The organism is Kitasatospora sp. NPDC002227 (genome assembly GCF_040296285.1).
In the GTDB taxonomy this organism is placed as follows: domain Bacteria; phylum Actinomycetota; class Actinomycetes; order Streptomycetales; family Streptomycetaceae; genus Kitasatospora.
In genome coordinates this window covers 111,595-166,943 of sequence record NZ_JBEOWY010000006.1, presented here as the reverse complement: position 1 = coordinate 166,943, position 55,349 = coordinate 111,595, and the positions used below count along the sequence as shown (strand labels likewise).

55 protein-coding genes (2 of these 55 only partly in view) are annotated in these 55,349 nt (G+C 73.8%); 34 read left to right on the top strand and 21 right to left on the bottom strand.

All coding sequences use genetic code 11. The features are described from left to right. Window positions 1-224, bottom strand: partial view of a (2Fe-2S)-binding protein gene (locus tag ABT095_RS07960; protein WP_350528438.1) — the beginning only. Its footprint begins 538 nt before the window's first position; the window shows 224 of its 762 coding nt (coding positions 1-224); the start codon lies at window positions 222-224; its stop codon lies off the left edge, out of view. A 140-nt stretch (window positions 225-364) separates the two neighbouring features. Here ABT095_RS07960 and ABT095_RS07955 point away from each other — a divergent pair, with 140 nt between their 5' ends. The 12 genes from ABT095_RS07955 (at window position 365) to ABT095_RS07900 (ending at window position 12,806) form a co-directional block, all read left to right on the top strand. Next, window positions 365-1,375: a FecCD family ABC transporter permease gene (locus ABT095_RS07955; protein ID WP_350528513.1), complete on the top strand. Its 1,011-nt coding sequence runs from the start codon at window positions 365-367 to the stop codon at window positions 1,373-1,375. Further along, window positions 1,372-1,566 carry a hypothetical protein gene (locus ABT095_RS07950; protein ID WP_350528437.1) on the top strand — a complete coding sequence of 65 codons (195 nt, stop codon included), beginning with the start codon at window positions 1,372-1,374 and terminating at the stop codon, window positions 1,564-1,566. The genes ABT095_RS07955 and ABT095_RS07950 overlap by 4 nt, the downstream gene beginning before the upstream one ends. Next, on the top strand, window positions 1,563-2,576 hold the full coding sequence (locus ABT095_RS07945; protein WP_350528436.1) for a FecCD family ABC transporter permease: 1,014 nt from the start codon (window positions 1,563-1,565) through the stop codon (window positions 2,574-2,576). Before ABT095_RS07950 ends, ABT095_RS07945 begins: the two co-directional genes overlap by 4 nt. Continuing rightward, a complete protein-coding gene (locus ABT095_RS07940) occupies window positions 2,576-3,388 on the top strand; it encodes an ABC transporter ATP-binding protein (RefSeq protein WP_350528435.1) in 813 nt (270 codons plus the stop codon). Before ABT095_RS07945 ends, ABT095_RS07940 begins: the two co-directional genes overlap by 1 nt. 79 nt (window positions 3,389-3,467) lie before the next feature. Next, window positions 3,468-4,463, top strand: coding sequence for an ABC transporter substrate-binding protein (locus tag ABT095_RS07935; RefSeq protein ID WP_350528434.1), 996 nt, complete (start codon window positions 3,468-3,470; stop codon window positions 4,461-4,463). A gap of 71 nt (window positions 4,464-4,534) precedes the next feature. Further along, window positions 4,535-5,731 (top strand): ATP-grasp domain-containing protein, encoded by a 1,197-nt coding sequence (locus ABT095_RS07930; protein ID WP_350528433.1) that lies wholly within the window; start codon window positions 4,535-4,537, stop codon window positions 5,729-5,731. Continuing rightward, window positions 5,728-7,404, top strand: coding sequence for an IucA/IucC family protein (locus ABT095_RS07925; protein ID WP_350528432.1), 1,677 nt, complete (start codon window positions 5,728-5,730; stop codon window positions 7,402-7,404). The genes ABT095_RS07930 and ABT095_RS07925 overlap by 4 nt, the downstream gene beginning before the upstream one ends. Continuing rightward, entirely contained in the window at window positions 7,401-8,615 is a 1,215-nt protein-coding gene (locus ABT095_RS07920; RefSeq protein ID WP_350528512.1) for an MFS transporter, read from the top strand. Before ABT095_RS07925 ends, ABT095_RS07920 begins: the two co-directional genes overlap by 4 nt. Further along, window positions 8,615-10,318, top strand: coding sequence for an IucA/IucC family protein (locus ABT095_RS07915; RefSeq protein WP_350528431.1), 1,704 nt, complete (start codon window positions 8,615-8,617; stop codon window positions 10,316-10,318). Before ABT095_RS07920 ends, ABT095_RS07915 begins: the two co-directional genes overlap by 1 nt. Further along, a complete protein-coding gene (locus ABT095_RS07910; protein WP_350528430.1) occupies window positions 10,315-11,493 on the top strand; it encodes a type III PLP-dependent enzyme in 1,179 nt (392 codons plus the stop codon). The genes ABT095_RS07915 and ABT095_RS07910 overlap by 4 nt, the downstream gene beginning before the upstream one ends. A 77-nt stretch (window positions 11,494-11,570) precedes the next feature. Then, a complete protein-coding gene (locus ABT095_RS07905) occupies window positions 11,571-12,371 on the top strand; it encodes an inositol monophosphatase family protein (protein WP_350528429.1) in 801 nt (266 codons plus the stop codon). Between the two features lie 156 nt (window positions 12,372-12,527). Continuing rightward, window positions 12,528-12,806, top strand: a complete 279-nt coding sequence (locus tag ABT095_RS07900; RefSeq protein WP_350528428.1) for a hypothetical protein — start codon at window positions 12,528-12,530, stop codon at window positions 12,804-12,806. 15 nt (window positions 12,807-12,821) lie between these two features. Here ABT095_RS07900 and ABT095_RS07895 read toward each other — a convergent pair whose 3' ends face one another. The 4 genes from ABT095_RS07895 to ABT095_RS07880 all read right to left on the bottom strand — a co-directional run bounded on the left by ABT095_RS07895 (window position 12,822) and on the right by ABT095_RS07880 (window position 18,168). After that, on the bottom strand, window positions 12,822-14,018 hold the full coding sequence (locus tag ABT095_RS07895) for a cytochrome P450 (RefSeq protein ID WP_350528427.1): 1,197 nt from the start codon (window positions 14,016-14,018) through the stop codon (window positions 12,822-12,824). Between the two features lie 50 nt (window positions 14,019-14,068). Further along, on the bottom strand, window positions 14,069-14,791 hold the full coding sequence (locus ABT095_RS07890) for a tRNA-dependent cyclodipeptide synthase (protein ID WP_350528426.1): 723 nt from the start codon (window positions 14,789-14,791) through the stop codon (window positions 14,069-14,071). A gap of 522 nt (window positions 14,792-15,313) precedes the next feature. Then, complete coding sequence (locus ABT095_RS07885) at window positions 15,314-16,768, bottom strand: pyridoxal phosphate-dependent decarboxylase family protein (protein WP_350528425.1); 1,455 nt, start codon at window positions 16,766-16,768, stop codon at window positions 15,314-15,316. Continuing rightward, entirely contained in the window at window positions 16,765-18,168 is a 1,404-nt protein-coding gene (locus ABT095_RS07880) for a diaminobutyrate--2-oxoglutarate transaminase (protein ID WP_350528424.1), read from the bottom strand. The genes ABT095_RS07885 and ABT095_RS07880 overlap by 4 nt, the downstream gene beginning before the upstream one ends. A gap of 141 nt (window positions 18,169-18,309) precedes the next feature. Between ABT095_RS07880 and ABT095_RS07875 the strand changes: the two genes are divergently transcribed. Both ABT095_RS07875 and ABT095_RS07870 read left to right on the top strand, forming a co-directional pair. Next, entirely contained in the window at window positions 18,310-18,909 is a 600-nt protein-coding gene (locus ABT095_RS07875; RefSeq protein ID WP_350528423.1) for a class I SAM-dependent methyltransferase, read from the top strand. 85 nt (window positions 18,910-18,994) lie between these two features. Continuing rightward, window positions 18,995-19,144 (top strand): hypothetical protein, encoded by a 150-nt coding sequence (locus tag ABT095_RS07870; protein ID WP_350528422.1) that lies wholly within the window; start codon window positions 18,995-18,997, stop codon window positions 19,142-19,144. A gap of 445 nt (window positions 19,145-19,589) precedes the next feature. On the opposite strand, the gene ABT095_RS07865 is transcribed toward ABT095_RS07870, so the two are convergent. Then, window positions 19,590-20,138 (bottom strand): Uma2 family endonuclease, encoded by a 549-nt coding sequence (locus ABT095_RS07865; protein ID WP_350528511.1) that lies wholly within the window; start codon window positions 20,136-20,138, stop codon window positions 19,590-19,592. A 129-nt stretch (window positions 20,139-20,267) separates the two neighbouring features. Here ABT095_RS07865 and ABT095_RS07860 point away from each other — a divergent pair, with 129 nt between their 5' ends. Beyond that, window positions 20,268-20,468 carry a hypothetical protein gene (locus ABT095_RS07860; protein WP_350528421.1) on the top strand — a complete coding sequence of 67 codons (201 nt, stop codon included), beginning with the start codon at window positions 20,268-20,270 and terminating at the stop codon, window positions 20,466-20,468. A 551-nt stretch (window positions 20,469-21,019) separates the two neighbouring features. Here the strand turns inward: ABT095_RS07860 and ABT095_RS07855 are convergent. Both ABT095_RS07855 and ABT095_RS07850 read right to left on the bottom strand, forming a co-directional pair. Further along, a complete protein-coding gene (locus tag ABT095_RS07855) occupies window positions 21,020-21,709 on the bottom strand; it encodes a response regulator (RefSeq protein ID WP_350528420.1) in 690 nt (229 codons plus the stop codon). Continuing rightward, window positions 21,706-23,316, bottom strand: a complete 1,611-nt coding sequence (locus ABT095_RS07850) for a sensor histidine kinase (RefSeq protein WP_350528419.1) — start codon at window positions 23,314-23,316, stop codon at window positions 21,706-21,708. The genes ABT095_RS07855 and ABT095_RS07850 overlap by 4 nt, the downstream gene beginning before the upstream one ends. A gap of 50 nt (window positions 23,317-23,366) precedes the next feature. Here ABT095_RS07850 and ABT095_RS07845 point away from each other — a divergent pair, with 50 nt between their 5' ends. Beyond that, a complete protein-coding gene (locus tag ABT095_RS07845; RefSeq protein ID WP_502884834.1) occupies window positions 23,367-24,794 on the top strand; it encodes a cation:dicarboxylate symporter family transporter in 1,428 nt (475 codons plus the stop codon). Here ABT095_RS07845 and ABT095_RS07840 read toward each other — a convergent pair. The 8 genes from ABT095_RS07840 to ABT095_RS07805 all read right to left on the bottom strand — a co-directional run bounded on the left by ABT095_RS07840 (window position 24,791) and on the right by ABT095_RS07805 (window position 33,613). Next, complete coding sequence (locus tag ABT095_RS07840) at window positions 24,791-25,735, bottom strand: hypothetical protein (protein WP_350528417.1); 945 nt, start codon at window positions 25,733-25,735, stop codon at window positions 24,791-24,793. The genes ABT095_RS07845 and ABT095_RS07840 overlap by 4 nt on opposite strands. Window positions 25,736-25,804: 69 nt before the next feature. Further along, the gene (locus ABT095_RS07835; RefSeq protein ID WP_350528416.1) at window positions 25,805-27,082 is read right to left on the bottom strand and encodes an ABC transporter substrate-binding protein; all 1,278 of its coding nucleotides are present in this window, start codon (window positions 27,080-27,082) and stop codon (window positions 25,805-25,807) included. A gap of 222 nt (window positions 27,083-27,304) precedes the next feature. Beyond that, complete coding sequence (locus ABT095_RS07830; protein WP_350528415.1) at window positions 27,305-27,907, bottom strand: GTP-binding protein; 603 nt, start codon at window positions 27,905-27,907, stop codon at window positions 27,305-27,307. Beyond that, window positions 27,888-28,289 carry a DUF742 domain-containing protein gene (locus ABT095_RS07825; protein ID WP_350528510.1) on the bottom strand — a complete coding sequence of 134 codons (402 nt, stop codon included), beginning with the start codon at window positions 28,287-28,289 and terminating at the stop codon, window positions 27,888-27,890. Before ABT095_RS07825 ends, ABT095_RS07830 begins: the two co-directional genes overlap by 20 nt. A 30-nt stretch (window positions 28,290-28,319) precedes the next feature. After that, the gene (locus ABT095_RS07820) at window positions 28,320-28,730 is read right to left on the bottom strand and encodes a roadblock/LC7 domain-containing protein (RefSeq protein WP_350528414.1); all 411 of its coding nucleotides are present in this window, start codon (window positions 28,728-28,730) and stop codon (window positions 28,320-28,322) included. Continuing rightward, window positions 28,727-31,210, bottom strand: coding sequence for a sensor histidine kinase (locus tag ABT095_RS07815; RefSeq protein ID WP_350528413.1), 2,484 nt, complete (start codon window positions 31,208-31,210; stop codon window positions 28,727-28,729). Before ABT095_RS07815 ends, ABT095_RS07820 begins: the two co-directional genes overlap by 4 nt. A 46-nt stretch (window positions 31,211-31,256) precedes the next feature. Then, window positions 31,257-32,039 carry an MHYT domain-containing protein gene (locus ABT095_RS07810; RefSeq protein WP_350528412.1) on the bottom strand — a complete coding sequence of 261 codons (783 nt, stop codon included), beginning with the start codon at window positions 32,037-32,039 and terminating at the stop codon, window positions 31,257-31,259. 206 nt (window positions 32,040-32,245) lie between these two features. After that, window positions 32,246-33,613: a cytochrome P450 gene (locus ABT095_RS07805; RefSeq protein ID WP_350528411.1), complete on the bottom strand. Its 1,368-nt coding sequence runs from the start codon at window positions 33,611-33,613 to the stop codon at window positions 32,246-32,248. 381 nt (window positions 33,614-33,994) lie between these two features. Between ABT095_RS07805 and ABT095_RS07800 the strand changes: the two genes are divergently transcribed. From ABT095_RS07800 to ABT095_RS07765, 8 genes are all read left to right on the top strand, one after another. Further along, the gene (locus ABT095_RS07800; protein WP_350528410.1) at window positions 33,995-34,378 is read left to right on the top strand and encodes a hypothetical protein; all 384 of its coding nucleotides are present in this window, start codon (window positions 33,995-33,997) and stop codon (window positions 34,376-34,378) included. Then, window positions 34,375-35,466, top strand: a complete 1,092-nt coding sequence (locus ABT095_RS07795; protein WP_350528409.1) for a hypothetical protein — start codon at window positions 34,375-34,377, stop codon at window positions 35,464-35,466. The genes ABT095_RS07800 and ABT095_RS07795 overlap by 4 nt, the downstream gene beginning before the upstream one ends. 34 nt (window positions 35,467-35,500) lie before the next feature. Then, complete coding sequence (locus ABT095_RS07790) at window positions 35,501-35,935, top strand: roadblock/LC7 domain-containing protein (RefSeq protein ID WP_350528408.1); 435 nt, start codon at window positions 35,501-35,503, stop codon at window positions 35,933-35,935. Window positions 35,936-36,003: 68 nt separating this feature from the next. Then, window positions 36,004-36,378 carry a hypothetical protein gene (locus tag ABT095_RS07785; RefSeq protein WP_350528407.1) on the top strand — a complete coding sequence of 125 codons (375 nt, stop codon included), beginning with the start codon at window positions 36,004-36,006 and terminating at the stop codon, window positions 36,376-36,378. Between the two features lie 169 nt (window positions 36,379-36,547). Continuing rightward, window positions 36,548-37,375 carry a molybdate ABC transporter substrate-binding protein gene (modA, locus tag ABT095_RS07780; RefSeq protein WP_350528406.1) on the top strand — a complete coding sequence of 276 codons (828 nt, stop codon included), beginning with the start codon at window positions 36,548-36,550 and terminating at the stop codon, window positions 37,373-37,375. 71 nt (window positions 37,376-37,446) lie between these two features. Beyond that, window positions 37,447-38,217 (top strand): molybdate ABC transporter permease subunit, encoded by a 771-nt coding sequence (gene modB, locus ABT095_RS07775; RefSeq protein WP_350528509.1) that lies wholly within the window; start codon window positions 37,447-37,449, stop codon window positions 38,215-38,217. Between the two features lie 10 nt (window positions 38,218-38,227). Beyond that, window positions 38,228-39,280, top strand: a complete 1,053-nt coding sequence (locus ABT095_RS07770; protein ID WP_350528405.1) for an ABC transporter ATP-binding protein — start codon at window positions 38,228-38,230, stop codon at window positions 39,278-39,280. A gap of 27 nt (window positions 39,281-39,307) precedes the next feature. Beyond that, a complete protein-coding gene (locus ABT095_RS07765) occupies window positions 39,308-39,835 on the top strand; it encodes a barstar family protein (protein ID WP_350528404.1) in 528 nt (175 codons plus the stop codon). A gap of 284 nt (window positions 39,836-40,119) precedes the next feature. Here ABT095_RS07765 and ABT095_RS07760 read toward each other — a convergent pair whose 3' ends face one another. Then, complete coding sequence (locus ABT095_RS07760) at window positions 40,120-42,591, bottom strand: ATP-binding protein (protein ID WP_350528403.1); 2,472 nt, start codon at window positions 42,589-42,591, stop codon at window positions 40,120-40,122. Window positions 42,592-42,727: 136 nt separating this feature from the next. Between ABT095_RS07760 and ABT095_RS07755 the strand changes: the two genes are divergently transcribed. Next, window positions 42,728-43,090 (top strand): hypothetical protein, encoded by a 363-nt coding sequence (locus ABT095_RS07755; RefSeq protein WP_350528402.1) that lies wholly within the window; start codon window positions 42,728-42,730, stop codon window positions 43,088-43,090. A gap of 220 nt (window positions 43,091-43,310) precedes the next feature. On the opposite strand, the gene ABT095_RS07750 is transcribed toward ABT095_RS07755, so the two are convergent. After that, window positions 43,311-44,450, bottom strand: a complete 1,140-nt coding sequence (locus ABT095_RS07750; RefSeq protein ID WP_350528401.1) for a PucR-like N-terminal domain-containing protein — start codon at window positions 44,448-44,450, stop codon at window positions 43,311-43,313. 132 nt (window positions 44,451-44,582) lie between these two features. Here ABT095_RS07750 and ABT095_RS07745 point away from each other — a divergent pair, with 132 nt between their 5' ends. Both ABT095_RS07745 and ABT095_RS07740 read left to right on the top strand, forming a co-directional pair. Next, window positions 44,583-45,593, top strand: coding sequence for a ferredoxin reductase (locus ABT095_RS07745; RefSeq protein ID WP_350528508.1), 1,011 nt, complete (start codon window positions 44,583-44,585; stop codon window positions 45,591-45,593). Between the two features lie 7 nt (window positions 45,594-45,600). Next, window positions 45,601-46,719, top strand: coding sequence for a fatty acid desaturase family protein (locus ABT095_RS07740; protein ID WP_350528400.1), 1,119 nt, complete (start codon window positions 45,601-45,603; stop codon window positions 46,717-46,719). Between the two features lie 13 nt (window positions 46,720-46,732). On the opposite strand, the gene ABT095_RS07735 is transcribed toward ABT095_RS07740, so the two are convergent. Then, window positions 46,733-47,638 (bottom strand): LysR family transcriptional regulator, encoded by a 906-nt coding sequence (locus tag ABT095_RS07735; protein WP_350528399.1) that lies wholly within the window; start codon window positions 47,636-47,638, stop codon window positions 46,733-46,735. 171 nt (window positions 47,639-47,809) lie between these two features. Between ABT095_RS07735 and ABT095_RS07730 the strand changes: the two genes are divergently transcribed. From ABT095_RS07730 to ABT095_RS07715, 4 genes are all read left to right on the top strand, one after another. Continuing rightward, a complete protein-coding gene (locus tag ABT095_RS07730; protein ID WP_350528398.1) occupies window positions 47,810-48,508 on the top strand; it encodes a type 1 glutamine amidotransferase domain-containing protein in 699 nt (232 codons plus the stop codon). Between the two features lie 104 nt (window positions 48,509-48,612). Then, entirely contained in the window at window positions 48,613-49,626 is a 1,014-nt protein-coding gene (locus tag ABT095_RS07725; RefSeq protein ID WP_350528397.1) for an NADP-dependent oxidoreductase, read from the top strand. Window positions 49,627-49,680: 54 nt separating this feature from the next. Beyond that, window positions 49,681-51,033: an aldehyde dehydrogenase family protein gene (locus ABT095_RS07720; protein WP_350528396.1), complete on the top strand. Its 1,353-nt coding sequence runs from the start codon at window positions 49,681-49,683 to the stop codon at window positions 51,031-51,033. A gap of 68 nt (window positions 51,034-51,101) precedes the next feature. After that, window positions 51,102-51,656 carry a hypothetical protein gene (locus tag ABT095_RS07715; RefSeq protein ID WP_350528395.1) on the top strand — a complete coding sequence of 185 codons (555 nt, stop codon included), beginning with the start codon at window positions 51,102-51,104 and terminating at the stop codon, window positions 51,654-51,656. A gap of 114 nt (window positions 51,657-51,770) precedes the next feature. Here ABT095_RS07715 and ABT095_RS07710 read toward each other — a convergent pair whose 3' ends face one another. Together ABT095_RS07710 and ABT095_RS07705 are read right to left on the bottom strand one after the other, a co-directional pair. Next, window positions 51,771-52,517: an aminoacyl-tRNA hydrolase gene (locus ABT095_RS07710; RefSeq protein WP_502884833.1), complete on the bottom strand. Its 747-nt coding sequence runs from the start codon at window positions 52,515-52,517 to the stop codon at window positions 51,771-51,773. A gap of 45 nt (window positions 52,518-52,562) precedes the next feature. Further along, a complete protein-coding gene (locus ABT095_RS07705; RefSeq protein WP_350528394.1) occupies window positions 52,563-53,504 on the bottom strand; it encodes a hypothetical protein in 942 nt (313 codons plus the stop codon). A 116-nt stretch (window positions 53,505-53,620) separates the two neighbouring features. Here ABT095_RS07705 and ABT095_RS07700 point away from each other — a divergent pair, with 116 nt between their 5' ends. The 3 genes from ABT095_RS07700 to ABT095_RS07690 all read left to right on the top strand — a co-directional run. Beyond that, window positions 53,621-54,217 carry a S1 RNA-binding domain-containing protein gene (locus tag ABT095_RS07700; protein WP_350528393.1) on the top strand — a complete coding sequence of 199 codons (597 nt, stop codon included), beginning with the start codon at window positions 53,621-53,623 and terminating at the stop codon, window positions 54,215-54,217. Between the two features lie 13 nt (window positions 54,218-54,230). Beyond that, the gene (locus ABT095_RS07695; protein ID WP_350528392.1) at window positions 54,231-54,602 is read left to right on the top strand and encodes a YbjQ family protein; all 372 of its coding nucleotides are present in this window, start codon (window positions 54,231-54,233) and stop codon (window positions 54,600-54,602) included. A gap of 69 nt (window positions 54,603-54,671) precedes the next feature. Then, window positions 54,672-55,349, top strand: the 5' portion of a protein-coding gene (locus ABT095_RS07690) for an FAD-dependent oxidoreductase (protein ID WP_350528391.1). 399 nt of this gene lie beyond the right edge of the window; only the first 678 of its 1,077 coding nucleotides appear in the window; its start codon is at window positions 54,672-54,674; the stop codon falls past the right edge of the window.

The window sequence follows — 55,349 nt, the reverse complement described above, 5'->3', positions numbered from 1 at the left end:
TGCGTGCGGGGCCGTTTCCCGTACCCGGCCTCGATCCGGGCCGCCTCGGCCTCGACGAGTTCCTCGGCGGCGAACGGCAGTTGGCCGACGGTGCACCAGCCGGGCCGCAGCGGCGCACCGGCGGGGAGCAGCTCGACGTCCAAGGCTTCGCAGGCGGCGAGCAGCCGACGGTACGTACCGGCCAGTGACCGGGGCGGTGTCGGCAGTTCGAGCAGCTTCGACAAGGCAACCCCCGAAGATCAGGTTTAGGTTAGGCTCACCTTATAGGTACCTGACGATCTCTTGACCATTCAAGAGGGCCGACTTGACTAGGTTAGGTAAGCCTCACCTAATATTTCGTCCCGTGCCTACCACCGCCACGCCGATGCCCCCAGCTGCGGCGCGGCCGGCCCGGACGGTGCGCCAGCCCCTGGTGCTCCTCTGCGGGCTGGCCGTGCTGGCGCTCTGCTGCGCGCTGAGCCTCGCTCTCGGCTCCCGCCCCGTCCCGCTCGCCACCGTCCTCGACGCCCTCACCGGCTCCGCCCACGGCGGCGACGCCGACGTGGTGACGGGCCTTCGGGTGCCGCGCACGGTGATCGGCCTGGTGGTCGGCGCCGCGCTCGGCGCGGCCGGGGCCGTCGCCCAGGGCGTCACCCGCAATCCGCTGGCCTCGCCGACCACGCTCGGCATCAACGCCGGGGCGAGCTTCGCCGTCGTCACCGCGATCTTCGCCTTCCACTGCAGCCACCCGCTGCAGTACGTCTGGTTCGCCGTCACCGGCGCCGCCGGCGCGGCCGTCCTCGCCTACGCGATGGCCCGGCGCTCGGGCGCCCTCGACCCCGTCCGGCTCGCCCTCGGCGGCACCGTGCTCACCGCCGTGCTCGCCTCCTGGACCTCCGCGCTGATGCTCGCCAGCCACCGCACGCTGGACGAGGCCCGCTTCTGGCTGGCCGGATCGCTGAGCGGGCGGGGGCTCGACGTGCTCCGGCCCGTCCTGCCGCTGATCCTGCTCGGCGCGGTGCTCGCGCTCGCCGTCACCCCCTCGCTCAACGCGCTCGCCCTCGGCGACGAGAGCGCGCAGGCGCTCGGCGTGCCGGTCGCCCGGATCCGGGTGCTCGGCGGACTGGCCGTGGTGCTGCTCGCCGCGGGCGCCGTCGCCGTGGCCGGCCCGGTCGCCTTCATCGGCCTGGCCGCCCCGCACCTGGTCCGCCCGCTGCTGGGCGGCGACCACCGCTGGCTGGTGCCCGGCTGCTTCCTGACCGGCGGCATCCTGCTGCTCGCCGCCGACGTGCTCGGCCGGGTGGTGGCCCGCCCCAGCGAGATCGAGGTCGGCATCGTGACCGCCTTCCTCGGCGCCCCGCTGCTGGCCCTGCTGGCCCGGAAGGCGGCCCGGTGAACGCTCACAACGCTTCGCTTCCCAGCGGGACGGACCCGTACGGCCATGACCTCCCGCCGGCTGCCGACCCGGCCGACCGCCCCGGCGCCACGGGCCCGGCCGATCCGACCGGCCTGGCACTGGGCCTCGGCCTGGCACTGAGCCTCGGCCTGACGCCGCTCGACGGCTGCTCCGAGGAGGCGCAGCGATGAGCTCGCTCTCCCTCCCCGGGCGGCGGCGCCGCTCCCTGACGCTCTGTGCCGTGGCCGCCGTCCTGCTCGTGCTGCTCACCGCGGTGGCGCTGAGCACCGGTCAGGTGAAGCTCCCGCTAATCGACTCGCTGCGGGCGCTGTTCGGCTTCGGCGACGACGGGAACGTGCTGGTCGTCCAGGAGTTCCGCGCGCCCCGGGTGGTCGCCGCCCTGGTCGCCGGGGCCGGTCTGGCCGTCTCCGGCTCGCTGCTGCAGCGGCTGTTCCGCAACCCGCTCGCCTCGCCGGACGTGGTCGGCGTGACCGGCGGCGCCTCCTTCGGCGCCGTGCTGCTGCTGGCCACCGGGGCGAGCCAGGCGCTCATCCCCCTCGGTGCGCTCGGCGGCGGGCTGCTGGCCGCCGTGCTGCTCGGCGGCTTCGCCTGGAAGGCCAAGGTGCCCGTCACCCGGCTGGTGCTGGTCGGGCTCGCGGTGCAGGCCTCTCTGGCGGCGGCGGTCAACCTGATGATCGTCCGCTTCCCCGCCGAGCTCGCCGCCTCCGCCCTGCAGTGGACCACCGGCTCGCTCTACGGGCGGACCTGGACCGAGGTCGACGTCGGCGGCACCGCCATCGCCCTCACCTGCGCCCTCGCCTTCCTCGCCCAGCGCCGCCTGGCCGTCCTCGACCTCGGGGACGACTCGGCCGGCGGCCTCGGCCTCGACCCGGGCCGGGCGCGCCTCGGCCTGCTGCTGCTCGCCGTGGTGCTGGCCTCGCTGGCCGCCGGGCTCAGCGGCCCGGTCGCCTTCGTCGCACTCGCCGTGCCGCACCTGGTCCGTCTCCTGGCCGGACCGCCCACCCCCGCGACGCTGGCGCTCACCGCCCTGACCGGCGCGCTGCTGCTGCTCGCCGCCGACCACCTCGCCCTGTACCTGCTGCCCGTCCACGGCCTGCCCGTCGGCGCCGTGACCGCGACCCTCGGCGCGCCCTGGCTGCTCGCCCTGATGATCCGCCGCCCGGCCCACCGGAGTGCCTGATGAACCAGCCACGGAACCAACTCGCCGCCCAGCAGCTCGACCTGCGCTACGGGGACCGCCGGATCGTCGAAGGCCTGGACCTGACCCTGCCCGGCAACGCCGTCACCGCGATCGTCGGCCCGAACGCCTGCGGCAAGTCCACCCTGCTGCGCGGCCTGGTGCGCCTGCTGGCCCCCGCTGCCGGGCAGGTCACCCTGGACGGCGCCGACATCCACCGACTGCCCGCCCGTACGCTCGCCAAGCGGCTCGGCCTGCTCCCGCAGCAGCCCGTCACACCCGAGGCGATCACCGTGGAGGCGCTGGTCCGGCTCGGCCGCTACCCGCACCAGCGGATGCTCAGCCCCTGGTCGGCCGCCGACCAGGCGGCCGTCGAGCAGGCGCTGCTGCGCACCGGCACCGCCGAACTGCGCGATCGCCAGGTGGACCAGCTCTCCGGCGGGCAGCGCCAACGGGCCTGGCTGGCCCTGGCGTTGGCTCAGGAGACCGACCTGCTGCTGCTGGACGAGCCGACCACCTTCCTCGACCTGCGCCACCAGCTGGAGGTGCTCGACCTGGTCTCCGAGCTGCACGCCAAGGCGGGCCGCACGGTGGTCATGGTGCTGCACGACCTCGGCCAGGCCGCCAGGTACGCCGACCACCTGGTGGTGCTCGACGGCGGCCGGCTCGCCGCCGCCGGGCCTCCCGCCGAGGTGCTTGACCCCGAACTGGTCGAGCAGGTCTTCGGCGTCCCGTGCCGGGTCATCCCCGACCCGGAGACCGGCACCCCGCTGGTCGTCCCGCATGCCCGCCGGGCCCGCCAACTGACGTCCTGAACCACCCCGTGACGCCCCCGCAGACGCCGGGGCTTCCTTCGCCACACCCGAAATCACCTCTGCACCAAGGAAATCCGACATGATCCAGCGCCGTCTGCCGCTCGCCGTCCTCTCCCTCGCGGTCTCCGCCGGTCTGCTCACCGCCTGCGGCAGCGACGGCGGCGCCAAGGAGCCCGCGGCCGCCACCGACAAGCCCGCCGGCGATGCCGCCGCGTCCTTCCCGCGCAGCGTCAAGCACGCCATGGGCACCGCCGAGATCAAGGCCCAGCCCAGGCGCGTGGTCGTGCTCGACAGCGGCGAGCTGGACGACGTCACCCTGCTCGGCATCACGCCGCTCGGCGCGGTCTCCCCGCACATGAAGACCGAGGGCGGCTTCCCGAACTACCTCAAGTCCAAGATCTCCGGTACCAAGGACGTCGGCCCGATGGCCGAGCCGAACCTGGAGCTGATCGCCTCGCTCAAGCCCGACCTGATCCTCTCCTCCAAGGTCCGCCACGAGAAGGTCTACGCCAAGCTCAACGCGATCGCGCCCACCGTGCTCGCCGAGACCACCGGCTTCCCGTGGAAGGACAACCTGGCCCTCTACGCCAAGGCGCTCGGCAAGAAGGCCGAGGCCAGGAAGGCGCTGGAGGACTACCAGGCCCGGGCCGCCAAGCTCGGCGCCGAGATCAAGGCCAAGAACGGCGGCACCATGCCGACCGCCTCCGTGGTGCGCTTCGTGGCCGGCCCGACCCGGCTCTACCAGAAGGCCTCCTTCAGCGGCACCGTGCTCACCGACGTGGGCCTGAACCGCCCGGCCAACCCGGACCTCGAGAAGGCCATGAGCGAGGTCTCCGCCGAGCAGATCAACAAGGCCGACGCCGACCTGGTCTTCGTCACCACCGCCGACGACCCGACCAAGACCAAGGAGAGCGAGGTCCAGAACACCCCGGTCTGGAAGGGCCTGAAGGCCGTGCAGAACAACAAGGTCTTCAACGTGCCGGACGAGACCTGGATGTCGGGCATCGGCGTGCAGGCCGCCGACGCGATGCTCGTGGACATCGCCAAGGCCGCGGGCGTCGACGCTCCCAAGTAGGCCGCCCCTTACCGGGGGTGGGCCCACTGCCCGCCCCCGCTCCCCCTGAACCACCGAGAGGACTCGTCGTCGTGCGGCTGTACCTGCTGGCTCTGAACCCCACCGACTCCGTCACCCAGGGCTTCCTGCCCGCCGCCGCGAGACTCGGCCTCTCCGTCACCGTGCTCACCGACTCCGTCGCCGACCACCAACGTGCCTACCAAGAACTCGAGTTCGCCCCCGAGGTGGTCGAGTGCCCGGTGCGCGACCACTGGGAGGTGATCAGCCTGATCTCCCGGCTGGACGCCCCCGCCGCCGTGTTCAGCAACAGCGACCACCTGCAGACCCAGACCGCCCTGGCCGCCGAGTACTTCGGCCTGCCGGGCAAGAGCTGGCGGGCCACCCTGCGGGCCAAGAACAAGGCCGAGCTGCGCCGCCACCTGGCGCTCACCGGCCTGGACCTGGTCTGGTCCGCCGAGCTGGCCCCCGGACAGGGCCCCGCCCGGCTGGACCCGCCCTTCCCCTGCGTGGTCAAGCCCCGCGAGGGCGTGGCCAGCGAGGACGTCGCGCTGGCCGCCGACGCCGAGGAGCTGGCCCTGCACTGCAAGGAGATCCGCCGGCGCAGGCCTGAAGCCGTCCTCGTGGTCGAGGAGTTCCTGCACGGCGAGCTGCACACCCTGGAGACCCTGGGCGACGGCGAGCGCCGCCACGTGCTCGGCGGCTTCCACACCCGGCTCTCCCCGCCGCCGCACTTCGTCGAGGAGGTGCTCACCTTCGTGCCCGCCCACCCGCAGGCCGTCACCGACCAGGTGCTGGCCCAACTCGACGCCCTGGAGGTGGGCTTCGGCGCCTGCCACACCGAGTTCGTGGTCCAGCCGGACGGCCGGGTGCGCCTTATCGAGGTCAACTACCGTGCCATCGGCGACCAGTGCGACATGATGCTGGCCCAGATCCTGGCCATCCCCTACTTCGAGCTGGTGCTCTCCGCCCACCTCGGCCACCCGCTGCCCGCCGAGCTCGGCGCGCGCACCGACCGGCGCGCCCGCAACGAGGTGGTCTGCGCCGACCGCGCCGGCACCCTGACCGGCGCCCCCGGCCCTTCGGACCAGGAGCACGACGGCGTCCGCCTCGCCTACCGCCCGCTGCGCCCGCTCGGCGAGCACCACGAGCACTACCGCACCAACCGCGACTACCTCGGCGTGATCTGGGCCATCGGCCCGGACCAGGCCGGCGTGGACCGCGCCGTCGCCGAGTTCATCGCGGCCAACCGCTGGGAGATCACCGGATGAGCGCCGAGACGCAGTTGACCCTTCGGGTACTAGGCGCCCTGCTCCGCGAGGACGTCGCCGGGCTGCGCAGCGCCACCACACTGGTCGAGCGGCCCGACGGGCCGTGGCTGTGCGGCGAGCGGCTGGCCCTGCCGGTGGGCCCGGACGGCTTCCAGGGCGAGTACACCGCCCGGCTGGCGCTGCTGGTGGTGGACGGCACGGAGCACCGCGAACTCGGCCGGCTGACCAGCGCCTTGGCTGCACTGGCCGAGCCCGGTGATCAGGCGGGGTACCAGGCCTTCGCCGCCGAGTGCGCCCAGACCCTGGCCACCATGCGACTGCACGAGAGCGCCCAGCCGGAGGTGCTCGAGGGCCTGGCCAAGCAGTACGGCGCCGACCCGGCCGACTGGTACGGCCTCGGCCCGAGCCTGGCCTTCGACACGCTGGCCGCCTACCTCGACCACCCGGTCTACCCGACCGCGCGCGGCCGCTCCGGCCTGGACGATGACCAACTCATGTCGTACGCACCGGAGTTCCACCCCTCCTTCCTGCTGCGCTGGCTGGCCGTGCCGGCCTCGGCGCTCACCGTCGAGGGTGCCGGCCCGCTGCCCGACTGGTGGCCCACCCCCGAGCAGCTCGGCCTGCGCGGCGCCGACGGCCCGTACCTGACCGTGCCGGTGCACCCGCTGACGGCGGAGGCCGCCCGCGACGCGCTGCCCGGCGCACTGCTCGCCGAGCGCCCGTACCTGGAGGTGGTGCCCACCCTCTCGATGCGCACCGTCGCCGTCGCACAGGACCCGGCCCACCACCTCAAGCTGCCGCTCGCCACGGCCACCCTCGGCCTGCGCAACCGCCGCACCGTCAAGCCCGGCACCCTGGTGGACGGCGCCGCCGGCCAGCGCCTGCTCGAGGCCGTGCTGGCCCGCGAACCCCGGTTCGCCGAGCGGATCCTGCTGGCCGACGAGCAGTGCTACGCGCACGCCGGCCACGAGCTGCTCGCCGTGCTGGCCCGCCGCTACCCGGCCGGACTCGACCGGGCCGTGACCGTCTCGCTGGCAGCCCTGCTCGCCCCCGCCCCGGGCGGGCTCCTGGTGGTGGACCACCTGGCGAGCCGGTTCTACGACGGCGATGTCCTCGCCCTGTACGCCGACTTCCTGGAGCTGTTGCTCGACTGGCAGACCGCCCTCTTCGGGTACGGCGTCGCGCTCGAGTCCCACCAGCAGAACACCTCCCTGGTGCTCGACACCGTCGACGGCCGGGCCCGGCTGCGGCTGCTCTACAAGGACAACGACGGCCCCCGGATCAACCCGGCGCGGATGGGTGAACTCGCGCACTTCGCGGCCGAGTTCGACGACCACCGGGTGGCGGCCTCGGACGACCGGGCGCTGACCGACCTGTTCACCACCATCACCGGCCACCTGTGCGCCGCCTCCCTCGCCTTCGGCCTGGCCGCCCACGGCCGCGCGCCGCTGGCCACCACGCTCGGCCTGCTGCGCGCGAAGCTGACCGCCGCCCTCGACCGGGTCGGCCCTGGCGCCGAGCCGCTGCGCGCCGCACTGCTCGAGGCCGGGGAGCTGCCGGTGAAGGCGATGGTCACCGCCGGGACGCTGCTCAGCAAGGAGCGCACCGGCGCCGCCGACATCAACAAGCACTACACCACCGGCCCCAACTACCTGAAGCAGGCGGAGTGCTGACGGCCCAGGCGGCCCGGGTGCCGGCTCCCATCGCGGAAGCCGGCCTCGGCCGCCGCCAGGTGCACGCCGTGGCGGCCTGCTACTTCGTCGCCTCCTTCGCCGCCCTCGGCCTGCCGCCCTACCTGACCGCGATCCTGCCGGGGCTCGGTGACCAGGACGGCAGTTGGGCCGGGGTGCTGTACATCGTGCCGACCGTGTTCAGCGCGCTCGGCGCCCCGCTCTGGGGGCGCCTGGCCGACCGCTTCGGCCGCAAGCGGCTGCTCCTGCGGGCCCAACTCGGCCTCGCCGTCTCCTTCCTGCTCGCCGGGGCCGCCGACAGCCTGCCCGCGTTCACCGTCGCGCTCGTCCTGCAGGGCTTCCTCGGCGGCACCTTCGCCGCCACCAACGGCTACCTGGCCGCCGCGCTCGAAGGCCCCTCGCTCTCCCGCGCGCTCACCCTGATGCAGGGCAGCGCCCGCGCCGCGCTGGTCGCCGCGCCGATCCTGGTCGGCCTGCTCTCCCCGTGGATCTCACCGCACCGGCAGTACCTGGTGATGGCCGTGCTGCCGCTGGCCGCCGCCGGCCTGCTCTCCCTGCTGCCCGAGCCCGCCTGCCCCGCGCCCACGAGCAGTTCCCCGGCCGCCCCGGGCGCCCTCGGCCCGCTCCGGCTGCTCTACGCCCTGGAGTTCGCCTTCGTCTTCGCGACGATCGTCTCCTACCCCTATCTGATCGCCCTGGTCGAGCAGCGCCTGCCCGGCATCCCCGGCACCACCGCCGGGGCGCTCTTCGCCTTGCCGCACCTGTGCTACCTGGCCTTCGCCGGGCGGGTGCACACCCTCTTCCTGCACCGCCCGCAGGCCGGGATGGCCCTCGGCTTCAGCCTGGTCACCCTCGGCCTGGCCCTGCACTGGACGGCCCACTCCACTGCTGCCTTCGCCCTCGCCCGCCTGGTGCTCGGCGCCGGGATGACCCTCGGCCTGGTCTGCCTCTCGGTGCTCGCCGCGAGCGCCGCCGCCGGGAGACCCCCCGGCCGGATGTTCGGCACCCTCGAACTGGTCTCCAAGGGCGGCGCCGTCGCCGCCGGAGTGGTCGCCGCGCTGGTCAACAGCGGCTACGGCCCGACCGCCCCCGTGCTGGCCGGAGCGCTCGCCGCCCTCGCCGCCCTCGCCCTCACCCTGCTCGCCCGGCCGGCTCGCTCCGGGCCTGCCCGCTTCTCCCGACGGAGCGCCTGATGCCCACCAGCACCGTACTCACCAGCCTCCCCGCCGCCGACCACGTGGTGGCCCACACCCTGCTCAACTGCCTGCTCCGCGAGGTCTCCGCCCCCGAGCACCAGACCGCCGTCTGCGACGGCTGGCTGCGCCTTCGGCTGCCCCGGCGCGGGGTCGAACTGCGGGTCGAACTGCGCCGCAGTTCGATCGCGGGCGCCCACCGCTTCACCGGCCCGGTCTTCGCGCAGTCCGAACGCGGCCACCAGGAGCTGAGCTGGCGGGAGTTGGCCGAGCACGTGCAGGCCGAACTGACCCTGCGCAGCGGCCTGGCCAACGGGGAGTTCCTGGCCCAGCTGGCCTCCAGCCACGCCGGGGTCGCGGCGGCGCTCGCCGACCGGCCGGCGCCCGGCCCGGACCGCTACCTGGAGTCCGAGCAGGCCCTGCTCTTCGGCCACCGCTTCCACCCCGCCCCCAAGTCCCGCACCGCCGAGCGCGGTTCCTGGTCCGCCTACGCCCCAGAGGCCCGCGCCGCCTTCCGGCTGCGCCACCTCGCGGTGCGCGCCGAGCTGATCGCCGAGGACACCACCGACCCGGCCGCCCTCGCCCTGCTCGACGGCCTGGCCCACGTCCCGGACGGCTACCGGCTGCTGCCCGCCCACCCCTGGCAGTACGAACTCATCGGCGACCACCCGCTGTTGCTGGCCGCCATCGAGCGCGGTGACGTGATCGACCTCGGCGAGGGCGGCGAGCCGTTCACCCCGACCGCCTCGGTCCGCACCCTGGCCGGGGCCGGAGCCTTCCTCAAGTTCAGCCTGAACGTGCGGATCACCAACTGCCTGCGCAAGAACGCCGCGTACGAGCTGACCGGCGCGGTGCAGCTGGGCCGGCTGCTCGCCGAACCGCTGGCCGAGCTCGAGCAGCGCTTCCCGCACGCCGCGATGCTGCGGGAGCCCGCCTTCCGCACCCTCGCCCTGCCGGGGGCGGACGGCACCGTCGACCAGGCCCTGTTCGAGGGCTTCGGGCTGATCGTCCGCGAGGGCCTGGCGGCCCGGCTGGAGCCCGAGGTCACCCCGCTGCTGGCAGCCGCCGTGGCGGACGAGTACCCCACCAGCTCGGCGCACCTGTCCGTGCTGCTCGACGGCGCCGATGCGGATCAGGCCCAGGAGTGGTGGGCCAGGTACCTGCACCTGGTGGTGCCGCCGGTGCTCGCCGCCTACTTCGACCACGGGGTGGTGCTGGAGCCGCACCTGCAGAACGTCCTGCTCGGGGTGGACGCCGGGGGCCGCCCGGCCCAGGTGCTCTTCCGCGACCTGGAGGGCACCAAGCTGGTCCCGGACCAGGCCGCCGCCCGGCTGGCCGGCCTGGCGCCGGAGGTGGCCGGGCCGATGACCTACGACGCGCAGCGCGGCTGGGACCGGGTGGTCTACTGCCTGGTGGTCAACCACCTCTCCGAGCTGGTCTCGGCGCTGGGCGACCTCTTCCCCGAGCTGGAGGCCGCGTTCTGGGCCGCGGTGCGGGCGGAGTTGCGCAGTTACGCGGACCGGCACGGCTGCCCGCCGAGGCTCAGCGCGCTGCTCGCCGGGGTGCCGCTGCCCGCGAAGGCCAATCTGATGACCCGGTGGGAGCGCAAGGCCGACCGGGAGGCCGGCTACGTCCGGCTGCCCTCCCCGCTCGCGGCGGACGTGCTGGCCGAGGCCGCACTGGCGCTGGGCGGTGACCGATGAGCGCGCTGGTGCGGGAGCTGGTGAGCCGTCTCGCTGGTGAGCAACTGCCCTGCTATGTCTACGACCTGAGCGAGCTGCGGGCGCACGCGACGGCTGTGCGGGCCGCGCTGCCGGAGCGGGTGGAGCTGTACTACGCGGCGAAGGCCAACCCCGAGGCGGCGATCCTGACCGCGCTGGACGGGATCGTGGACGGCTACGAGGTCTCCTCCGGCGGGGAGTTGGCACATGTGCGGGCGGCGGTGCCGGACGCTCCGCTCGCCTTCGGCGGGCCCGGCAAGACTCCGGCCGAGATCGCGATGGCGCTGGAGCTGGGCGTGCGGCGCTGGCACGTGGAGAGCGAGCACGAGCTGCGGCTGCTCGCGGCCGCGGCGGACGGGCCGGTGGACGTGCTGCTTCGGGCCAACCTGCCGGTCGGCTCCGGCGAGTTGGAGTCGGTGGCACTCGCCATGGGCGGGCGGCCGACGCCGTTCGGGATGGATCCGGAGCAGATGGAGCGGTGTGTGCGGCTGCTCGCCGGGCCGGGCTTCGAGCGGCTGCGGCTGCGCGGGGTGCACGCGCATCTGGCCAGCGGGCTGGACGCGGCCGAGCAGGTCGCGCTGGCCGGGCGGATCGTGGCCTGGTCGGTGGGGCTGGCCGGGCGGTACGGGCTCGCCCTGGACGAGGTGAACGTCGGGGGCGGGATGGCCGTGGACTACGGCTCGGCCGAGCTGCGCTTCGACTGGGTCTCGTTCGGGACGGGCCTGGCCGAGCTGCTGGACGCGCACCCGGGGCTGCGGCTGCGGATCGAGCCGGGGCGGGCACTGACCGCTTACTGCGGCTGGTACGCGACCGAGGTGCTCGATGTGAAGCAGAGCCACGGGGAGGACTTCGCGGTGGTCCGGGGTGGGACGCACCATCTGCGGACTCCGGCCACCCGGGGGCACTCGCAGCCGTTCGAGGTCGTGGCGGTGCAGGAGTGGGGCCGGCCTTGGGAGCGTCCGGCCGTGACCACGGGCTGCGCCACGCTTTCGGGGCAGCTGTGCACGCCCAAGGACGTGCTGGCGCAGCGGGCTCCGGTGGGGGTACTGCGGGCCGGGGACCGGGTGCTGTTCAAGATGGCGGGGGCTTATGCGTGGAACATCTCGCACCACGACTTCCTGATGCATCCACGGCCGGGGTTCCGGTTCGTCGGGTAGCGGCCCTGATGGTGCAGCTCGATCGTGCTCAGGAGTGGCATGGGAGAGTGGAGGGGACCGAAGGGAGTGGGGCAGAGATGCTGATGGAGAAGGTCGCGGAGATCCTGCGCGAGGCGTCGGCGGAGGCGGTGGAGCCGCGGTTCCGGGCGCTGGCGGCGGGCGAGGTGCTGGAGAAGGCCCCTGGCGAGGTGGTGACGGTCGCCGACCGGGAGGCCGAGGCGATCATCTCCCGGCGGCTGCGGGAGCTGCTGCCGGTGCCCGTGGTCGGGGAGGAGGCGGTGGCGGCCGATCCGGCGCTGGCCCGGGCGCTGGTGTCGGAGGAGGCCGCCTGGCTGGTCGATCCGGTGGACGGGACGTCGAACTTCGTGGCGGGTCACCCGGACTTCGCCGTGATGGCCTCGCTGGTCCGCTCGGGACGCACCGTCGCCAGCTGGATCTGGCAGCCCGTCGCCGGAGTGGCCTACGCCGCCGAGCTCGGGTCGGGCGCCTGGCGCGACGGGAACCGCCTGACCCGCCCGGCGCCGGCCCCGCAGCCGGAGAAGTGGCGCGGCATCCTCAAGACCCGCTTCCTCGACCCCGCCACCCACCACCGCCTGCAGACCAACGCCCGCGGCCTCGGCGAGGTCACCGCCGGCCGCTTCGCGGCGGGCATCGAGTACCCGCTGGTCGCCACCGACGAAGTCGACTTCATCCTGTACTGGCGCACCCTCCCCTGGGACCACTCCCCCGGCACCCTGCTGGTCACCGAGACCGGCGGCGTCTGCGCCCGCCTGGACGGCACTCCGTACCACCCCGAGCCGCCCGGCGGCCCCGACGGCCTCCTGGTCGCCGCCGACCCGCAGACCTGGGAGCAGCTCCGCGCCGCCCTCACCCGCTAGCCGGGACACGGAACCCGGCCGGACCCGAATGCACCGATTCCCCGCCGGAACCACCGGGCCCCGCCCGGAGATCCCCGACCACCCGCACCCGGCGCGGCGCCCCGGCGGGCACCGTGAGAACCTTCTCCCTCCTAGCCGGCTACCCCGGGCGCAGCCATGACCACCAGCACCGCCGATGTCATCACCTACACCCTCTCCTTCACCGTGGCGGCGGCCCTGCTCGCCGCCGGCGTGCTGGGCCTCGCGGGCCTCGGCCCCGGGCGGACCGTTCCCAGGGCCGAGGCCGTACCCGCCCTGCTGACCGGCGGCGGGATCGCGCTCTGCACGCTGGCCCGGATCCCCGCCACCGACCGCCTGCTCGGGGACGCCCTGCTCGGGCTGCCGGGTCTGCTGCTCCTGGCGGCCGGCGCGTACCGGTACTGGCGCACGCGCTGACCCGCCGGCCGGTGGTCACCAGAGCACGGGCAGGCGCTCCGGCAGGCGCTTGATGAAGCCGGGGCGCCAGGCCAGCTGCTCGACCGGGAGGGCGAGCCGCAGCTGGGGCAGGCGCTCGACCAGGGCGGTCAGCGCGATCTCGGCGTGGGTGCGGCCCAGCGCCGAGGCGGGGCAGAAGTGGCGGCCGGCGCCGAAGGCCAGGTGCGGGTTGCTCTCCCGGTCGAAGTCGATGGTCTCCGGGTGCTCGAACACCTCGGGGTCGTAGTTGGCCCCCTCGACCAGCACCAGAACCAGCTCCCCCGCCTTGACCAGCACCTCGCCCACCTGGACGTCCGCGAGCGCCAGCCGCGGCAGCGCGTCGCCGATCGACAGGTTGTACCGCAGCAGCTCGTCCACCGCGCGGCCGATCACCGCCGGCTCCTGCCGCAGCCGCTCGGCCAGCTCGGGCCGCTGGGCCAGGTGGATGATGGCGTGCAGCAGGAAGGAGGAGGTGGAGACGGCGCCCGCGCCGAACAGCGAGAGGGCGACGGTGGCGAGCAGTTCGTCGCTCACCCGGTCCGAGACGTCCGGCGAGCGGCGCAGTGCGGCGAAGCGCCCGAGCAGGCCCTGGGTGGGCTCCGGGTCGGCGTTCAGCTGCGCCTGCATGTACCCGAGATCGCGGTACCAGTTGGGCGCCGAGCCCTCGAAGACGGCCGGGCTGGTGATGAACGCCAGGTCGATCCCGGACATCAGCCGCCGCCAGTCGTGGGTGGGGATGCCGAGCAGCCGGCAGTGCAGCGCCGCGGAGTAGGGCTCGGTGAAGCCGTCCCGCAGGTCGGCGGGCGGGCCCTGCTGCACCAGGACGTCGAGCAGCCGGTGCGCCTCGGCCTCCAGCCAGCCGCCCAACTCCCGGTCGGCGCGCGGGGAGAGGGTCTTCATGACGGCCTCGCGCAGCCCGGCGCTGTTGATGTTTCCCATGTTGTTGACCACCTCCGGCGGGATGGTCAGCGCGTACTGGCGCGGCACGCCGGGGTTGGCGGTGTCCTTGAGGCTGAACCGCTCGTCCTCGAGCACCTGCTTGGCCAGCGCGTAGTTGCTCACCAGCCAGGCCTCGTCGCCGGTCATGGTGCGGACCCGGGCCACCGGGTGCTTGGCGCGCAGCAGTTCGGCCTCCTCGGGCAGCACGTCGCCGCGCCGGTCGAGAGGGAAGGTGAAGTCGGCCTGTGTGGTCATACGGGGGTTCCTTTCGCGGAGGCGGTCAGGCGGTGGTCAGGCGGAGGCGGTCAGGCGGCGGCCGCGTGCGGCAGCGCGGACAGGGGGCGGATCACGGCGTACGCCTGCCCGGCGGCGGCCCGCAGGCCCTCCTGCCGGCCGAACAGCACCGGGGTGAGCGGGAGTTCGACGTGGTAGCAGGCCACCGAGCTGGGTACGCCGAGCAGGCTCGGGGTGTCCAGGAAGAACGGCAGCTCGGCGGCTATGTAGTCGACCCCGGCGGCCAGCGCGGCGGGCGGCACCTCGGCGCCGAGCTTGGCGGTGAGGAAGGAACGGGCCATCCCCTCGGTGGCGGCGCGGAACTCCTGGTCCGCGGCCAGCGCATCGAGAGTGGCGCGGTGCAGCCGCCGGTAGACCGGGTCGTCCTGGAACTCGGAGAGCGCGCGCACCCGGACCCCGGGCACGGCCGCCAGCTCGAGTCCGCGGTCGATCCGGCGGCGGGTGGTCTTGATCTCCTTGGCGGCGCGGCGGGCCGCGTTCTCCGGGGTGTAGCCGGCCGCCGCGAACTGGGCCGCCACCTGCAGGTCGGCGTAGACGATGTCGACGGAGCCGAACAACTCGCAGCTCCAGAGGACGAGTTCGGCGATGCGCTGATGACTGAAGTAGCTGTTGCCCGGGCTGACGCCGATCAGCAGGTGGTCACCGCGCTGCCAGATCCCTTGGCAGCGGCCGGAGTACGGCAGCGCCTCGAACCGGGGGCGGTGGGCGAGGGGCGGGAGGAGCAGGTCTGTCATGGGTGCGGGCCTTCCACAGGGCAGGGCTGGCACAGGACGAAGGCGTGCCACGGCGAGGGCGCGGGGCACGGGAGTACGGGGGTGCGGGTGAGCGCGGCGGCAGCAGCCGCGAACGGCGCGGTGGCGCCGGGGAGTTACCGAGGTCGGCGGAGGGTGCTCCGCGAGGCCGCACAGGGCGGACAGGATGAGACGCGAGGTGGGACGCGAGATACCGCAGGCGCCGCGAGACCGCGGTCGCGCATGGGCGAAGTCCTCCGTGCGCCGCTAGTCCCGAGGGGCCGTGTGCTCCTGGTGTGGCGGCGGCTACCCGAAGTTACCGCCGACGTTCACCCCATCCGCAAGCCTGATCTTCCGCTTGACCGAAAACCACCGGAACGACGGCCGAAAGTGACTGGACAGATCTCCGACGGTATGTCCACATACTTCGGCCCGGCCGGGCTGACCTGCAACGATCCGCCCGCCGGGCCACTGTGCCTTCCTCCAAACCTGACACGGGATCAGGCCACCGTGTTTGGCCGGACCTCAGGCCTTCTCGACCGTCCGGCCGGCCGTCACCACCTTGGCCAGCAGCGCGGCCACCTCCGCCGGGGCGGTGTGCGGGTTGAGGAGCGTGAGCTTGAGACGGACCCGGCCGGGGCCCTCGCCGGGGAGCTCGGTGCGGCCGACGACGGCCTGGCCGGTGCGCAGCAGGTGCCGGCGCAGCTCGGCGTTGCAGCGGTCGGTCTCGGCGGGGTCGGCCCCGGCGGGCAGGTAGCGGAAGACGACCGTGGTGAGGACGGGGGTGGTGTGCAGTTCGAGGGCCGGGTCGGCCTCGACGGCCGCGGCGGCGGTCCGGGCCAGGTCGTGGCAGGCCTCGACCAGGGCGCCGAGGGCCTCGCGGCCGAGGGTGCGCAGGGTCACGGCCAGCTTGAAGACGTCGGCCCGCCGGGTGGTGCGCAGCGAGTGGCCGAGCAGGCTGGGGTAGCCCGCGCGTTCGTCGTCGGCCGGATTGAGGTAGACGGCGCGGCGGGCCAGCGAGGCGTAGGTGGCGGCGCGGCGGACCAGGAAGACCCCGGCGGCGGTCGGCTGCCAGCCGAGCTTGTGGAAGTCGAGCGAGACGGAGTCGGCCCGGGCGATGCCGTCGAGCAGTGGCGCCAGACGGTCGGAGAGCAGCGCGCCGCCGCCGTACGCCGCATCCACGTGCAGCCAACTGCCGTACTCCGCCGCCAGGTCGGCCGCGCGGTGCAGGGGGTCGATCGCCCCGGTGTCGGTGGTCCCGGCGGTGGCGACCACCGCCACCGGGGTGCCGCCCTCGCTGACGGTCTCGGCCAGCACCCGGGCCAGCGCGTCCGGGTCCATCCGCTGGTCGCGGTCGACCGGGACGGTCCTCACCGCCCGCTCGCCGAGCCCGAGCACGGCGGCGGCGCGCTGGACGGAGAAGTGCGCGGCCGCCGAGGCGACGATCTGCGGGCTCAGCCCGGCGGGCAGGCCGTCGAGTTCGGGGTCGCCGGGCAGGATCTGGTCGCGGGCGAGCAGCAGGCCCATCAGGTTCGACTCGGTGCCGCCCGAGGTGAACACCCCGGCCGCCCGGTCGGCCGGGAAGCCCACCAGTGCGGCGAGTTCGCCGAGCAGTTCGGTCTCCAGGGTGGTGGCGACCGGCGCTTGGTCCCAGGAGTCGAGCGAGGGGTTGAGCGCACTCACCGCGAGGTCGGCCGCGACGGCGAGGGCCAGCGGCGGGCAGTGCAGGTGGGCGGCGCAGTGCGGGTCGGCCGGGTCGGCGCTGCCGTAGGCGAGGAACTCGGTCAGCCGCAGCAGCGCGTCCGGGTCCTGCCCCGCCGCGAGCGCCCCCGCGGTCTGCTCGGCGAGCAGCCCGGGCGGGCCGGGCGGGAGCGGTCCGCCCCGGCGTTCGGCCCCCGCCGCGAGGGCGGCGAGCACCTGCTCGACCAGCGGTCGCAGCGCCGCCGGGCCTCCCGCGCCGCCCGCGAGCGGCGCGCTCACCGGCCACCTGCCGCGGCGGCGCTCTCGACGGCGGCGCTCTCGACCGCGTCGAGCAGGCGGTCGAGCACCGCCTCGGTCTGCTCGTCGGTGATGGTCAGCGGGGGCAGCAGGCGCAGTACGGCGTCGTGCCGCCCGCCCAGCTCCACGATCAGGCCCCGCTGCAGGCAGGCCTCCCGGACTCGGACGGCCAGGCGCGGGTCGGCCGGGTGGGCGCCGCAGGAGTCGGGCTCGGCCGACGGGTCGACCAGTTCGACGCCGAGCATCAGGCCGCGCCCCCGGACGTCCCCGATCACCGGCAGCCGCCGCTGGGCCTCCCGCAGCCGGGCGGTGATCCGCTCGCCGAGCCGGGCGGCGCGGGCGGCCAGGCCGTTGGCGGCCACGTACCGCAGGGTGGCGGCGCCGGCGGCCATCGCCAGGGTGTTGCCCCGGAAGGTGCCGGTGTGCGCGCCGGGCAGCCAGCCGTCGTAGTCCTCGCGGTAGACCACCACGGCCAGCGGCAGGCTGCCGCCGATCGCCTTGGAGAGCACCATCGCGTCCGGCCGGATGCCGCTGTGCTCGACCGCCCACATCGCGCCGGTGCGGCCGACCCCGGTCTGCACCTCGTCCACGATCAACGGAATGCCACGCTCTGCTGTGATCCGCCGCATCTCGCGCAGCCAGCCGTCCGGCGCGGGCACCACCCCGCCCTCGCCCTGCACCGCCTCCAGGATCATCGCGGCGGGCGGCAGCACCCCGCCGGACGGGTCGTCGAGCAGCCGCTCCACGTAGGTGGCGGACAGCTCGGTGCCGCGCTCGCCGCCGACCCCGAACGGGCAGCGGTAGCCGTACGGGTAGGGCAGCCGGGTGGTCTCCCCGCCGCCGGGCAGCGGGGCCTTGACCGCGACGTTGCCGGTCACGGCGAGCGCCCCGGCCGTCATGCCGTGGTACGCCCCGGTGAAGGCGAGCGCGCCCCGGCGGCCGGTGGCGGTCTGCATCAGCTTGAGCGCCGCCTCGACGGCGTCGGTGCCGGCCGGCCCGCAGAAGTGCACCTTGGCGCCCTGGGCGAACTCCGGTGGCAGCGAGGCGAACAGCGCGCTGGTGAAGTCGTCCTTCTCGGCGGTGGCGAGGTCGAGCAGGTGCAGCGGCGCTCCGCTGTCGAGCGTGCGGCGGATCGCCTCCAGGACCACGGGGTGGTTGTGCCCGAGCGCCAGCGTGCCCGCACCGGAGAGGCAGTCGAGGTAGCGGCGGCCGTCGGCGCCCTCGACCGTCATGCCGTTGGCCCGCACCGGCACGATCGGGAACGACCGGGCGTACGTCCGGGCGGCGGACTCACGGACGCGCTGGCGGCGCAGGATCGCCCCGCCCGGAGCCGCTGCTGCGGCCCCCTCGGCTGACGCGGCTGGCTCGGCGGTGACGGTCAAGGCAGGCTCCCCAGTGGAAGTTAGGTAACCCTAACCTTACTGGCTGACCTGCTCCGATCCGGTCACCGGGCCGAAGTCCACTCTCCCGGGTGACACCCCCTCAACGACCGACCCGGCCGGAGGTCACGTAGCCTCGGTCGGATGGAGTACAGGAGCGACTTGGCCGGCATCCGGGAGTTCTTCGCCGCCCGCGCGGCCGGCTGGGAGAGCCGGTTCCCCGACGACGGGCCGCTGTTCGCCGCCGCGATCAGCGAACTGGGCTTGCAGGCCGGGCAGTTCGTGCTCGACGCCGGGTGCGGGACGGGGCGCGCGCTGCCGCTGCTACGGGCGGCCGTCGGGCCCTCGGGGCGAGTCCTCGGGGTCGATCTGACCCCCGAGATGATCGCCGTGGCCACCGCGCATTCGGCTCTGGCCGAGCTGGCCGTGGCCGACGTCGGACACCTGCCGCTGCCCGACCGGGCCGTGGACGCGGTCTTCGGCTCCGGCCTGGTCTCCCACCTCACCGACCCGGTGGCCGGCTTCACCGAACTCGCCCGCGTCACCCGCCCGGGCGGCCTGCTCGCCCTCTTCTACCCCATCGGCCGCGCCGCCCTCGCGGCCAAGCACGGCCGCACCCTCTCCCCCGACGACATCCGCACCGAACCCAGGCTCCGCCGAGCCCTGGCCACCGCCGGCTGGCGCCTCACCTCCTACCACGACCCGGCCGACCGCTTCCTGGCCGTCGCCGTCCGCGCGGACTGAGGCCTGGCCGGTCAGGTGCACCAGAAGAGGAACGGGGTGCCCCATGTGGTCAGCCGACCCCATCAGCGCAAGCAGCGGAGGAGACTTGGCCGGATGCCAGGCCAGGCCCGATGTACTGATCCGGATCGACACCCTGGGACTCGGCCGCTCCGTCCACGTGATCGACGCCCGACTGCCCGACGTCTCCTCCGACTGGCGGACGTACTTCCGCGCCACATCACGGGCCTCCTCGTAGCTCACTCGGCACCGACCTCCTGAGCGCGCGGAAGGGGAGCAGTGGCGACCGGGGGAGCTGACCCACGGATACGCGGGTGGACGAACACCTGCCCGATACCGATCCCGCTCCTTGATCACTCGCTGGGGCGGGCAGATCGCATCTGGCAGCACCGGTAGGGCCCGTCGACTCCGAAACCCTGTTCTGCCAGGTGCCAGCCCGCCGCCTCGATCCGGCGGACGTGAACGGCAAGGTTCTGGTCAGGATGCACGGGTGGAGTCGGATTCCCCGAAGGTGCTCGCCGTCTCCCCGCTGGAAGCAACGCAGGGCGTGGCTGTCCACGGGGCTGAGTCCAGAGGGAACACGTCGATCCACCCGGCAGATCGCAGGCAGCGCCGGCAGACCGCGCACCTGCCTTTGCGTCAGCTCCTCTTGGAGCTCGGCGGCGGGCTCCACACTCACTCCCTCAGCGGGCGTAGGCCTTGAGGATCTCCGTGTCGAGCGTGATGCCGAGGCCGGGGAGCTCGATCGACTCGCCGTAGTCCGCGGTGTGGGTGTCTCGGTACCGGCCCCGCTCGGGGTTGGAGTGGACGACCACGGTGCCGTTCGAGCGGTCCACGAGCAGCATCACCGGGATGGCGCTCTCCGCGTACGCCCGAGGCTTGTCCTCACGGTCACGCCGGTCGGTGTCCCGGTCGTACGAGGTGACCTCCACCACCATCAGGACACCGGACGGGTCGGCCCACTCGCCCTTGCCCGCAAAGTACTCCGCGGGGGCCAGGGCGCCGTCCGGGCGAGCGTTTCCCGTTCGGTACGCCTCGACGCGCAAGCCCTGCTCGGGGAAGAGGCTGAGGTCCGGGCGCTGCAGGATGCACTGGCGGATCAGCCACATGACGATCTGGCCGTGGTCGCCGTCGGGCACCGGCTTGACTCCGATCTTTCCGGCGAGGAACTCAAGGGTGACGTCCTGCTGGGCAGCGGCTTCGGCGATCGCCTCGAAGGCGGCCGAGCTCATCTGCGGCCGGTCCTGGATGATCACTGCGTCCCCTTCGCCACGACGATGTTCCTGGATGCGCCCCAGCCCAGCGTAGGCCAGACAGAACCCGACCGGGCTCAGGTGCACCAGAAGAGGAAGCGGTTGCAGGTGGCCGTCGGCGACGGTGTCGGCTTCACGGTGGGCGAAGGCGAGGTGGTGGCCGGGTGGCTGCTGCTGGTGGCCGGCGTGGGCACGGTCGGCGAGGGTTGGGCGGCGGGGCGGGAGGCCGAAGCGCTGGTGGATGAGCTGGCGGAGGCGGAAGGGCTCGGACGAGCGGTGGCGGACCGGAACGCTCCGGCCGTCGGCTGACCGACCCGCTGGGCCGGGGAGGCGGTCGGGCTCGCCCAGGCCGAGCCGGTCTCGGGGGCGGAGAGCGGGACCGTGCCACCACCGGACGAGGAGCCCGAGGAGATCGCTGCTGCCGCCAGGCCGCCCCCGGCCATCAGGCCGGCCACCGACAGCACCAGCAGGCCGCGCCGTCGCCCCGACCTGCGTCGTCGGTCGACCGCCTGGCCTCGCGGCGCGGCAGGCGGCACGGGCAGGGGCTGGAGCGGCGACTGGACCGGCGGCTGGACCGGCGGCTCGGCAAGGTGCCGCGTCGGTCGCACGGCTGCCGTGGGCGAACCGCTGGCGCCGCATCCAGGGCAGGACAGCGCACCGTTGAGGTGACGTCGGCAGAACTCGCAGTAGTCCATGCGTCTTTCCGTAGGTACCCCGGCGGGAGGTACCGCCGTGACCAGGAGCGTAAGCAGCTCCTTCGCCCGGACGACAGGCATGCCTTGTGACACTTTTGGAAGGATCGCGTGTCAGGGCTGTCGGAGCCGTCGGAGCTGTCAGGGCTGTCAGAGCCGCCGGCGCCGTCAGAGCCAGTGGTAGCAGAGCTCGGGGCGCCCGACCTGGCCGTACTGCGGGGCGCGGCGGGCCAGGCCGGTGGTGACCAGGTGCTCGAGGTAGCGGCGGGCGGTGATCCGGGAGACGCCGGCGGCGGTGGCCGCCGTCGCGGCGGAGAGGCCGTCGGGGGCGGCGCGCAGCACGGCGGCGACGGTGTCGAGGGTGGCCTGGGTGAGGCCCTTGGGGAGGGTGGTCCGGTCGGGCGCGCGGAGGGTGGCGAAGGCCTGGTCGACCTCGTGCTGACCGGTCGCCTCCCCGGCCCCGGCCAGGCTCTCCCGGTACCGGGCGTAGGTGGCGAGCCGCTCCCGCAGGGCCGCGCCGCTGAACGGCTTGAGCAGGTACTGCACCACCCCGACCGACACGGCCTGCCGCACGGTGGCCAGTTCGCGGGCGGAGGTCACCGCGATCACCTCGGTGGCGTGCCCGGCCGCCCGCAGCTTGCGGCACAGCTGCAGGCCGTGGCCGTCGGGCAGGTTCAGGTCGAGCAGCAGCAGCTCGACCGGCTCCCCGGCCAGCCGGGCCCGGTCGAGCACCCGCAGCGCCTCGGCGCAGCTGTGCGCCACCCCGGCCACCACGAAGCCCGGCGTGCGCTCGACGTACAGCGCGTGGGCGTCGGCCGCCACCGGATCGTCCTCGACCACCAGCACCCGGATGCTCATGCCCCTGCCTCCCGCAGCGGCAGCCGCACCGTGAGCACGGCCCCGCTCGCCCGCCCGACCTCCACCCGGCCGCCGTTGCGCCGGGCGGTCTGCGCCACCAGGGCCAGGCCGAGGCCGCGCCCGCCGCTCTTGGTGCTCCAGCCGCGCTCGAACACCTCGGTGACGGCCTGCGGGGCGATGCCGGGGCCCGAGTCGGCCACGCCGAGCAGGAGTTCGGTGCCGTCGACCCGGGCGGTGACGGCCACCTCCGGGGCGCGGACGGCGGCGTGGCCGAGCGCCGCGTCCACTGCGTTGTCGATCAGGTTGCCGAGCAGGGTGACCAGGTCACGCGGGGTGAGGCCGGACGGCAGCACCCCGTCGTCGATCCGGCTGTCCGGGGTGAGGGTCAACTCGACGCCGCGCTCGGCCGCTTGGGCGGCCTTGCCGAGCAGCAGCGCCGCCAGCACCGGCTCACTGACGGCGGCCACCACCCGGTCGGTGAGCTGCTGGGCCAGCTCCAGTTCGGCGGTGGCGAATTCCACCGCCTCGGCCGTGCGGCCGAGTTCGATCAGCGAGACCACGGCGTGCAGCCGGTTCGCGGCCTCGTGCGCCTGGGCGGCGAGCGCGTCGGCGAAGCCGCGTACGGAGTCCAACTCGCCGGAGACTGCCTGCAGTTCGGTGTGGTCCCGGAGGGTGACCACCGAGCCGAGCCCGGCGCCGACCGGGGAGGTGTTGACCACCACGACCCGCTCGCTGGCCAGGTGCAGCTCGTCCCGCACCGGGCGGGCGAGCGCGGCTGCCAGCGGGCCCGGCAGGCCGAGCTCCGAGACCTCCGATCCGGCCAACTCGCCGGTCAGGCCGAGCAGTTCGCGCGCCGCGTCGTTGCAGAGCACCACCCGCCGGCCGGCGTCGAGCAGCACCAGGCCTTCGTGCACCGAGTGCAGCGTCGCCTGGTGGTAGTCGTACAGCGCGCTCAGCTCGGCCGCGCCCATCCCGTGGGTGTGCCGCCGCAGCCGGACGGTGACCAGGTAGCTCGCCGCGCCGCCCAGGGCGAGTGCGCCGAGCGCGACCCCGGTGAGCGCGAGCAGCGGCATCCGCAGGCCCGCGCTGATCGACTGCACGGTGATGCCGACGCTGACCAGCGCCACCACGTGCCGCTGCCCGTCGAACACCGGGGTGACCACCCGGACGGAGGGGCCGAGCGTGCCGGTGTAGGTCTCCTCGACGTCCTGGCCGGTGAGGGCGCGGTCGAAGTGGCCGAGGAAGGGGTGGCCGATCTGCGCCGGGTCCGGGTGGGCCCAGCGCACGCCGTGGGTGTCCATGATGGTCACGAAGGCCACCCGGCTGTCCTGGCGGACGCGGGCGGCGTACGGCTGGAGCACGGCCGAGGGGTCGGGCGTGAGCACCGCGTCCCGGACGGTGGGGGCGTCGGCCACGGCGTGGGCGGTCGCGGTGACCTCGCGGCGGGCTGTCTCCTCGGCCTGGACGGAGGCGAACAGGTAGGCGAGCACCGCACCGCCCGCCACCACCACGGCGACGATCACGATCTGCACCACGAACAGCTGGCTCGCCAGGCTGCGGCGGCGGCGCGGTCGGCCGGCGGCGGCACGGCGGAGGGTCGGGGGCATGCCAGACAGTGTGCCCTGCCGCCCGGGCCGCCCGCCCCCGCATGAACTCTATGAACGCAAGCGTGACCTGGCTCACCTCGCTGGCCATAGTCGGACGACCCACCACCCCCAGGCCGCCAGGAGCCCCCGTGACCTTCCCCCTGACCTCCGAAGAGACCCGCCAGGTGAGACCCGGCCGCCGGGACCGCACCCACCGGCTCTACCTCGCCGTGCTGCTGGCCGTGGTCGCGGGCGTCGTGGTCGGGCTGGCCGCGCCGGGTTTCGCGGTGGAGCTCAAGCCGGTCGGCACCGGCTTCGTGAACCTGATCAAGATGATGATCAGCCCGGTGATCTTCTGCACCATCGTGCTGGGCGTCGGCTCGGTCTCCAAGGCCGCCAAGGTCGGCCGGGTCGGCGGGCTGGCGCTCGGGTACTTCCTGCTGATGTCCACCGTGGCGCTCGCCCTCGGGCTGCTGGTGGGCAACCTGATCGAGCCCGGCTCGGGCCTGCACCTCACCCAGGCGCTCGCCAAGTCCGGCCACGCCCAGGCGGCGGGCGGCTCGCAGGGCACCGCCGACTTCCTGCTCGGGATGATCCCGACCAGCTTCTTCTCCGCCCTCACCGAGGGCAAGGTGCTGCAGACCCTGCTGGTCGCCCTGCTCGCCGGCTTCGCCCTGCAGGCGCTCGGCCCGGCGGGCGCGCCGGTGCTGCGCGGCATCGAGCACCTGCAGAAGCTGGTGTTCAAGGTGATGTCGATGATCATGTGGGTGGCCCCGGTCGGCGCCTTCGGGGCGATGGCCGCGCTGGTCGGCGCCACCGGCACGGCCGCGCTGAAGAGCCTGGCGGTGGTGATGCTCGGCTTCTACCTGGCCTGCGCGCTGTTCGTGGTCGTGGTGCTCGGGCTGCTGCTGCGGCTGGTGGCCGGGGTGAACGTGTTCGCCCTGCTGCAGTACCTCGGGCGGGAGTTCCTGCTGATCCTGTCCACCTCCTCCTCCGAGAGCGCGCTGCCGCGGCTGATCGCCAAGATGGAGCACCTGGGCGTCAGCCGCCCGGTGGTGGGCATCACGGTACCGACGGGGTACAGCTTCAACCTCGACGGCACCGCGATCTACCTGACCATGGCCTCGATCTTCGTCTCGCAGGCGATGGACAGGCCGATGGACTTCGGCCAGCAGCTCTCGCTGCTGCTCTTCATGATCATCGCCAGCAAGGGCGCCGCCGGGGTCACCGGCGCGGGCCTGGCCACCCTGGCCGGCGGCCTGCAGTCGCACCGGCCCGAACTGGTCGACGGCGTCGGCCTGATCGTCGGCATCGACCGCTTCATGTCCGAGGCCCGCGCCCTCACCAACTTCGCGGGCAACGCGGTGGCCACCGTCCTGATCGGCCACTGGACCAAGGAGCTCGACCACGACCGCCTGCGCCTGGTCCTGTCCGGCGACGCACCGTTCGAGGAGAACCCCGCCCCGGGGGTCGTTCCGGCGCAGCAGCGGGCTGCCTAGATCCAGCCCGGTTCGGGGGTGTTGCCGCTGAGGGCCCAGGCGAGACCGGTCGCCGGGTCCTCCACGGCCACGTGGAGGTAGTGCAGTTCGTCGCCCGGCTCGGACCAGGTGAAGCAGCGCAGGCGGGCGACCAGGGCGCGGACCTCGGGGAGCAGCACCACCCGTTCGCCGGTCATCGCGGCCAGCACCCGCCAGACGGCGAGCCGGCCCTGGGCGCTGCCGGCGTCGGGGGTGTCGGAGGCGGCCTGGACCAGGCCGGGGTAGGCCTGGCCGAAGGGCAGGTAGCCGCCGGTGATGCGGCGGGCGGGGGTCAGGTGGGCCACCGCGTCGGGCGCGGTGCCCCGGACGCAGACGGCCCGGGCCCAGGGGGCGTACCCGTCGAGCAGCCTGGTCGCGGCCAGGCCCGGTACGGTCGCCCCGCGGTCGGGCAGGTCGAGCGGGCCGAGGCCCTCCCGCCCGGCGGGCAGGGAGTGCAGGGCGCGGCGGGCGCCGCCGGTGCGCAGGTACTCGCGGACCCGGCCGCGCTCGTCCCAGCCCGCCGCCTCCCAGGGCTCCAGGGCGAGCGGCACACCCTCCTCGTCCGGCTCGGCGCCGTGCCGCAGGTCCTCCCCGAGCAGCGCCCGGGTGTGCAGCACCAGCCGCCGCACCGGTGCCGGGCCGAGCTGCAGGGCCAGCCGCCGCCAGGAGTGCCGGGTGGCCAGCACCTCCCAGAGCGGCCCGGCGTCGTGGTCGTCCACGTCCGCCGTGCCGCCGGGCGCGCCCTCCCGGTCGAACAGCCGGGCGGCCAGCTCGGGTGGCGCACCGTACGCCAGCAGGTGGCCGAACTGCCCGGCCTCCCGCACCCGCCCGGCCGCCCTGGCCCGCCGGAACCGGCCCAGCACCTCGGCCCAACGACCCTGGTCAGCCAGCGTCCGCAGCCTGCGGTCCTCATAGGTGATCACATTTTCAGCGTACGGTGCCTGACCCCGCATCAGCCTCTGCGGCACACCCGGGCGCGTGGGCGTGGCAGCTTACGAGGGCTTGCCGCCGGTGAGGGCCCAGCGGACGTCGACGAAGCCGTTCTGCTGCTGGGTCAGGCGGCCGTCCTTGACCTGCTGGAAGGTGACCCAGGTGTCGGTCAGACGGGGGGTCTCGGCGCTGGGGAGCATGTCGGTCAGGCTCCAGGTGAGCGGTGGGGTGACGCCGCCGGTCTCGAGGGAGTCGCCGCTGTCGAGCTCGTTGCGCAGGGTGCGGGCGGTGAACGGGGTGCCGGCGGAGCTGAGCCGGTCGGCGGCCTGCAGGAGCACCTGGTAGGCCACCCAGGTGGTCTGCACGGCCAGGTCGGAGGTGGCGATCTGCTTGTCACCCGCGGCGGTGGAACGCAGACCGTCCCAGAGCGGCGAGGTCTCCGGCGGATACCAGCCGGTGGCGAAGGCGCCGGCCAGCGGGCCGTCCGCGCCGCCGGTGGCGTCGACCACGGACTGCTGGATACTGCCGATCACCGAGGCCAGCTGGGTCCGCCGGGGCCCGGCCTTCTTCCAGGCGTCGAGCACCTTGAGGGTCTGCTCGGGGCTCAGCGCGTCGGTGACGCAGTTGCCGCTGTGGTCGCCGTCCAGCGCCTGCCGCACGGCGGCCGCGTAGTCGGCGCCCCCGTCGGGCACCTTGACGTCGGTCAGCGAGACACCGTCGGGCTTGAGCGCGGCGGCCAGGTAGCGGGTGAGCGCGTCACCACTGCGGTTGTCGGGCCGCAGCACCGCGACCGACTTGCACCCGGCCGCGACCAACTGCCGCCCGCTGCCCGCGATCAGGCTCGGGGTGCCGCCGCCGACGGGGTAGGAGAACGGGCTGCTGAACTCGGAGACCGACAGGCCGTACCCGCCGAGGTAGGGGATGCCCGCAGCCTCGAGCACCGGCAGGTAGCTGTCCGCGTGCTGGCTGTAGGCGCCGACCACGGCGACCACGTGCGCGTCCACCGCCTGCCGGGCGCAGGCCGCCGCGCCGTCCGCGCTGCCCCGCTCGTTGCAGGCCAGCACCTTCAGCTGCCGCCCGTGCAGCCCGCCCTTGCTGTCGACGTCCCGGCCGATCGCCTGGGCCAGCTCGGTGACCCCCTGGCGGTCGTCGGTGCCGGTGCCGGCCGGGGCCCAGGTCATCACCACCACGTCGCCGCCCTTGGCCCCCGAACCACCCCCGGCGGAGCCGGCCGAGGAGCTGCCGCAAGCGGTGAGCGCCAGTGCGGCGGGCAGCAGCGCGATCGCCGCCGCCACCGCGAGCGGTCTCGCCCGGTACCTCGATCTGCTGCTCCTGCTCATCCTGTCGTGCCCTCCCGTGCCAAGTGGACCCGCGATGACCACCCCTGACGTGATCACGCGGCGGACAGCAAATCCGGCTCAGCACAAGCCCAGAGGGACGGTGGGCGAACGGGAGGAGGACGGCGAGGTAACAGCGGGGAATCCGGCCGGTGGAGCGCAGGCGTCGCCGAGTCGTACGTGGACAGAACTCTGATGTGCACTCAGATGACGGACCGTCAGATTTCAGGAGACATCGGCCAGCAGACGGGCCGCGTGCACCCGGCCAGCGTGCTCGACCAGCGCGATCAGCACCTCCTTGCCGGAGGCGCGGCTGCGGGCGTCGCAGATCAGCACCGGGGTCCCCTCGGCCAGGTCGAGTGCCCGGCAGACCTCCTCGGGCCGGTACTCGCGGGCATCGGGGAAGTGGTTGACCGCCACCACGAACGGGATGCCCCGGTGCTCGAAGAAGTCCACGGCGGGGAAGCAGTCGGTCAGCCGCCGGGTGTCGGCCAGCACCACCGCCCCCAGCGCCCCCTGGGCCAGTTCGTCCCAGAGGAACCAGAACCTGTCCTGGCCCGGGGTGCCGAACAGGTACACCGACAGCCCGTCCCGGATGGTGATCCGGCCGAAGTCCATCGCGACCGTGGTGGTGGTCTTCTGCTCGACCCCGCCGAGGTCGTCCACGCCCTGCCCGACGGCGGAGAGCTGCTCCTCGGTGCGCAGCGGCCGGATCTCGCTGACGGCGCCGACCAGGGTGGTCTTGCCGACGCCGAAGCCGCCGGCCACCAGGATCTTCAGGGCGAGCCCGGGGGTGTCGGCGAAGGCGTCAGAGCGCGCGGAGTCCATTGATCACCTCACGGAGAATGTGTTCGTCGGGCAGTTGGGCGGGCGGCACCGGGCGGCTGACCCGGATGTGCTCGGCGGCCAGCAGGTCACCGAGCAGCACCCGCACCACGCCCAGCGGCAGGTCGGTCTCGGCGGCGATCTCGGCGACCGAGAGCGCGTTGCCCCGGCACAGGTCCAGGATCGCGCCCTGCTCGGGGCCCACCCCCGGCTCGCCGCTGTCCGCGAGGTCGCTGACCACCAGCGCGATCAGGTCGAACTCCTCGGCCGGCCGGGTGCGGCCCTTGGTCACCGCGTACGGGCGCACCAGCGGGCCGGCGTCGTCGTCGAACCAGCGGGCCGGCTCGGCCGGGGGCGGCGGGTAGCCGAAGCTGGAGTCCGGCAGGTAGTGGCGCGGCGGGTAGGGCACCTCGGCTCACCCCCCGACCGAGCTGCGCGGCGCGGTGTGCAGGTGTTCGCCGACCCGGCGCACCAGCCGGGCCATCTCGTACGCGATCAGGCCGAGGTCGGCGTCCGCCCCGGCGAACACGGCCAGGCAGGTGCCCTCCCCCGCCGCCGCGACGAACAGGAAGCCGTGCTCCAACTCGACCATCGTCTGGCGTACTTCACCCGCGTCGAAGTGCCGCCCGGCGCCCTTGGCCAGGCTGTGGAAGCCGGAGGCGACGGCGGCCAGGTGCTCCCCGTCCTCCCGGCCGATGCCCGCCGAGGTGCCCATCGCCAGGCCGTCGGCGGAGAGCATCACGGCGAACCGGATCTGCCCGACCCGGGAGACGAGTTCGTCGAGCAGCCAGTTGAGCTCGCCTGCGTGGTGTGTCGTACCGATCATCGGCTCGTGCCTTCCTGGGAGTCGGTGGTGGTCCGGCCGCGGTCCTTGCCGCGGGCCCAGCCCTGCTGGTAGGCGGACATCGCGGCCCGGGCCTGTTCGGGGTTGCGCCGCGCCGGGGCCTCCGGCCGGGCGGCGGGCTGCGCCGGGGCCTCGCGAAGCTGGGGGGCGAGGCTCGCCTGCCGGACCCGGCGCGGGAGTTCGCCCTCCAGCAGCGGCCCGGGGACGGACGGGGGCGGTACCGGTGCCGGTGCGCTGACCGGCTCGGGCTCGGGTGCCGGGCGCGGCACCAGCGAGGGCTCGGGCCGCAGCGGCCCGGCCTCCCGCACGCCGAACGGGTGGGCCAGGCCGGCCGGGGCGGCGGCGAGCGCGGCCGGCGCCGCGACGGCGGCAACCACCGGGGCCTCGCTCTCCGCCGGCAGCTCGAGCAGCGCGGTGGGCAGCAGTACGACGGCGGTGGTGCCGCCGTACGCGGAGGGCCGCAAGGCGACCTTGACCTCGTGCCGACGGGCCAGCCGGCTGACCACGAAGAGCCCGAGCCGGTCACTGTCGAAGAGGTCGACCTGCTCGGTGGCGCCGATCCGCCGGTTGGCGTCGGCCAGCGCCTCGGCGCCCATGCCGAGCCCCCGGTCCTCGATCTCCAGCGCGTAGCCGTTGCCGACCTGCTCGCCGCGGATGTGCACCTTGGTGTGCGGCGGCGAGAACCCGGTGGCGTTCTCCACCAGTTCGGCCACCAGGTGGGTCAGGTCCGCCACCGCCGGGCCGGCCACCGCCGCGAACGGCAGCCGGTGCACCTCGACCCGGGCGTACTCCTCGACCTCCGCGACCGCCGCCCGCACCACGTCCATCAGCGGCACCGGTCGGCGCCAGGCCCGGCCGGGCACCGCGCCGGAGAGGATGATCAGGCCCTCGGCGTGCCGCCGCATCCGGGTGGTCAGGTGGTCCAGGCGGAACAGGTCCTCCAGCTCCGACGGATCCTCGGTGCGGCGCTCCATCGCGTCCAGCAGGGTGAGCTGGCGGTGTACGAGCACCTGGCTGCGCCGGGCCAGGTTGACGAAGACGCCCGAGACGCCGGAGAGCACCTCGGCCCGCTCCACGGCGGCGGTCACGGCGGCCCGCTGCACGGCGGCGAGCGCGCCGTGGACCTGCCCGATCTCGTCCTGGCCGTACCCGCGCAGCGGCGCCTCCGCGGCCACGTCGATCTCCTCGCCCGCCCGCAACCGCCGGATGGTGGCGGGGAGTTTGCGCAGCGCCAGCTCGAGTGCGCTGTTGCGCAGGGCGATCAGCTCGGTGACCAGGCCGCGCCCGATCTGCACCGAGATCAGCAGCGAGCCGAGCACCGCCGCCAGCCCGAGCAGCACGGCCGCTCCGGCGGGGGTGAACAGCCCCAGCGCGTACGGGCTGATCCGTTGCACGGCGGCCGAGCCGGCCGCCGTCTCCACCCCGGTCAGGCCCTGGGTCACGCGGTCGGCGGCGGTCTGCCACTGGTCGGGGCTGACCGCGCCGACCGCCTGGGTGCCGTCGGCCGCGCCCGTCACGGCGTCCTCCGCGCGGACCAGGTCGCGGTGGTCGGCGCCGGTGGTCACCACGGCCAGCGCGGTGCGGTCGGCCGGGCGCAGGTCGGGCGCGGCGGTCTGCTCGAACAGCCGCCGGGCGGCCACCGCGTCGGTGAAGCCGCGCAGGCCCGTGGCGCTGAGCGAACCGCTCGCCTGCGCGGCCCGGATCAGCGCGTCCTCGCGAGTCAACTGCTCGTGCGAGCGGGAGAGTTCGAGCAGTACCCGGGCGTCGGAGGCGGCCCGGTGGTCCTGCAGCTGGGTGGTGGCGCCGATCACCTCGAAGGCCCGGTCCACGGCGGCGCCGTAGGCGGCGTACGCCTCCTCCCAGCTCACCGTCCGGGCCGCCAGCCTGGTGCGCAGCGCGGGCAGCGCGGCCACGGCGGTGCCGAGCGCGTCCACCCGGGCGGCGGTCTCGGGGCCGAGCCCCTCGGCGTCGGCCCGGTTGTACCGGTCACCGAGGGCGAGCGGCGCCCAGGCCCGGTCGGTGGCGCCGGCCGCGTCGCGCAGCGCGCTCTCCCGGCCCGCGCCGGAGCCCGCCAACAGCTGGCCGGCGGCGGTGCGTTCGGCCTGCAGCCCGGCCAGCGTGGCACGCACCGGGGCGAGCACGCTGCGGTCGGTCTGCTGCAGGTGGATCAGGCTCCAGACGTCCTGCGCGGTGGTGACGGTGGCGAAGGCCCACAGGGCGAGGACCGAGACCACCGGCACCATCAGCAGTGCCACGATCCTGGCCCGCACGGTGCGCGGTCGCAGCCGGTGCAGGCCCACCGCCTGGTCAAGGGGGCCGGCGGCCACGGCCCCGGCCTCCTGCGCCGGAGGCCCGGCGTGGGCACCCCGGCGCTGCCCGGTACCACCGGGGCGGACGGGGCCGCGGGCGGCACTCGGAGCCGCCGGCGGCGCGCTGCGGGTGGAGCCGCGGCGTACTCGCATGGGTGGAGCCCTTTCGCTGTACGGGAGTTTGAGGTGGCAGCGTGCCTTAAGCCGCGCGGTCGAATTCCTCGACGGCGAGCTCGCCGGCCTCGCGGTAGGCGGCGTTCTCCTGTGCGGTCGGCGAGAGCGCGACGAAGGCGGAGGCCAGGAAGAGGAACGAGCCGAGCGCCACCGCCAGCGGGAAGATGAACTGCATCGGAGTGGCGCCGCCCAGCTCGCTCCGGCCGGGGTGCATGTGCACCTGGACGGCGGCCATGCCGGTGTAGTGCATGCTGCTCACCGCGATGCCCATCAACAGGGCCGCGCCGCCCGCCGCGTAGACGTTGCGGATGTTGACGGCGGCCCAGAGCGCGGCGGTGGCCGCACCGACGGCGATCAGCACCGAGAGCGCCACCGCGCCCAGCTGGTAGGCGACTTCGCCGTGCATCCGGACGGCCGCCATGCCGGTGTAGTGCATCGCCGCCACCCCGAACCCGGTGGCCACCCCGCCGAGCAGCAGCGAGCGGCCCCGGTTGCGGCCGTAGCCGACCAGGAACACCCCGACCCCCACCACGGCGACGGCCATCACCAGGCTGAGCAGCGTGAGCGGTACGTCGTACCGCAGTTCGGTGCCGTCCACGCTGAAGCCGAACATCGCGACGAAGTGCATCGTCCAGATGCCGGAGCCGATCGCGGCGGCCGCGGTGAGCAGCCAGTTGCGCCGGGAGGGGCCGGTGGCGGCCAGGCCGCGCAGCGTGCAGCGCAGGCCGAGGGCGGCACCGACGCAGGCCATCACGTACGAGAGGGCGGGCGTGAGCCAGCCGAAGCTGAAGTGGTTCAGGGTTCCCATCTGTGGGGCCTCCGGGTCACCGGTCGGGCCCGGGAGACACCGCCCCGGGCTGTCTTCGACCGTGCGGCCCCGGATTCGGTCATATGCCAACGGCTGCATGCCTACCGGAAGGGCGCATTCGGTCTCGGATGTCCGTGACGCTATCCAGCCCTACGAAGAGGCCGACCGAAGATCTGAAAAGCTGCCCACAGAGGGAAGTTGATCTGCTACAGGCTCCGCGGGGTCAGCCGCACGCGGACCGGGCCTTCCGCTTGGAGGGTGAGACCCTGGCCGATCGGGACTTCCCTGTCGACGGCCTCGAACTCGAAGGCCTGCAGGAGGGCCGCCAGGGCCAGCACGGACTCCAGCATCGAGAAGTACTGGCCGATGCAGGCCCTGGGGCCGCCGCCGAACGGGTACCAGGCGTACCGGTGCCGGGCCGCCTCGCGCTCGGGGGTGAAGCGCTCCGGGTCGAAGCGCTCGGGCTCCGGCCAGTGCCCGGGGTGACGGTGGGTGACCCAGGGCGAGACCATCACGTCGGCCCCGGCCGGGATCTCGTGGCCGCCGATCTCACAGGCCTCGACCGCCCGTCGGCCGAAGATCCCGGCCGCCGGGTAGAGCCGCATCGACTCCTTCAACACCATGGTGAGATAGGAGAGTTGCTCGACATCGGCGACGCCCGGCGCCCGCCCGCCGAGCACCTCGCCCACCTCCGCACGGGCCCGCCGCTGCACCTCGGGATGCCGGCCGAGCAGGTGCAGCGCGAAGGTCAGCGAGGTGGCGGTGGTCTCGTGCCCGGCGAGCAGGAAGATCAGCACCTGGTCCCGCAGTTCGGTGGCGTCCAGCCGCTCACCGTCCTCGGTGCGGGCGTCCGCGAGCAGGCCGAGCAGGTCACCGGCCCCCTCGGCCTTGCCGGGCCCGGCCGCGCGCCGCCGCGCGATGATCCCGTCACACACCCGGTACAGCTCGCGCTGGGCCGCAAGTGCCCTACGGTTGGCCGGAGTCGGCCAGCTGCGCGGCGCGTGCAGCGGCGAGAAGGACCTGGCCAGCAGGTACTCCCCCAGCACCGGGAAGGCGCCCCGCACCACGTCGACGGCGGCCTCCACGTCGGCGCCGAACAGGATTCGCGAGACCGTGCGCAGCGCGAACCGGGACATCTCCGCCACCGCCTCCACCACCCCGCCCGGCACGGCCGACCAGCGCTCGACCAGCGCCGCCGCCTCGACGGCCACCGCCCCGGCGTAGCCGTCCACCCGCCGCCGGGTGAACAGCGGCTGGATCAGGCGGCGTTGGCGCTGGTAGTCGGCGTCCTGCGCGGTGAGCAGCCCGTTGCCGACCGTGCTGCGGACCTCCTCGTAGAGCGTGCTCTCCTTGCGGAAGTTGGCGGCCTGGCCGGCCAGCACCTGGTGGGCGCCCTCCGGGGAGAAGACCGCGTAGATCTCGCCGCGCAGGCCGGGCGGCCCGAAGGCGAACCGCACCACGTCACCGTAGTCACGCTGGGCCGCCAGCATCGCCTGCAGCGGCTGCCGGGCGAGATCGACCATCGAACCGATCAGGGGCAGTCCGGGCGGGCCCGGTATCCGGACAGTCGGCACGCGACACCTCCAGCTCTCCACCCGCGCCCGGCGGCGCCCGGACGCGGGACCGTGCGCATGCGGGCAAGCTAACTGATCGATCGTCAGCTCGTAAGGGGGCACGGAAAGTTGCCCGTGCCGATCACGGGCGCCGCCCGTACGCCGGGGCGAGCGCGGGCAACTGCTGCGATTCGGCCAACCTGACGGACCGAGAACACCCCGGCCGGAACGAGCCCCCACCAGATCGGACGCCCGGCCTCCACCCCGGGGCCGTGGCTCGAATTCGCCACCGCACAGCGGAATATGACGATGACATTTTCATCCCGCAGTGACCGCCAGTAGCCTTCCGTGCCGGAGGGGCCACCCGCCGTAGCGGCCCCCGCCAAGCCCGAAGGAGCCCGTGTGCCCGGAATCGACGACTGCCTGGCCCAGGCGATGGCGATCACCGGTGCGCGTGGGGTCAGCCTCACCGACTGGAGCAGCGGACTGGCGCTCGGCCACCAGGGCGAAAGCCCGAGCGGTGACCACGAGACCACCGCCGCCGAGGCCACCGACCTGGCCCGCGCCGCCGCCGACTGCCCCACCTTCGCCGACCAGGAGGACCCCAGGATGCCACTGCAGGACCTGATCCTCACCACGCGTGGCAGTTACCACCTGATCCGCTTCGTCGGCACCTCCTTCGACAGTAGACTCCTCCTCCACCTCTGGCTGGATCGCGCCCAGGGCAACCTCGCCGTGGCCAGGCTCCGGCTCCAGGCCCTGGCCGAGGAGCTGGTCGTCGGATGACGCTCACCACCGGACTGCCCGCACCACCGGGCGCCCTGGCCAGGGACGGCGAACTCTCCTCCCTGCTCGAGGTGTTGGCAGGATCGGGGGCGACCGGGGCGCTGCGCGGCGAGTACGGCACCGTCCATCTGGCCGACGGCGCCGTCACCCACGCCGAGAGCCACCTGGCCCCCGGGCCCGCCGTCCTGCTCACCGTGAGCGGCCGGCTCTCCCCGCAGCTGTGGCAGCTGCTGCTGCTCGGCCACGGCCCGAGCTGCCGGGTCGGCAGCCGGCTGGTCGCCCAAGGCCACCTCAGCCAGGGCGAGTTGGAGCTCTGCGCACTCAGCACCCTGTACGACGCGGGGTACTTCGCGCTCGCCTCCCCGGCCGCCACCGCGGTCTTCGACCCGGGCGCCCGGCACTGGCTCGGCCCGGTCGTCCGGGTCGGCGCCCGGGCCCTGCTCCGGGAGACGGCGCGGCGGCAGCAGCTGCTCACCCGGATCTGGCCCTGGCCGCAGGTGGACACCGCACCGCTGGTGCCCGCCCGGACCTCGCCGGGCGCGGTCGGCCGCCGCAGCCGGCCCCGGCTCTCGCCGCGCGGACGCGAACTGCTGGCGCTGGCCGACGGCCGAAGAACCCCGGCGGACCTCGCCCTGCTGCTGGGCCGCTCCGCCTTCGCCACCCTCGCCGAAGTGCGCCGCCTGGCCGCCGCCGGATACGCCGAGACACCCTTCACCGGCCACGGCTCCCCGCAGGCCGGCCGGCTGACCCCCGTCCCCCCGCCGCTGCCCACACCCGACCGCTTCGTCCCCCCGCCCCGCCAGGCGCCGGAGCCCCGCCGAGCGCCGGAGCCCCGGCCGGCCTCGGCCACCGCCGCCCCGCTCCCCCGCCCGGAGGCCACGCTCTCCCGCCGGGAAGCCACGCGCCCCCGGCCGGAAGCCGTGTTCCCCCGGCCGGAGGCCACGCTCCCCCGCCCGGAGACCGCCGCGGCGCCGCTCCCCCGGCGCTCGCGGCCCGCCGCCCCGGTGGCTGCTCCGCCACCGTCCGCCCATGACCCGGACATCGCCCTGCTGACCCGAGTCCTCACCGCACTGGAGGCCCGCCTGTGACCGCCCCGCCGCCCGACACCCCGCCCTCGGTGCCATGAGGCGAGCGATCCGACAGCGAGTCGGACGCCGCCAACTCGGCACCCTGGAAGCCGATCTGCAAGGCGAGCTGCGCTCCCTGCGCCACCGCCTGCCGCACTTCGCGGGCGCCGTGGTCGCCAGCGTGGACGGTCTGCTGCTCGCCCACGACACCCACGACACCGAACCCTCCGGCCTGGCCGCGCTCACCGCCGCGGCGCTCGGCGTCGCCCAGCGGCTCGCCGACGCCACCGGGCAGGGCGAGTTCCGCGAGTCCCTGGTGCGCGGCGAGCACGGCTACGTCGCCACCTACGCCGCGGGCAGCGTCTGCGTGCTGACGCTGCTCTCCTACCCCGACGTCAACGTCGGACGGCTGCACCTGGAGGGCCGCCGCTCGGCGGAACGGATCGGCGCCCTGCTCGACGGCGCGCTCGGCCCCAAGGAAGTCGAGTGAGCCCCCGCCGGCCGAGCCCCCTCAAGAAGCCAGTACCCCCGCAACCCATCGCAGAAGGAGCAACCGACATGGCCGACGTGGACACCACCCTCCGCCTGACCATCAGCAGCATCGAGGGCGCGATCGGCGTCGCCCTCGTCGACTACAACAGCGGTATGGCGCTCGGCACCCTGGACAGCGCCAGCGGCCTGGACCTCACCGTGGCCGCCGCCGGGAACACCGACGTGGTGCGCGCCAAGATGCGCACCATGGACATGCTCGGCCTCAAGGACGGCATCGAGGACATCCTGATCACCCTCACCAGCCAGTACCACCTGATCCGGCCGATCACCGGCCGCGGCGGCAAGGGCCTGTTCCTCTACCTGGCGCTCGACAAGACCCGGGCCAACCTGGCGATGGCCCGCCACCAGCTGGCCAAGATCGAGACCGACCTGGAGGTCTGAAACCCGCAGGCCACCTCCGGTTCAACACATCGCACATGCGGGCACACCTCCCTCCCCGACCTGGCCTGTGCGATGAGACAGCGGATTTTCAGGCCGTATCTGCGGCACTATGATCAGCCTCACCACCGTAGCCCCCGCGCCTTCCGGCGCGGCAGGAGGGGAACACCTCATGACCAGCTCCACGCGCCGCACCGCCGTCGCCGCCCTCGCCGCCCTCGCGCTCTCCGCCGGCCTCTCGGCCTGCGGCAGCGACGGCGCCAAGCCGGCGGCGGGCAGCTCCGCGACGGCCTCCACCGCCGCGGGCGGCACCGCGACCGCGAAGGTCTCCGGCACCGTCACCGTCTTCGCCGCCGCCTCGCTCAAGGAGAGCTTCACGGCGCTCGGCAAGAAGTTCGAGGCGGCCAACCCCGGGGTCAAGGTCACCTTCAACTTCGGCGGCAGCTCCGCGCTGGCCCAGAGCATCAACTCCGGTGCCCCGGCCGACGTCTTCGCCGCCGCCAGCCCGGCCACCATGAAGACCGTCACCGACGCCAAGGGCGCCACCGACCCGAAGGTGTTCGTCCGCAACACCCTCGAGATCGCCGTGCCCAAGGGCAACCCCAAGCACATCGCCGCCCTCAAGGACCTCGCGGGCTCCGGTGTGAAGGTCGCCCTGTGCGCCCAGCAGGTGCCGTGCGGCGCCGCCGCCGTCACCGCCCTCAAGGCGGGCGGGGTGAACCTCACCCCCGTCACCCTGGAGCAGGACGTCAAGGGCGCGCTGACCAAGGTCGAGCTCGGCGAGGTCGACGCCTCGCTCGTGTACAGGACCGATGTGAAGTCGGATGCTGCGAAGATCGACGGTGTGGACTTCCCCGAGGCCGCCAAGGCCGTGAACGACTACCCGATCGCCCCGCTGGCCAAGGCCCCCAACGCCGCCGGCGCCGCCGCCTTCGCCGCGTACATCCTCTCGCCCGAGGCCCAGGCGCTGCTCACCGCGGCCGGTTTCCAGGCCCCGTGACACAGCGCCGGCCGGGCGGCGTCCCCGTCGGGCAGCCGGTCGCACCGGTCCGACGGGGGCGCGGCCCGCGCATCCCGTACGCCCTGCTGCTGCCCGCCCTGCTCGGCCTGGCCTTCCTGGTGCTGCCGCTGGTCGGGCTGCTGGTCCGGGCGCCGTGGAGTTCGCTCTCCGGGCAGCTGGGGAGCACCGAGGTCTGGCAGGCGCTGCGGCTCTCGCTGGTGTGTGCGACGGCGGCCACGGGGGTGTCGCTGTTGCTCGGGGTGCCGCTGGCCTGGCTGCTCGCCCGGACGGAGTTCCCCGGCCGCCGGCTGGTCCGGGCACTGGTCACGCTGCCGCTGGTGCTGCCCCCCGTGGTCGGGGGTGTCGCGCTGCTCCTGGTCCTCGGACGCAACGGGATCATCGGCCGCCGGCTGGACTCCGCCTTCGGCATCACTCTGCCCTTCCACACCTCCGGGGTGGTGATCGCCGAGGCTTTCGTCGCCATGCCCTTCCTGGTGATCAGCGTGGAGGGGGCCCTGCGGGCCGCCGACCCCCGGTACGAGGAGGCCGCCGCGACCCTCGGCGCCTCCCGCCTGACCGCCTTCCGCCGGGTCACCCTCCCGCTGATCGCCCCGGGCATCGGCGCGGGCGCCGTCCTGGCCTGGGCCCGCGCGCTCGGCGAGTTCGGCGCCACCATCACCTTCGCGGGCAACTTCCCCGGCCAGACCCAGACCATGCCGCTGGCGGTCTACCTGGCCATGGAGTCCGACCCCGAGGCCGCGATCGCGCTCAGCCTGGTGCTGCTCGCCGTCTCGATCGCCGTCCTGGCCGGCCTGCGCGAGCGCTGGACATCCGCACCATGAGGGAGGCTTCATGACTCTCGACGCCCGGCTGCGGGTCGAGCGAACCGCCTTCCGGCTCGACCTGGCCCTCACCGCCGCCCCCGGCGAGGTGATCGCCCTGCTCGGCCCCAACGGCGCCGGCAAGTCCACCGCTCTGCGCGCCCTCGCCGGCCTGCTCCCGCTGACCGCCGGCCACCTGACCCTGGACGGCGCCGCGCTGGAGGACCCGGCCACCGGCCTGCACACCCCCGCCGAGCAGCGCCCGGTCGGCGTGGTCTTCCAGGACTACCTGCTCTTCCCCCACCTCAGCGCGCTCGACAACATCGCCTTCGGCCTGCGCTGCCAGGGGCTGCGGCGCAAGGCCGCCCGGGCCGCCGCGCTGCCCTGGCTGGAGCGGATGGGCCTGGCCGAGCACGCCGGCAAACGACCCGGCGCGCTCTCCGGCGGGCAGGCGCAGCGGGTCGCCCTGGCCCGGGCGCTGGCCGTCCGGCCCCGGCTGCTGCTGCTCGACGAGCCGCTGGCCGCCCTCGATGCCCGCACCCGGCTCGAGGTCCGCGCCCAGCTGCGGCGCCACCTGGCCGAGTTCGAGGCCGTCGCGGTGCTGGTCACGCACGACCCGCTGGACGCGATGGTGCTGGCCGACCGGCTGGTGGTGATCGAGGACGGCACCGAGGTGCAGTCAGGCACCCCGGGCGAGATCGCCCGCCACCCGCGCACCGACTACATCGCCCGCCTGGTCGGCCTCAACCTCTACCAGGGCGCGGCCGACGGACACACCGTCACCCTCCCGGGCGGGCTCTCCCTGACCACCACAGAGGAGCTGCACGGCCCCGCCTTCGTGGCCTTCCCGCCCTCGGCCGTCGTGCTCCAGCGCGAACGCCCCGCCTCCAGCGCCCGCAACCTCTGGCAGCTCGAGGTCGCCGGGCTCGACCTGCACGGCGACCAAGTCCGGGTCGACCTCACCGGCCCGCTCCCGCTGGCCGCCGACCTCACCCCGGCCGCCGCCGCCGAGCTCGACCTCGCCCCCGGCGCCCTCGTCTGGGCCTCCGTCAAGGCCGCCCAGACCCACGCCTACCCGGCCTGATCCTCCCCGTCGGTTACAGTCCGAGCCATGGCCGCCTTCGACCCCACCACCGACGACCTCGCCTACCGGCTGCTGCGCACCGGCCCGGTCACCCTCTACTGGCGACCGGCCCTGTTCGCCGAGACCCTCGGCCTCCTGCGCGCGGACGGCTACCAGGTGGTCGAACTCCACGCCGCAGCCTGGCACTCCGACGCCGACCTGCACCGCGATCTCGCCGCCGCCCTCGACTTCCCCGCCTACTACGGCCGCAACCTCGACGCCCTCAACGACTGCCTGCGCGACGTCACCGCCCTCGAGTACGGCGCCTCCCCCACCGCCACCGGCCTGGTCCTCGCCTTCCACGGCTACGACCACTACACCGCCGCCAGCCCCCGCAGCGCCCCCATCGTCCTCGACATCCTCGCCGACCACTCCCGCCGCGCGGCCCTCACCGGCCTGCGCCTGCTCACCCTCGTCCAGACCGACGACCCGTCCTTCACCCTCCCCCCACTCGGCGCCACCCAGGCCCAGTGGAACGACGCGGAGTGGCTCACCGCCTCCCGGCACCCGGAGTGACCGGCCCCGGCGAGGTCCGGGGCGAACCCCACGTCGATGTCCGGGCCCGTACCCCACCCGCCCTGCCTGCCGGTCTCCACCGGCAACTGCGCGCCTGACGGCACTGGAGAAGGTGGAGCGCCAAGAGGCCGATGGCCAGGCGATGAGGCTGCGCCTTTCGTGGCCGGCTTTCTGCTGCGTGTACGTCGACAGTTCCCGCTCTGCTTGGCGGCGGAACCGCGAGCGGCCCGACTGACGGCGCGCCATCCACGTGGATGGCCGCCGCCCCCCTTCGGCAGCGCCCGTCAGGCATCGTCCGTCTCGTCGGCCTCGGGTACGCCGAGTCGTGTGAACAACTGCCGGGCGTGCTGCCGGTGCCGCAGCGCGTGGTCGGACTGGCCGAGAGCATGGTGGGCGGCGGCCAAGCCGCGGTGGGCGCGGGCCTGCTCGTACACATCGCCGTCCTCGCCGGCGAGGTCGAGAGCCGTGCGGTGCAGTTCGAGGGCACGTGACGGCTCACCGGCGCAGCGATGCGACTCGCCGAGGCCGTTGGTGGCCTCGACCTCACCCACCCGGTATCCGACCCGGCAGAAGATGTCGAGGGCCCGGCGGTGGTGCTCGATGGCCTGCCGGTGGTGTCCGGTCGCGCAGTGGACGAGTCCGAGGCTCTGCAACGCGCAGGCTTCGCCGACGAGATGGCCGGTCTCACGGAAGACGGCCAGGGCTTGCCGCTGCCGGTCCACTGCTCGGTCGTACCGCCCGGTTCGCTGGTGGACGTTGCCGAGGAGGTGGAGCGCGCCGGCTTCACCCACGCGGTCGTTGATCCGGCGGAAGATGACGAGTGCCTGCTGCTGGAGGTCGGCGGCCTCCTCGTACCGGCCGGTCCGGGCGCGGACGACGCCGAGGTTGGACAGGACCCGGCTCTCCCCGGTGTCGTCGCCGATGCGGCGGAAGACGGCCAGCGCCCTGCTGTAGTGGTCGGCCGCCTCCGCGAGGCAGCCGGTGAGCCAGTACGCGATCCCCAGGTTGCCCTCCGCGTCGCCTTCACGGGGCCGGTCGGGGAGGTCGCGGATCAGCGTCAGGGCCTCCTGCTGGCAGGCGATTCCCTGCTGATAGCGCCCGGTTCTCAGCTGGACGATGCCCAGGTTGACCAGAGCGTAGGACTCCGCGGACGGGTCGGACAGCCGTCGCGCGGCCAGCACCGCCCGCCGGTGCAGCTCCTCCGCGTCGGCGTAACGGGCCTGGGTGTCGAGGTGCCCCCACAGAACGGTGGACAGGCCGGTGACGTGTGCGGGCCAGGAGCCGTCGGCGGCATGCCGGGCAGCGGCCAGGAGGTTGGCGTGCTCGGCGTCGAGCCAGGCCTGTGCGGCTGCGGCGTCGACGAGGTCGACCGCCGGGGTCGTCGGCCTGCGAACCCGGGCGTGTCGGGCCTGTTCGGCCGGGTCGAGGAGGGCCGTAGCCACGGATGCGGTGTACAGGAAGTGGTCGAACAGCCGGGTCAGCGCGGCGTGCCGCTCTTCCTCGGACTCCGTCGCGAGAGCGGTGGCCTCGGCATGCCGGCGGATCAGGTCGTGAAAAGCGTAGCGGCCGGGAGCCGGCTGTTCGAGGAGGTGGTGGTCGACCAAGTCCTCGAGAAGGTCGTCCGCCTGATGGAGCGACAGGTCAGCGAGAGCGGCGGCGCAGTACGCGTCCACCTCGTCTCCCGGATTGAGCCCCAGCAGGCGGAACAGGCGCTGCTGGGACGGCGCGAGGCCGCGGTAGGAGAGGGCGAAGGCAGCGGACACACTGCGGTCGTCGTCCTCAGCCGGTTCGGCCGGTCTCCGGGTCTCTCGGCGCAGGCGTTCGGCCAGGTGCTCGACCGTCCAGGCAGGGCGGTGGACCAGTCGAGCGGCGGCGAGCCGGATCGCCAGCGGCAGGTACCCGCACAGCGCGACGATCTCGGCGACGCCCTGCGGCGCCGCCCCGCAGCGGTCGTCCCCGACCACGCGGGCGAACAGCTCCGCCGCTTCGCCGGGTGCCAGGACGTCCAGCGAGACCGACATCGCGCCGTCCACCGCGGACAGCCTCCGCCGGCTGGTGACGAGAGCCAGGCAGCCGGCGCCGCCCGGCAGCAGCGGGCGCACCTGGGCCGCATCGGCGGCGTTGTCCAGCAGGACCAGCGCGCGCTTGTCCGACAGCTGCGAGCGCCACAGGCCGGCCTGCTGGTCGAGTTCCTCGGGTATCTGCCCGGGTGGCACACCCAGGGCACGCAGCAGCCCGTCGAGTGCGCCGGCCGGGGTGACCGGATCCCGCCCAGGTGTGAAGCCGTGCAGGTCCAGGAAGAACTGCCCGTCCGGATAGCCGTCTGCCAGCAGGTGCGCCGCGCGAACGGCCAGCGCCGTCTTGCCGACCCCGGCCATGCCGTCGATCACGGCGACCGTCACCGCGCTGCCGCCCGTGGCGGCGGTCGACCGCAGCAGCCGTTCGAGGTCGCCCTGCCGTGCGGTGAAGTCGGCCAGGTCCCGGGGCAGGAAGCTCCTCCCGCTCACGGACTCGACGGGTGTCCGCTCGTCGGCGGGTGCCCCGCCCGAGGACAGCAGGCGCTGCCGGTCCTCGTCACCGAGGCCGAGGGCGTCGGCCAGCAGCATCAGCGACGAAACCCGCGGCGGTCTGCCGGCCCTGGTCTCCCAGCGGGTGATCGTGCGCAGGGACAGCCCCGAACGCTCCGCCAGCTGCTCCTGCGTCAGCCCCGATCTGCGTCGCAGTTCTCGTACCAGCCCCGACAGTTCGCGAGACATGCTCCCCCTTGCGGATGCCGCCGGCATGGCGTGCTTGTGGCGTGTATACGGCATGGTTCCAACGATCGAGCCGCCATAGCGTTCCCCTCGCCACCAGCCGTCCGGCTGGGTTCCGGCGTTCGGAAGGGGAAGTTCGATGAGCAGGATCATGCGGACCGTCGCTGCGGTCGCGTGCGCCACGGGTGCCATCACCGCGGCCGGTGTCGGCAACGCCCAGGCGGTCGACTACTACCAGGGGTGCCCGTCGGGGGCCGTCTGCATCTACCCGGCGGGCACGGGGTGGAACGGCGGCCACCCGTCCGACTTCTACTACAGCTACGGGGCCCACAACCTCAGCAACATGAACGGCACGCACCGCGTCTTCAACAACCAGACCGGTGGCGCGACCATGCAGACCTGCACGGGGTGGAACGGCACCGGCTGCCAGGGCTACCTGCTGGCGTTCACCTACATGGACAAGGACATGACGCCGATCAACTCGATCGTCCTCAACCCCTGAGTACCGGGAGTGCCCGCGGGCCTCGGCCGGCGGGCACTCCTACTCGCGGGCCTTGGCCGGCCCCTAGACCAGGACGCCCAGGCTCTCGACCAGCCCGCACCTGTCGCAATCTCCAGGCCTGGCTGCTCGCACAGAGGCGCTGCTCTCCAGATGCCGGCGAGTGTCGGCGTACCGCTCGGGCAAGGCGGCCGGACACGGTCATGGACGGTCGAGGTACGGGTCAGCCGAGCCGCAGGCCCACCGCCAGGGTCAGTTCGAGGACCCGTTGCGGCGAGGCGAGGTCCGGGAACAGCTCCCGCAGCTGCGACATCCGGTACCGGACCGTCTGGGGGTGGACGATCAACGCCGCCGCCACCTCGTCCCGCCTGCCCTGGTGCAGCAGCCACTCCCGCAGCGTCTCCTCCAGCCGCCGCGCGGTCGCGACGGACAAGGCCTGCAACGGTGCGAGGGCCCGGGCGCGCAGATCGGCGAACGCCTCCACGTCGGCGCTCAGCACCAGCTCGGGCAGATGGGCCTCGGTGTCGCGGATCTCAGCCGAAAGGGAGCGCGCCCGGGCGGCCCGGGCGTACGAGGCCGACGCCCGCGTCCACGGCCGGGCCGGGCCGACCACGGCGGTGCGGTCGGTCAGCTGTCGCAGGAGGTGCGGCCGGTCGGCATCCGGGACGAGCAGCAGACCGGTGGCGTCGGTCAGGTCGTCGAGGACGAGAGTGCTCGGATCGAGCACGCGGTGGGCCGACCGGGCCTGGGCCGCGGGCAGCAGGACCGCGGTCAGCGAAACCGGTGGCTGCCACCCGGCCCGCTGCGCGGAGGCGAGCAGCACCTCCGGGCTCGCGCCGGCGAGGAGGTCACGGGCCAGGTGTTCCAGGTGGCGCTCGTGCGCCCTGCCCCGGGCGGCCAGTTCGTCGGCATGGCCGGCGGCGCTCGCGGCGGAGAGCTCGTCGATGTAGGCGAAGGTCAGCTCGGCGAACCTGGCCACCTCGGCGGCGGGCAGACCCGCGGGTACGGCACCCGCCGCCAGGCACCGCCAGGCCACGCGGGCACCGACGCGGTAGGCGCTGAGCAGCGCATCCATCGAACGGCCGTCGCGCACCTCGCCGCGGCCCAGCTCGTAGGCCGCGTCACCGGCGTCGCCACCGGTGGCGTTCCCGCTCGCGAGGTCCAGGTAGTCCCCGAGGGCGGTGCGGACGGCCCGGCGGATGGTCTCGCCCATGCGGCCCGAAAGCGCGTTGGCGTAGGAAGGGACTTCGTCGATGATCGCCTGGACGACTTCGTCGGCGGTGGCCGTCAGCGCGCCCCGGAGCGCGGTGACCGTCGTCTCGTCCAGGACCGGTTCGCCGGCCTTACGGATTGCATGGCTCACGTTTCTGTTCCCTGCGAACAATTCAGCCGAGCAGATTTACGTCCTACGGTCAGGACTTTACGCCCCAAAGCGCAGCAAGCTGGGGTCATGACGAGCGCAGCCCTCCGCAGCAGGGCATGGAAGCTGCTGGAGATGGTCACGACGCCGCTGCTGCCGTCGGACTACCTCGACCTGGTCAGCCCGCTGCGTGCGGGCGCCGACCTTCGTGGGCGCATCGAGGCCGTGCACCCCGAGACGGGTGACACCGCGACGATCGTGATCAGGCCGGGACGGGGCTGGCGCGGCCACACCGCCGGTCAGTACGTGCGGGTCGGGGTCGACGTCGACGGGAGGCGGCTGTGGCGGTCCTACTCGCTCACCTCGCCGACGGACCGCCCGGACGGCCGCATCACGATCACCGTGAAGGCGATCCCGGACGGCAAGGTCAGCAGCCACCTGGTCCGCAGGGCGACCCCGGGCACCCTGGTCCAGCTCGACCAGCCGGCCGGTGACTTCGTGCTGCCGCGGGCCAGGCCCGCCAAGGTGCTCTACCTGACGGCCGGCAGCGGCATCACGCCCGTGATGGGCATGCTGCGCGACATCGAGTTGGACGACGTCGTCATGGTCCACTGCGCGCCGCAGCCGCAGGACGTGATCTTCCGCAACGAACTGCACGACCTGGTCGCGGCGGGGAGGCTGCGCCTCACCGAGGTGCACACCGACACGGACGGCAGGCTCGACATCGCCCGCCTCGCCGAACTCGTACCCGACTGGGCCGAGCGCGAGACCTGGGCCTGCGGGCCCGCGGGCCTGCTCGACGCCGCAGAGGCGCACTGGGCCGAGCACGGCGTCCGGGAGCGCCTGCACACCGAACGCTTCCGCCCCGACATCGTGGTGGCCGGCGTCGGCGGCGAGGTCACCTTCAGCACCACCGGCAGGACCGTCGCCGCGGACGGCGCCACACCGCTGCTGGACGTCGGCGAGGAGGCCGGCGTGCTCATGCCCTCCGGGTGCCGCACGGGCATCTGCTTCGGCTGCGTCACGCCGCTCAAGGCGGGCGCCGTCCGCGACCTGCGCACCGGCGAAGTCACCGAGGCCGAGCCGGGCGTCCTCATCCAGACCTGCGTGTCCGCCGCGGCGGGCCCCTGCGACATCGAACGGTAGAGCCGCTTTGACTGCCATCGACCCCACCGCCCACCTGACCGCGGAACAGATCGAGGAGCTCGGCCGCGAGCTGGACGCGATCCGCGACGCGGTGCTCGCCGACCGCGGCGAGCAGGACGCCGCCTACATCCGCAAGGTCATCGCGGCGCAGCGGAAGCTCGAGCTGGTCAGCAGGGGCGTGCTGCTGTTCTCGTTCTTCCCGCCCGCGTGGCTGCTGGGCACCGCCGGTCTGTCCGTGGCGAAGATCATGGACAACATGGAGATCGGCCACAACGTCCTGCACGGCCAGTGGGACTGGATGCGGGATCCGAAGATCCACTCCACCACCTGGGAGTGGGACCACGTCTCGCCGTCCGATCAGTGGAAGCACTCGCACAACGACCTGCACCACACGTACACCAACGTGATCGGCAAGGACAACGACCTCGGCTACGGCATCATGCGCGTCGACGAGGACCAGAAGTGGCACCCGTTCCACCTCGGCCAGCCGCTGTGGAACTTCGTGAACGCCTGCTTCTTCGAGTACGGCATCGCCGCGTACGACCTGGAGCTCGGCAAGAACCTGGACAAGCGCCGCCGCAAGGACCCGGAGTTCCGCGCGCGGGCCAGGGCCGTGGGCCGCAAGATCCGCAAGCAGGTGCTGAAGGACTACGTGATCCATCCGCTGCTGTCGGGCCCGGCGTTCCTCTCCACGCTCGCCGCCACGTTCACCGCGAACGTCGTCCGCAACGTCTGGTCCCACTCGGTGATCATGTGCGGGCACTTCCCCGAGGGCGTACAGGTCTTCGAGCGCCGGTCGATCGAGGGCGAGACGCGCGGCCAGTGGTACCTGCGCCAGATGATGGGCTCGGCGAACATCAGCGGCAGCCGGGCCATGCACTTCATGTCCGGCAACCTGTCGCACCAGATCGAGCACCACCTCTTCCCGGACCTGCCGAGCAACCGGTACGCCGAGGTCGCCGTGAAGGTGCGCGCGCTGTTCGCGAAGTACGAGCTGGAGTACGTCACCGGGCCGCTGCCCAAGCAGGTGTTCTCCGCCTGGCGCAAGGTCGTCCGGCTCTCCCTGCCGAACCGGAAACCCAAGGCCGAGGCACCGGCCCTCGAGCAGGAGCTCGTCGCGGCCTGATCCCCGGTGTCGGTCAGGTGCTTCGCCAGCGCTTCGCCGCGGCCAGCAGTCGGTCCCGTACCAGGGTGACGTGGGGGTTGGCGGGTGGCCCCGGACGCTCGACCAGGTAGGCGGTGTTGATCGGCGGATCGGCCGGCCGGTGCAGCAACCGCAGGGCGCCGGAGGCGAGTTCGGCGCGGCACAGGTAGCTGGGGAGGACTGCCCAGCCGGCTCCGGCGGCGGCCGCGGCGAGTACACCGCGCAGGTCGGGGACGGTGACGGCGGCCTGGGCCCGGAGGCGGTGGCCGAAGACGTGGCGCCAGTAGCGGCGCGCGATGGGGAGGTCCTCGGCGTACGCCACCAGCGGCAGGTGGTCCAGGGCCTCCGGCAGTCGAGCTCCCGCGAGCCGGTCGGCCCAGGCCGGGGCGGCGACCAGGACGAACTCCTCGTCGGCGAGCGGTTCGGCGTGCAGTGACCGGCCGCGCGGCCGCCGGGTGGCGACCACCAGGTCGTGGCGGCCTGCCTGCAGCTCGTCGAGCAGCGGGTCCGTCAGCCCGGCGACGACGCGCAGCCGCACCCCTTGGGCCGTGAGCGGCGCGAGTACGCCCAGCAGGACGGTGCTCAGGAACTCCGCCGGGCCGGCCAGGTGCACGGGCTGCGGTGCACGCTCGGGCCCGGCACCCGCCACGTCCGCGAGGCGGTCGAGCGGGTCCGCCAGGCGGGCGGCGAGTTCGTCCGCGTGCGGGAGCGGGGCGACACCGCGAGGGCGGCGCTCGAACAGCTCACGCCCGAGCCGCTGCTCCAGGGCCCGCATCTGCGCGGTGACCGTCGGCTGGGAGAGACCGAGCTGCCGCGCGGCCGCGGTGAAGGAGCCCGTCCGGTGGACCGCCAGGAACGTGCGGAGCTGGTTCAGGTCCAGCGGGGGATCCGTCTCACTCATGGTCCGATCGTAGCCATTCGAATACCGATGGCAGGCATCAGCTTTCCTATTGGCAGCAGATACTTGAGTTGGTCTACCTTCGACAACATGAAAGTTACTGACGTTGTGAGTCCACTTCGTCAGGAGGTGCACACCGTCAGCGCGTGCACGGCCGAACCCCGGAGACCGCAGATGTCGAAGAAGATCCTGTTCGTGATGACCGGCGTCGATCACTGGACGCTCGCCGACGATACCAAGCACCCGACCGGGTACTGGGCCGAGGAGGCCGCCGCGCCGTACCAGGCGTTCAAGGCCGCGGGCCACACCGTCACGGTGGCCACCCCGGGCGGCGTCGTGCCGACCGTCGACGCCGGCAGCCTCGCGCCGCAGGTCAACGGCGGCGAGGAGGGCGCGCAGCGGATCGCGGAGATCCTCGGCTCGTTCACCGAGCTCGACACCCCGGTCGCACTGGCGGACGTCGACCTCGACGACTTCGACGCCGTCTTCTACCCCGGTGGCCACGGCCCGATGGAGGACCTGGCCGTCGACGCCACCTCCGGTCGGCTGCTGACCCGGGCGCTCAAGTCGGGCAAGCCGCTCGGCGTCGTCTGCCACGCCCCGGCCGCCCTGCTGGCCGCGGTCGAGGAGGACGGCGGCAACTCCTTCCGGGGGTACCGGGTGGCGGCGTTCACCAACGCCGAGGAGACCCAGGCCGGCCTCGCCGCCAAGGCCAAGTGGCTCCTGGAGACCCGCCTGGTCGAGGCCGGCGTCGACGTCCGGGCCGGCGAGCCGTGGGCCCCGAACGTGGTCGTCGACCGCAACCTGGTCACCGGCCAGAACCCCGCCTCCTCCGCCCCGCTCGCCGCCGAGCTGCTGGCGAAGCTGGCCTGACGTGCCCGCTGCCGACCGCGCCGACGCCCGCCGCCTCGGGCTCGCGAACCGTCGCTGAGCACGAGCCCCCCACCTGTACGTCCCACCTGATCCGAGGTACCACCATGACCTTCACCAGCCGCGAATGGCAGCTCACCTCCCGCCCGGTCGGCGAGCCCGCCCCCGCCGACTTCGCCCTCGTCACCGCTGCCGTGCCCGAGCCGGGCCCCGGGCAGATCGTGGTCCGCAACACCTGGCTCTCGGTCGACCCGTACATGCGCGGCCGGATGAACGAAGGCCCCTCCTACATCCCGCAGTTCGAGCTGGGCGAGACCATGACGGGCAGCGCCGTCGGCGTGGTCGTCGCCTCCGGGGCCGACGGCCTGCCGCTCGGCGCCACCGTGGCCCACTTCGCCGGCTGGCGCGAGTACGCGCTGCTGGACGCCGCCGCGGCGCAGGTGCTCGACACCGCCCTCGCCCCGGCCCAGGCCTACCTCGGCGTGCTCGGCACCACCGGCCTGACCGCCTACGCGAGCCTCAAGGACACCGCCCCGGTCCGCGAGGGCGACGTCGTCTTCGTCTCCGGCGCGGCCGGAGCCGTCGGCTCGATCGCCGGCCAGCTGGCCAAGAAGCTCGGCGCCGCCAAGGTCATCGGCTCGGCCGGCGGCCCGGAGAAGGCCCGGCGCCTGGTCGAGGACTACGGCTACGACAAGGCCGTCGACTACCGCGCCGGCGACCTGCCCGGCCGGCTGGCCAAGGCCGCGCCGGCCGGCATCGACGTCTACCTCGACAACGTCGGCGGCGACCACCTCCAGGCCGCCCTCGGTGCGATGAACCTGAACGGCCGCGTCGCCCTGATCGGCGCCATCTCCGTCTACAACGCCACCGAACTGCCGCCCGGCCCGAACAACCTCCCGCTCGCCATCGGCAAGCGGATCACCCTGCGCGGTATGAACGTCGGCGACCACTTCGGCCTGGTCCCCGAGTACGTCGCCCAGGCCGCGGGCTGGCTGAAGGACGGCTCGCTGCGCGCGGACGAGACCGTCGTGGACGGCATCGAGCACACCCTCGACGCCTTCCTCTCGATGATGCGCGGCGGCAACACGGGCAAGATGCTCGTCCGTCTCGCCCAGAACTGACCGTACCCTCCGCTCGTACGGACCTCCCGCCCCCCGTCACACCGAGGTGCCACCATGAACACGCCCGAGACGCCCGTCGAAGCCCCCTTCGACGCACCCGAGGCCGCCCGGCTGGTCGCCCGCCTGCGCGCCACCCACCGCAGCGGCCGCACCCGGCCGCTGGCCTGGCGCACCGATCAACTGACCCGGCTGCGTGCCCTGTTGACGGAGAACCGCGAGGCCCTCGCGGACGCCCTCCAGGCCGACCTGGGCAAGCCGCGTACCGAGGCCTACGGCGCCGAGATCGACCTCCCCGTCCGCGAGATCGACCACACCCTCGCCCACCTGGAGCAGTGGCTCGCCCCGCAGCAGCTGCCCGCCGAGGAGCTGGCCGGGCTGCCGGAGGGCACCACGGCCGGCACCCAGTACGACCCGCTGGGCACCGTCCTGGTCATCGCGCCCTGGAACTACCCGGTGCAGCTGCTCCTGGTGCCGGTCGCCGGGGCCCTGGCGGCCGGCAACACGGTGGTCGCCAAGCCGAGCGAGCTGGCGCCCGCGACCTCCGCTCTGATGGCCCGGCTCATCCCGGCCTACCTGGACACCGAGGCGGTCGCCGTCGTCGAGGGCGCCGTTCCCGAGACCACCGCCCTGCTGGCGCAGCGCTTCGACCACATCTTCTACACCGGCAACGGCGCGGTCGGCCGGGTTGTGATGCGGGCCGCCGCCGAGCACCTGACACCCGTCACCCTCGAACTCGGCGGCAAGTCGCCGGTGTTCGTCGACCGCGGGGCGGACGTGGAGACCGTCGCCCGGCGGCTGGCCGAGTCCAAGTTCCGCAACGCCGGGCAGACCTGCGTCGCCCCCGACTACGTGCTCACCGACGCCCGGACGGCGGCGGCCCTGGCGGAGGCGCTGGAGCGCGCGGTGAAGGCCGTGTACGGCGACGACCCGCAGACCTCAGGGGGCTACGGACGGATCGTCAACGAGCGGCACTTCGACCGCGTCCGCGCCCTGCTCGGCTCCGGCCGCACCGCCTTCGGCGGCCGCACCGACCGCGCGGACCGCTACATCGAGCCCACCGTCCTGCTCGACGTGCAGCCGGACGAGCCGGTGATGCAGGAGGAGATCTTCGGCCCCGTCCTGCCGATCGTCACCGTCGCCGACCTGACCGAGGCGATCGACTTCATCAACGACCGCGACAAGCCGCTCGCCCTCTACGCGTTCACCGAGGACGAGTCCACCCGCCGCCGCCTGGCTGCCGAGACCTCCAGCGGCGGCCTCGGCTTCGGCCTGCCGATGGCCCACCTCCGGGTACCGGCCCTGCCGTTCGGCGGCGTCGGCGAGAGCGGCATGGGCAACTACCACGGCCCGCACTCGATCGCCGCGTTCAGCCACCGCAAGGCCCGCCTGGACGTCCCCCTGGGCTGAGCGGCGGGCCCGCTCCCCTCCTACGGCAGTGGGGATCTACTTAGCCAAGGCTAAGCTAATATCTCCGAGTGAGCGCTCCGATTCCCCACTGCCGCTGCGGCACCGACGACCTCCACCGAACCATCCGGCGTGTCGCCGCGGTCTGCATCGGCTGGTACGCCGTCATCCTCGCGTCCCAGCACGCGCATCCCGGGCCGGACGTCCGGGCGGCGGCGCTCGGCGTCCACCTGGTGAGCCTGGCGGTCGGCTTCGGCGCGGTGCTCGCCGTCGACGGCATGGGCCTCGCGGTCCTGGCAGGCCGCACCAAGCTGTCGACCCTGCTCGCCTTCTCCGCCCGTGCGGAACGGCTGATCTGGACCGGATTCCTCGGCCTCGCCCTCTCCGGCGTCGCCCTGCAACCGGACTTCGGCAGCCACTGGACGGCCGTCAACCTGACCGCCGCCCTGATCGCCGCCGTCAACGGCGTCCTCGCCCACCGACTGCGCACCACCCTCCCCGCCACCACCGCAGCAAGCCACTGGCGGGACCTGCCCACCTCCTACCTCTGGCGGGCCGGCTACGCGGCGATCGTGTCCCAGCTCGCCTGGTGGACCTCGATCCTGATCGGCACGTTCACGAGCTGACCCCCGCCGCACAGCACCCGGCGCGCCCTGTACCTGCCCGCTCCGGGCCGCACCGCCGGCCTCCGGGGGCGATCCGCACCGCCCTGGGTTGCCCCCACGGGCGAGGGCGGACCGTCAGTGCAGCGCCGGGTGGTCGGCGACCACGGTGCAGCTGCCGGGGGCGATCTCGGTGAAGCCGGCGTCGCGGACGACCGGGAGGCCGGAGGTGGTGAGGGCGGCCCAGGCCTCCGGGGTGGCGGTGCGGACGGCGAGGGGGAAGCCGGCTTCGGACCAGGCCTTGCGGTCGGTGCCGGTCAGGCGCCACCAGGCGAGCTGGGCGGCGTGGCCGGTCTGCGCCATGGTCTTGCCGGCGCTCATCTCGAGCTCCGGGTTGAGCCAGAGCACCGGCAGGCCGGGCTCGGCGGCGGCCGGCGGGGCCGGGTCGTCCAGCTCGGTGCCGGACACCTGGAGCTTGGCCAGCTCCTTGGGCCAGCCGTCCAGCGGCACCGGCGGGAAGACCCGCACCCGGGCCTCCCGCCCGGCCACGGTGATCCCCGGCAGCTCCTGCGCCTTGCGCCACTCCCCGCCGCGAGCCCGCCGCACCACCTTGCGGATCCGGGCGTCCTCCCAGGCCGCGACCAGCTCGGCCCACTCGCCCTCCGGCTCGGTCACCTGGGGGTCGGAGAGCAGCGTGAGCACGGCCCGCGCCGAGGTCTCCAGCGCGTCCGTCCGCTCCGGCGGGGTGGCCTTCTCCAGCCGGACCACCAGCGGCAGCACGTACTGCGGGTTCGCGTCGCGCTCGTTGACGACGGCCTCGGTGCTCGGGGCGCCGAAGGGCGCGTGCGGGGTCTCGGCGGGGGCTTCGGGAGTCGGAGTAGTCACCCCACCAGCATGCCAGCCGCCGCCCCCGCGACGATCACCTGGGTTCTACCGCCGGTAGCCGCGCCCGGGCTCGCGCTCCTCCGCGTCCTCGTAGGTCAGGAACCAGCCCTCGGGGTGGGTCGCGCCGAGCAGGTCCTCGGTCCGGGCCGCCGCGTCGCGCTCCGGGTCGCCGTCGTCCGGGCCGTAGACGCCGAAGAGTTCGTCGGCACAGCCGTCCCAGTCGTAGTCGTAGAGGTCGACCGGCAGGTCGCCCATCATGTCGGCGACGGCCTGCGGCTGGGCGATCAGCAGCTGCCGGGCGTCGGCCAGGGCCAGCCGCAGGGCCACCTCCTCGGCGAGGCAGCGGGGCAGCGGCCACTCACCGAGCGCGAGGTCGTCCGCGAGGTCGTCGAACCCGCGGGCCAGCGAGCGCCGCCAGGCCCGGTGCATGCCCCAGGTCCGCCGCGGCAGCCGGGCGAAGACCGCCCACTCCTGCTCGTCGTCGTCCGTGACCGGGTCGCCCTCGTGCTCCTCGAGGTCGTCGTACGCGGAGTCGGCCAGGGTGATCAGCTGGGTGTGCAGCAGACACGCCGTACGCGGGGTGAGCAGCCAGTCGCCGACCCCGCCGCCGTCCTCGGTCTCCTCGCCCTCCAGCGGGAAGAGCTCGGCGAAGTCCGGGGCGAAGTCGTCGGTGACGCTGATCTCCAGGGTGCCGCCGAGGGCCTCGATCCCGGGGATGGCCGCCGTCAGCCGGTCGGGGTGGAGCAGCGCGCCGAGCGCCGCGTTCGGGTCCTCGGAGACCTCGCGCAGCAGCGCCTCGCGCTGCCCGGCGGCGTCGATCCCGGCGAACTCCAGCTCCTCCACGGCCGCCCGCGCCGCGGCCCGCAGCGCGGGCCAGTCGGTGATGCGGATGCCGAGCACCACCGTCGCCTCGATCTCCTGCGCACCGGAACCACCGGAGTCCTCCGCCGCGCCCGGCCCCTGCGGATGATCACTTCGCTCGCCCATGCGACAAGGCTTTCAAACAGCGGCACCCATGTCCATCAGCTCTGCCGAACCGGAGCACACCACCTTCACCAGGAACGACGCCCCACCCCCGCCCCGCCCGTGCCAGGCTGCCCCTCGTGACCTCTCCCAACGCCCCCACCGACCCCGCCGGTTTCTTCAACGCCACCGCACACCCCGAGCTCTGGGCCTTCCTCAGCAGCCTGCGGCCAGGCCGGCTGCTCACCGGCACGGTGGCCGCGATCGAGCGTTTCGGCGTCTTCGTCCGGCTGGACGAGGGGCCGGACCATCCCGTCTTCCCCGGGGTGGGCTTCCTCACCTACCCCGAACTCTCCTGGCGGCCCTTCGACTCCGTCACCGACGTGGTCGAGGTCGGCCAGCGGGTCACCTGCGAGTTCCTCCAGTTCGACGACTGGAACGGCGAGGCGCGGCTCTCGCTCCGCGCCACCCGGCCCGACCCGTTCCGGCCGTTCGCCGACACCACCGCCGTGGGCGACCGCATCCCGGTCCGGATCACCACGGTGCTCCCCATCGGCGCGGTCGCCGAGGCCGCGCCCTCGGTCCACGGCCTGATCCCGGCCGAGGAGCTCTCCCGTCCGGTCGCCCCGGGCGATGAGATCACCGTCACGGTCACCCTGCTCGACCGGGGCCGGCGGCGACTGCTGCTCTCCGAGCGCTCTCCCGGCGTGGCGCGGTGGCCTGACGCACCGTCGTAAGGATGATGGTGTGATGAGCAATCTGGATGAGTACGGTGGTGGGCCCGGGCCCAACCCGCAGGTTCTGGTGGTCACGACCAACGACGTCCCGGGCTACCGGGTCGAGCGCGTCATCGGCGAGGTCTTCGGCCTCACCGTCCGCAGCCGGCACATCGGCACACAGATCGGCGCCTCCCTCAAGTCCATGCTGGGCGGCGAGCTCCGCGGCCTGACCAAGACCCTGGTCGAGAGCCGCAACCAGGCCATGGAGCGCCTGATCGAGCAGACCCTCGCCCGTGGCGGCAACGCCGTCCTGATGATGCGCTTCGACGTCACCGAGGCCGCGGATCTCGGCACCGAGATCTGCGCGTACGGCACCGCCGCCGTCATCGCCCCGGCCCACTGACCCCTTCCGGACCAGCAGCCCGGCCGGGAACGCCGGGAACACCGACCCCGGCCGCGATGTTTCACCAGTGTGACTGTTGAGCGTGAAACCGATGTCGTGGTGATCGGGGCCGGACAGGCCGGGCTCTCGGCGGCGTACCACCTGCGCCGCCGGGGGTTCGCGCCGTACGACGGCTTCGTGGTGCTGGACGCGGACGGTGCGCCCGGGGGCGCCTGGGCGCACCGCTCGCCCTCGCTGCGGATGGCCACGGTGCACGGGTTCCACGACCTGCCGGACTTCGAGCTCCCGGCGCCCGACCCGGCGGCCCCGGCCCGCGAGGTGGTGCCGGGCTACTTCGCCGCGTACGAGGCCCGGCACGCGCTGCCGGTGATCCGGCCGGTGCACGTCCGCGCGGTGCGCTCGCGCGAGGACGGGCGGCTGCAGATCGAGACGGACCAGGGCCCGTGGACCGCCCGGGCGCTGGTGAACGCGACCGGGACGTGGACCAGGCCGTTCCTGCCGCACTACCCCGGCCACTTCGCCGGCCGGCAGCTGCACTACGCCGACTACCGCGGCCCGGAGGAGTTCGCGGGCAAGCGCGTGGTGGTGGTCGGCGGCGGGGCCTCGGCGATCCAGGTGCTCTCCGAGGTGGCAGCCGTCGGGGAGACGGTGTGGGTCACCCGGACGCCGCCGGTGTTCCGGGACGGTCCGTTCAGCCCGGAGGCCGGGCGGGCGGCGGTGGCGCTGGTCGAGGAGCGGGTGCGGCAG

Excerpts from the sequence above, each read along its gene's own strand:
- ABT095_RS07955 (WP_350528513.1), top strand. The coding sequence starts at position 365 with ATGCCCCCAGCTGCGGCGCGGCCGGCCCGGACGGTGCGCCAGCCCCTG.
- ABT095_RS07945 (WP_350528436.1), top strand. The coding sequence starts at position 1,563 with ATGAGCTCGCTCTCCCTCCCCGGGCGGCGGCGCCGCTCCCTGACGCTC.
- ABT095_RS07940 (WP_350528435.1), top strand. The coding sequence starts at position 2,576 with ATGAACCAGCCACGGAACCAACTCGCCGCCCAGCAGCTCGACCTGCGC.
- ABT095_RS07935 (WP_350528434.1), top strand. The coding sequence starts at position 3,468 with ATGATCCAGCGCCGTCTGCCGCTCGCCGTCCTCTCCCTCGCGGTCTCC.
- ABT095_RS07925 (WP_350528432.1), top strand. The coding sequence starts at position 5,728 with ATGAGCGCCGAGACGCAGTTGACCCTTCGGGTACTAGGCGCCCTGCTC.
- ABT095_RS07915 (WP_350528431.1), top strand. The coding sequence starts at position 8,615 with ATGCCCACCAGCACCGTACTCACCAGCCTCCCCGCCGCCGACCACGTG.
- ABT095_RS07910 (WP_350528430.1), top strand. The coding sequence starts at position 10,315 with ATGAGCGCGCTGGTGCGGGAGCTGGTGAGCCGTCTCGCTGGTGAGCAA.
- ABT095_RS07905 (WP_350528429.1), top strand. The coding sequence starts at position 11,571 with ATGCTGATGGAGAAGGTCGCGGAGATCCTGCGCGAGGCGTCGGCGGAG.
- ABT095_RS07900 (WP_350528428.1), top strand. The coding sequence starts at position 12,528 with ATGACCACCAGCACCGCCGATGTCATCACCTACACCCTCTCCTTCACC.
- ABT095_RS07895 (WP_350528427.1), bottom strand. The coding sequence starts at position 14,018 with ATGACCACACAGGCCGACTTCACCTTCCCTCTCGACCGGCGCGGCGAC.
- ABT095_RS07890 (WP_350528426.1), bottom strand. The coding sequence starts at position 14,791 with ATGACAGACCTGCTCCTCCCGCCCCTCGCCCACCGCCCCCGGTTCGAG.
- ABT095_RS07875 (WP_350528423.1), top strand. The coding sequence starts at position 18,310 with ATGGAGTACAGGAGCGACTTGGCCGGCATCCGGGAGTTCTTCGCCGCC.
- ABT095_RS07865 (WP_350528511.1), bottom strand. The coding sequence starts at position 20,138 with ATGAGCTCGGCCGCCTTCGAGGCGATCGCCGAAGCCGCTGCCCAGCAG.
- ABT095_RS07855 (WP_350528420.1), bottom strand. The coding sequence starts at position 21,709 with ATGAGCATCCGGGTGCTGGTGGTCGAGGACGATCCGGTGGCGGCCGAC.
- ABT095_RS07850 (WP_350528419.1), bottom strand. The coding sequence starts at position 23,316 with ATGCCCCCGACCCTCCGCCGTGCCGCCGCCGGCCGACCGCGCCGCCGC.
- ABT095_RS07845 (WP_502884834.1), top strand. The coding sequence starts at position 23,367 with ATGAACGCAAGCGTGACCTGGCTCACCTCGCTGGCCATAGTCGGACGA.
- ABT095_RS07835 (WP_350528416.1), bottom strand. The coding sequence starts at position 27,082 with ATGAGCAGGAGCAGCAGATCGAGGTACCGGGCGAGACCGCTCGCGGTG.
- ABT095_RS07830 (WP_350528415.1), bottom strand. The coding sequence starts at position 27,907 with ATGGACTCCGCGCGCTCTGACGCCTTCGCCGACACCCCCGGGCTCGCC.
- ABT095_RS07820 (WP_350528414.1), bottom strand. The coding sequence starts at position 28,730 with ATGATCGGTACGACACACCACGCAGGCGAGCTCAACTGGCTGCTCGAC.
- ABT095_RS07815 (WP_350528413.1), bottom strand. The coding sequence starts at position 31,210 with ATGCGAGTACGCCGCGGCTCCACCCGCAGCGCGCCGCCGGCGGCTCCG.
- ABT095_RS07810 (WP_350528412.1), bottom strand. The coding sequence starts at position 32,039 with ATGGGAACCCTGAACCACTTCAGCTTCGGCTGGCTCACGCCCGCCCTC.
- ABT095_RS07795 (WP_350528409.1), top strand. The coding sequence starts at position 34,375 with ATGACGCTCACCACCGGACTGCCCGCACCACCGGGCGCCCTGGCCAGG.
- ABT095_RS07790 (WP_350528408.1), top strand. The coding sequence starts at position 35,501 with ATGAGGCGAGCGATCCGACAGCGAGTCGGACGCCGCCAACTCGGCACC.
- ABT095_RS07785 (WP_350528407.1), top strand. The coding sequence starts at position 36,004 with ATGGCCGACGTGGACACCACCCTCCGCCTGACCATCAGCAGCATCGAG.
- modA (WP_350528406.1), top strand. The coding sequence starts at position 36,548 with ATGACCAGCTCCACGCGCCGCACCGCCGTCGCCGCCCTCGCCGCCCTC.
- ABT095_RS07770 (WP_350528405.1), top strand. The coding sequence starts at position 38,228 with ATGACTCTCGACGCCCGGCTGCGGGTCGAGCGAACCGCCTTCCGGCTC.
- ABT095_RS07765 (WP_350528404.1), top strand. The coding sequence starts at position 39,308 with ATGGCCGCCTTCGACCCCACCACCGACGACCTCGCCTACCGGCTGCTG.
- ABT095_RS07760 (WP_350528403.1), bottom strand. The coding sequence starts at position 42,591 with ATGTCTCGCGAACTGTCGGGGCTGGTACGAGAACTGCGACGCAGATCG.
- ABT095_RS07755 (WP_350528402.1), top strand. The coding sequence starts at position 42,728 with ATGAGCAGGATCATGCGGACCGTCGCTGCGGTCGCGTGCGCCACGGGT.
- ABT095_RS07745 (WP_350528508.1), top strand. The coding sequence starts at position 44,583 with ATGGTCACGACGCCGCTGCTGCCGTCGGACTACCTCGACCTGGTCAGC.
- ABT095_RS07735 (WP_350528399.1), bottom strand. The coding sequence starts at position 47,638 with ATGAGTGAGACGGATCCCCCGCTGGACCTGAACCAGCTCCGCACGTTC.
- ABT095_RS07730 (WP_350528398.1), top strand. The coding sequence starts at position 47,810 with ATGTCGAAGAAGATCCTGTTCGTGATGACCGGCGTCGATCACTGGACG.
- ABT095_RS07725 (WP_350528397.1), top strand. The coding sequence starts at position 48,613 with ATGACCTTCACCAGCCGCGAATGGCAGCTCACCTCCCGCCCGGTCGGC.
- ABT095_RS07720 (WP_350528396.1), top strand. The coding sequence starts at position 49,681 with ATGAACACGCCCGAGACGCCCGTCGAAGCCCCCTTCGACGCACCCGAG.
- ABT095_RS07705 (WP_350528394.1), bottom strand. The coding sequence starts at position 53,504 with ATGGGCGAGCGAAGTGATCATCCGCAGGGGCCGGGCGCGGCGGAGGAC.
- ABT095_RS07695 (WP_350528392.1), top strand. The coding sequence starts at position 54,231 with ATGAGCAATCTGGATGAGTACGGTGGTGGGCCCGGGCCCAACCCGCAG.